Genomic DNA, 57,671 nt, shown 5'->3' with positions numbered 1-57,671 from the left:
TGCAGGGCAAGACCACACGGACGCGCAACATCCGGACCGGGGACGGCGCACCGGCGGCCTTCTGACCAGCATTGCGCAGGACTGCAAGCAGGAGGCCGTCGCGACTTTATTTGCGGGCGGCGTCGTCCCTGAACCGGTCGCGCCAGGCGCCGGGTGTCATGCCGAGCACGCGCCTGAAGACCTTGCCCATGCGATCGTGGTCGGTGAAGCCGGCGAGGTGGGCGATCTCGGGCGTTTTCTTGTCGGTTTCCTCGAGCAGGTGCCGGGCGTGTTCGAGGCGCTTGCGGATGATCTCGTCGGAGATGGAGTGGCCGACGTGTTTCAGGAACGCGTCGTGCAACCGGCGGGGGGACATCGGGATTTCCGCGGCGATCTGCTTGGCGACGATCGGGCGCGTGTAGTTGTCCCAGATGAGCCGGAGCGCCGAGGCGACGAGCGGGTGCTCGATGGCGAGAATATCGGTGCTGAGGCGTGTGGTGACGCCGCGCGGCGGGATGAGCACGGCCCCCGGCACCGTTTCGCCGCGCATGCGTTTCGCGAGCATGGCGGCGGCTTCGTAGCCGATCATTTCCAGATCGTCGTCGATGCTGGAGAGCAGGATGGGCGCGAGTTCGCAGCGCAGCGGATCGTCGTCCACGCCGAGGACGGCGGCCTGCTCGGGCACAGGGATGCGCGCGGCCACGCAGGCGTTGAGCACCTCGATGGCAAAGTCGTCGTATTCGGCAAAGATCGCGACAGGGCGGGGGAGGCGTGCAATTTGCCGGGCCAGCCAGGTCATGTCCACATTGTCCGTATCCGGCAACTTCAGCGAACGGGCCGCCGCCAGCCAGTCGAGCCAGTGCATGGAGTGCTTGCCGCCGGCCTCGCGGATGCGTGCGGCGAAGGCCTCGCCGCGGATCGTCTCGCCGATGGAGCCGGTGCGGCGGAAAAAGGCGAACCGCCTGAACCCGCGTTGCAGGAAATACTCCGCCGCCATGCGCCCGACCGCCACGTTATCGGAAGCGACTCGCGGCACGGCCGGGTGATCACGGTTGCCGATCTGCACGACCGGAATGCCGGCGTCGAGAATGGCCGCATCCGGCGCCGCGTCCATGTAGGCGCTGCAAATGATCCCGTCGCCCCGCCATCCGCGCGGAGGACGCCCCGAACGCATGCTGCTGATGTTGAGGCTCCAGTTGGCCTGCCGCGCGAAGCGCGCGATGCCCCGGTGGATTTTGGACGCGTACCAGCCGAGCGAAATCAGCACCGAGGGGCCGAGCCGGATGCGCCGCGAAGCATCCGACAACGGCACGCCGGGCGATCGTTTTCCGGTGGTGACGGGGCGTCCGGGTTTTCTTTCGTGGCGATGGGGAACGCCGGTGAAAGACGCGGACGCTGCGAGCGGGGGCATGCCGGATTTTCGGAGCATGGGAGTGGCAGGTTTCGAACTAGAAGGAAGTCCGGGAAACGTCATTTTCGGGCGATAATCTGGCAAGAGTTATCGTTTGAAAACGAGCAGTTCCTGTCGTCCGTTAATCGCATGTCCCCGCTACTCCATCGCTCTGTTGCCTCCTCCACGGCTTTCTTTCGCGCAACTGCCGTCCGCGGGCGGAACCGTGCGTTCACGCTGATCGAATTGCTGACGGTCATCGCGATCATCGGCATCCTCGCCGCGATCCTCATTCCGACTGTGGAAAAAGTCCGCGAATCAGCGAAGCGCGCCGCCTGCGTGAGCAATCTGCGCCAGATCGTCCTCGCCACGCTCGCCTACGGCAACGACCACCGGGGGCAGCCGCCCTACACGCAAAAGAAGGCCGACGGCACTCCGCTTCTCGACCGCTACCCGAATTCGCTAAAAGGCGCGGACGGCTATCTCGACTGCTTCGCTCCTTATATCGGACCCGGCACAGGCGCCTTGGTGAAAGTGATGTTCTGCCCCGGCGCAGCGACGCAGACCGCCATCTATGACCCCGCGCTCATGGCCTCCGAACCGCTCGAGAACATCCATAATATGAGCTACTCGTATTTCCGCTCGTCGAAGGGCTACGACACGGGTGGCTACAACGCCAAAAACCTTTTCTCCGACCTGAACAATCCCGAACCCGGATTCGCAATGTGGGGATGTCTCAGCAAATCGAATACCAATGGCACCATCGGCCACTACGAGAACACGGCCAATGCCGGCGATCCGGTCAAGGGCATGAATGCCGCCTGGGCCGACGGCTCGGTAAAGTGGGTCGATTTTTCCGACATGGAGCTCTTCTGCGCCGGTTTCTACTGGCCCAAACCCAAGGGGAAAAGCTGATGCGCTGACCTGCTTCCGTCCGTCTCCGCTCCGAGCTCCCTGTCCTCCGCCCATTCCCGCTTCCGTGCCGACCTTTTTTCGGCGCCGGTGCCGGCTGCGCGCTCCGCATCACCCGTTGCAGCGCTTCCGGCCGTCCGCCCGGTTTCCGAAAATGCCAACCCGACCGACAACCCATCCAACCGCACACACCGTCATGACCAGATATATCCTCCCATCCGTCGTCGTCTTCGCCCTCGCCGCGCAGATCCGGGCCGCCGTCCTCACCGATCCGGCCCTCGCCACCGGCGCCGGCGCCATCGCTCCGGGCGGCTCCGGCTACCGCAGTCTCAACACCAACGAAATCCCGGCCAACGCCACGCCGGTGGCCACCCTCGAGGCCCTCGCCGGATTTGGCGTCATCCAGGATTTTTCCGGAGTGACGGAGGGAGAAAACATCCTCCATTTCACTGATCCGGCGCGTGCCGATGCGAAAATTTCGTTCAGCGGAACCGCCGGCGTGGATTATGCCACGGCAGGCGGAGAACGGACCACCCCTGCCTACCTCACGTCACCCGGGGCCGGCATCAGCATTGCCGCCCGCGGGATTACAAGCCAGTTTACCATGACCATTGATTTCGGATCGTGGAACGGAACCGTTTTCGATTCCGACAGCGGCAGCACCGGCGCGGCAGGGTTTACGCTGTCGGGTGATGCCACGCGCCTCAGTATGGTCACCAGCATTACGGCGAGCTTTGTCGGCACGGCCGGCAACCTCCTCGACACGCAGGTCTGGAACGGCCCGAAGGCCGGAGCGCGCGGCCTCTGGTTCGGATATCAGGCAACGGGAGCCGAACCGATCGGCCGCATCGACGTGACGTTTGTCATTACCCAGGCCGAGGGCAGTTCACAGATGATTCTCGGTTTCGACGACCTCGGTTTTGCCGCGACATCACAGATTCCGGAACCCGCGCACATCGCGATGATCGCGGCCGCAGGCGCGCTGGCCCTTGGCGTCCGGTTCCGCCGCCGTCGTTGACCGTTCCGACGGCCCGTTTCCGGAGTGCAGTGTTGGCATCCCGTCCTGCACCGCACTCCGGAAGCTCCCGTTTCTCCCTTCCCGCCATGCCAACACTCACCCGCTTCACGCTCACCCGGAGCGCCGCCAATCCGATTCTCTCGCCGCTGCCCGGCAGCCCGTGGCAATCGCTCGTCACGACCAATCCCGCCGCCGTTTACGACGACGCCCGACGGAAATTCATCCTGCTTTACCGTGCCGCCGGCCACGATCCGGAGCATCGCATCCATCTCGGCCTCGCCGAATCGGACGACGGCATCCATTTCACCCGCGTTTCCGACCGGCCCGTGCTCTCGCCCGGCAACGACAGCGCCTGCGACGGCGGCGGCATGGAAGACCCGCGCCTCATGAAAATCGGCGACTGGTTTTACCTGACCTACGCCTCCCGTCCGTATCCTCCCGGCCAATACTGGCTGCACAACGGCGCGCCGTTCATCCCGCCGGACCTGCCGGCCGAGTTCCCCGTGAAATTCCGGGAAACCCATACCACGACCCACCTCGCCGCCACCCGCGATTTCAAAACCTGGCATCGTCTCGGACCGATCACCGACCCCGTGCTCGATGATCGCGACGTTTACCTGTTTCCGGAAAAAATCGGCGGCAAGTGGTGGATGATCCACCGCCCCATGCAGTGGACCGGCGACGACTACGGCACGCGGCATCCGGCGATCTGGATCAATGCTTCCGACGATCTTCTCTCCTGGAACAGCGCCGGAAGCCGCCTTCTCGCCCGCGCGGAGCAGGACTGGGAAGTCAAGATCGGCGGCAACACGCCGCCCCTCAGGACAGCGGAGGGCTGGATGACGATTTATCACGGGAAAGGTCCGGACGGTTTTTACCGGCTCGGCGCGCTCCTGCTCGACCTCGAAAATCCGGCCCGCGTCACCCATCGCACCCGCGACTGGTTTCTGGAACCCGAATGCGAGTACGAAACCCGCGGATGCTACGATCAGGGCGGTGTCGTCTTCCCCTGCGGCGCCGTGGTCAGGGACGGCACACTGTTTGTCTATTACGGCGGCGCCGACAAGTATTGCGCAGTCGCCACCGCGCCGATGGCCGATTTCATGGAAAACCTGCTCGCCAACCCGACATGACCCGACTCGCTCTCCCCGTTCTCGCGTATGCCTTTTCGCTCGCCGTTGCCTGCGCCGTGGCGACACCCGTTTCCGCCACGGATTCCGGCGCGGCGCCGATCCTGGTCGAGCTCGATCACGCCGGGCTCCTCCGGGATCGCGAGGCATTCCTGACGGATGCGTCTTCCGGCTGCGCGGCCCGGGTCGGACTCCTTCGCAAGGCCGACGAGGCGCTGGCCCAACCCGTGCTCTCGGTCATGGACAAACGGGCCGTGCCTCCTTCCGGTGACAAACATGACTTTTACGCCATCGGCCAGCTTGCGTGGCCCAATCCGAAAACGCCCGGCGGCATGCCCTGGATTCGCCGCGACGGTGCTCCCAATCCCGCGGCCAGGGGCGACGATTATGACAAGGCGCGTTACAACCTCACTGTGGAGCGCATCAACACCCTCGCCGCCGCCTGGCACCTGACACGCGAGGAAAAATACGCCGCCAGAGCCGCCACGCTGCTCCGGACCTGGTTCACCGAACCCGCCACGCGGATGAATCCGCATTTCAGGTACGCATCCGCGCTTCCCGGCGTCCATGACGGCATGTACATCGGCATCATCGAAGGCGTGGTGCTCGTGCGCATGGTCGATCACGTCAACCTCCTCGCGCATTCCCAAAGCTGGACACCGGCGGACAACGACGCCCTGCGCGGCTGGTTTCGCGACTACACCACCTGGTTGCTGGAAAGCGATTTTGGCAAACAGGAGGCGGCCATGGTCAACAACCACGGCATCTGGTACGCCGCGCAGGTGGCGACGTTCGCACTCTACAGCGGCGACCGCGACCGGGCGAAATTTGCGCTAAACCTCGCCCGCCGCCAGATCGGCAACCAGATCGCGGCCGACGGCAGTTTCCCTGCGGAGATGAAGCGGGTGCGTTCCCGCATGTACACCGCCTATGCCCTCCGCGCCTTCGCCGTGAGCGCCCGCTGCGGCGATTATCTCGGCGAGGACCTCTGGCATTACCAGGCGGACAACGGTCGCCGTCTCGAGCTCGCGTTCGACTACCTCGCGCCTTTCCTGCGGGAGGGAAAAAACTGGCCCGGTCACACCGGCCCCGATCGCTATCTCGCACGCGCCCTGCGTCCCTTCTACCGGCGGGCCTCTGAAATCTACCAGACACCCGGTCTGGCGGAGACCGTGGCGTTTCTGGAAAAGCTCTGACCGGGATCGACGGGACCGGCCAGCTGATCAAAAAGTCCATGTTTTTGGTCGGCCTCTCCATCCAGGAAAGACGCGGATTCGGGTATGATAAGCGGCTTTGTCACTCCGTTCCTGAATACCAATGAGCAAGATCCCTGTTTCTCTCCAGCTCTGGTCGCTGCGCGACCTGACCAAAGATGACTTTGCGGCCACCATGGCCAAGGTCGCCGAAATCGGTTTCGCCGGCGTCGAGACCGCCGGCTACGGAAACCTCGATGCCGACGGAGCCGCCAAGGCCATCGCCGCCGCGGGTCTGAAGGTCTCCGGCCAGCACGTCGGCCTCGGCGCGCTCCGCGCCGATCTCACCAAGGTCGCCGCCGAAGCTCACCTGCTCGGCACGAAACACGTCATCTGCCCGTCCTCCCCGCGCAGCCTCTTCATCAGCCCCGACGCCTGCGCCCAGATCGGCGAGGAGCTCAACGAAATCGGTGAAAAACTTCGCGGCTACGGTCTCGAATTCCATTACCACAACCACGCCTTCGAACTCGTGGAACTGGCCGGCCGTCGCGGTTTCGACTGGCTGCTCGATGCCGCCTCCCCGCGCAACCTGCTTTGCCAGGCCGACGTGTTCTGGGTCCACACCGGGAAAAAGGATCCGGCGCAATTCATCCGCGAACAGGGACGCCGCATCAAGCTGCTCCACATCAAGGACGACAAGGAAATCGGCGGCGGCCCGGTCGATTTCCAGGCCGTGTTCGCGGCCGCGGAAAGCATCGGCTCGGTCGAATGGTATGTCGTCGAGGTTGAAAAATACAATCACGCCCCGATCGAATCCGTCCGCCTCTCGTTCGAGCAGCTCAAGAAGTGGGGCAAGGCCTGACCCGGCTGCGCCGGGTGTAGTTGGAAATTGGTAATTGGGAATTGGTCCGGATGACCAGCCCTCTGTCACTAATTTCCAATTACAAACTGCCAACTTCAGACTTCTGGTTTCAAATTTCAAACTTCTACCCATCCACCATGGCTAAATCTACCAGGACCAAATCATCCAAACCCGCAAAACTGTCCGGCAAGGATTCGTTCAACGTCGCCGTGATCGGCGCCGGCGCGATCGGTCTCGATCACATCAATTCCTTCAAGCAACACCCGGCGGCCAACGTCGTGGCGATTGCCGAAGTCTCGCCCGAACGCGGCAAGGAAGCCGCCGACAAGTTCGGTATCCCGGAAGTCGTCACCGATTACAAGGTGCTCCTCTCCCGCCCCGACATCGACATCTTCTCGATCGCACTGCCCAACTACCTGCACGCGCCCGTTTCGCTCGCCGCCCTCCGCGCGGGCAAGCACGTGATGCTCGACAAGCCGATGGCGACCAACGCCGCCGACGCCGCGAAGCTCGTGGCCGAGGCGAAGAAGCAGAAAGTGCTCTTCATGGTCGGCCAGAACAACCGTTTCACCCCCGAGGTGCAGACGGCCAAGGGTCTCATCGCGAAAGGCGTGCTCGGCGACGTTTACCATGCGAAGACCGCCTGGACCCGCCGCACGGGCATCCCGCGCATCGGTTCCTGGTTCACGCAGAAAAAGTTCGCGGCTGGCGGCGCCACCTATGACATCGGCGTGCATGCGCTCGACCGCTGCCTGTACCTCATGGGCGAGTTCGACGCGGCGGCCGTCAGCGGTCAGACCTATGCCAAGTTCGGCCCGCGCGGCCTCGGCGGCGGCAACTGGGGCAAGGGCGAGATCACCCCGGGCCAGCCCTTCGATGTGGATGACCTGTCCGTGGCGCTGATCAAGCTGCGCAGCGGCCGCACCGTGCTGCTGGAAGCCTCCTGGGCGGCGCACCAGCCGTTCCCGGATTTCAACGGCACGCAGCTTTTCGGCACCGACGCCGGCATCCTGTTCCCGCCGCTGCAAATGTTCCGCACGGCGCCGACCGGTTATGTGACCGAACTGGTGACCACCTCGGCCAGCCTGGTGAGCGCCAACCGCATGGTGCACTTCATCGACTGCCTGCTCGGCAAGGCCGACCCGTACGTGAAGCCCGAGGAATCGCTCGCGGTCCAGAAGATCCTCGACGCGATCTACCTCTCGGCGAAAACCGGGAAAGAAGTGCGTATCAAATAATCGGCTACGGATAGCATCGCGTAATTCCGTTTCTGCTCCTGGACGAAATCAGAACCGCGGCGGCCTCGAAGGCGCCGCGGTTTTTTTGCGGAGACAAGCCGGTCGATTCTCCCGATCGGGAATTGCGCGGAGAGCGCAAGACCCTGACACAGAGCTTAGGGAGGCGCAAGCCGGCTTGAAATCATCTACTGCCGGGAGTCGCCCAGCCAGGCTGGCATGACTTCGCGAAACAGGGGAAGCAACACGTGCCTGGCGCCGCGGACTGTAAGATGCGTGTTATCGTAATAAAGGGCGACTCCGTCGAGCGCGGCGCGGTACCGCCCCGTATCCGCTTCCATAAGTAACGGAGCAGGGTCGACGAACAGGGAGGGCAGGCGTTGCCCGGAGAGCCGATAGATAATGGTGTTTTTCCGGAGGTGCTCTTCTCCGGTTTGGCGGAATGTCAGGTTGTCTTCCCCTGTGCGGTACTTGCGGACGAGCATTTGCGGAGCCGACGCATTCAGGTCGGGAGTGCACAGCAATATCAAGACCTTGCAGCCGATCTCGTCCAGTCGCCGGATGGTCTCGTGCAAGGCTGCCTCCAGGCGTACGGGATCTTTCTCCTCATAGTAACTCCACCGCGCGATCAGCATCACGCGGGTGATGTTCTTTTTTTCAATGTGGCGGATCACGGCTTCGGCCCAGTCGGCGGACTTGTCTCCGAGAAACGATCCCTTGACCGGCACTCCGATGAGGGGGGGCGTGCCGTCGGCCAGAGCCGCTTCGCCGGCCATGCCTGCCTCTCGGCAAAAAAAGTCCAATGCCGCGATCGTGTGTTTTGCATGACTGTCGCCCCAGGCCAGCAACCGTACGGGATTACCGGATCCGACAGTCCCGAAACGATGCAGACGCCCGGCGACAATATCGTCGTCGGTGGTATCCGGCAGCCTGTTGCGGTCTTCCGAGGCGATTTCGTTCAAGCGCACCAGCTTGGCCGCTTCGGACAGGCGAAGACCGTTTGCCTTCATACTGAATCCGCTCGCCAGCACGATCGAGGCGATCGCCGCGCCGGCAACCAGGAAGATCCCTTTTTGCGTCTTCGCGATCTGTCGTTTGCGGAAGGGTGTTTCTATATATAGCCACGATATCACGGCAATCCAGGCGGCGACCGCGACCAGCCCCGATCTTGCAAGCACCGACAGATGGCTGATCGACGGCGCCCCGTATTGTTGAAGCACGACAAGCGGCCAATGCCACAGATAGAGGGAATACGAGATCAACCCGACAAAAACCATCGGTCGCAGGGAGAGCAGCTTACCCGGCAGGGTCGGCTGCAGGTTGCGGCCGGGCGGGCAAGTATTGCTCCAGATAAAAGCCGTAGCCCCGAGGCAGGGAGGAACCGCCAGAAAACCCGGGAAAGGGACGTCTTTCGAATACAGCCAGACGGGAATCAGTATCCCGGCCAGCCCCAGCAGGGAAAAGACTTCCCGGATGCCGCGATGGACCGGAAACAGGTTTGCCGGGAGCGCCGCAAGCAAGGCTCCGCAAAGCAATTCCCATGCTCTTGTCGGCAGCATGTAAAAAGTGAACCGGTTGTAATGTGGTAACAGTACGACCGACAGGACAAGGCTGCCCAGAAGTCCCGCTGGAAGGAGCCTGCGAAGCGTACGCGGTCGACGGAGCGGATGGCTGTAACCAGAAAACCGGAAAGGACAAAAAACACATCGACCCCGACGAAGCCTCCCGGACAGGAAAGATTGGCGTGATGGCAAACGACCGCCAGCACTGCGATAGCTCGCAGGCCATCGATTTCGGGCCGATAAACAAGCGGAAGGACAGGGTTCCCCGAGTTGTCGATATTCACGTGTGATTGCAGACTCTGTGTGAGGAGTATCTCCTTGCGGGAGACCCGGCCGGGGACGCGATCCGGTTACCGCGGCTTCCGGCGACTTGCCCCGAAGCTCCGCGCGTGCGTATCGGCATGGTGCATCCGCCATAGCGTATTTGCAGTGCTCATTTATTCTTTTCGTTCTCTTTTTTCAACACGTCGAGTTCGATACGGAGGGCATCCGTCTCCTTGCGCAGGGCCAGCACCTCGTGCGCCAGGGAGAGAAGCAGCTCCTTGTCGGCGGACATCCTGAGCTCCACGGAAGACACGCGGGCGTTGTTGCGAAATTCCTGTTCGATGTAGTTCAGGTTCTTCTCGATCCTGGCGATATGGCCCGAAGAGACCGCGGAATCGCGCGCAGCGAGCACCAGGCAGGGAATGAAGAGGAGGAACAGCAGGGATCGGCAGTTTTTCATGGTATGACGGCTATCGGAATTACGGATTTGCAGGTGGGTCGTCCCGGTTTTTCTCCAGGATAACGAGAAGACGGGTGGCCAGCAGGCGGGGGGCGCACGCGAGAATGCGATCCGCCGCTTTCAGGAACCGGTACAGGTGCAGGTTTCCGATCTGGCGTTTCGAAAATCCTCCGGTGGCAAGGTAGGCAAACGATGCCAGAGGCTGCACGCGGACGGTTTTCCATCCGGCAAGACGGTCCGCGTGCGTTTTCCACCAGAACATGCGCGTGGCTGCTCCCTGGGCGGCAAAGTAGTCGATCTTTTCCGGAGAAAATCCTTCGGGCGCTTCCCAGGTCACCGGTTCGTTCAATGCCACGGGTTCGTGATGCGCCAGTCCGTAAACGAGCCTTCCCAGCCAGCTTATCGCCGGTTCGAACAGGATGACGCGACCGCCGGGCGCCAGCACGCGGTGAAATTCGGCCAGTGCCGTCCCCGGATAACGCAGATGGTGCCACACATCAAACAGGACCAGCGTCGCGACGCTGCCGGACGCGAAAGACAGGCGGTAGGCATTTTCCTGTCTGTCCAGCCACGGGTTGGGGAAGATGTCCGTAGTGATGCAGTCCGGTATCCGGTTTTTGATGTTTCCCATGCCGGAGCCCAGTTCGACGATCATGCCCGGAATCTCCCGGTCGATCGCCGAGGCGATCAGGCGATAGAAATCTCCGTATGCCGCCCGCAAGGCCGGCTTTCTCTGCCAGGCCTCGCGATTGCGCATGATTTCAATGTTGTGCTGCGCAGCCGGAATTGACGGCGCGCCCGCGCCCGATGATTTCCCGGGATTCCTGCTCATTGTCCGTCCGGGCCTCCTTCCGCTGACGGCGAAACGGTCTCCGCCAGTCGTTCGTACCTTTCCGCCTCATCGTGGCGTTGCAGCGCGCGGCACGCCTGGGCCAGCGCCTCGTAATGCTCGCGCACCGGCCGTTCCGTCAGTTCCAGGGCCTTCTGCAACTGTTCCAGCGCCTCACCGTTGTCTCCGCGGGTCAGTGACAGTTTTCCCTTCAGGAGAAAGGTCCGGGTATCGTCAGGGGCATGTTTTTCCAGCAACCGGCAGATCTCCTCCGCCTCTGTCCACATGCCGGCATCGAGCAACGCCTGGAAATACAGAATGAACAACGCCGGCGTTTTCGGATCCATTTCCACGGCTTTGCGGAATGCCTCGACGGCCCGCGGCAGGTCGCCGCGCTTCCTGTAAAGATCACCCTGCACGCGCCAGGCAGAGGCGTCCGCCATTCCTCTGGAAATCAACTCCTGAAGCACGCGCATGGCGTCTTCTTCCCGTCCGAGTTCGGAGTAGCATTTCGCCAGTCCCGCATAGGCTGACGTTTGGGAACGGGGATCCTGCAAGATCGTTTCCCGGAAAAGAAGCGCGGCCTCCTCGTAACGCTTTTCCCGTGACAAAACAGAACCGAGCCAGGTGCGGGCGCGGGCAGACGAAGGGAACGCCGCGATATTTTTGCGCCACAGGGTCTCCTCGGACAGGTAGTCGCGGTTGCGGGCCACGGTCGTCGTGCCAAGCAGGAGCGCGGCCAGCGACACCGGAACGAGCAGCCCGCGACGCACGCCTGTCTCGAACAACCCGAACACAACCAGCACCACCACGCAGGCCAGCGGCAGGTGCATGCGGTGCTCCGCGACCATCTGGGTCACCAGCGGCACGACGCTCGAACTGGGGGCGAGGATGACAAAAAACGACGCGGCGACAAAGCCCGGTTTCGGATGCTTCACCAGGGCCCACGCCGTCGATCCGAGCAGGGCCAGCATGAGAATCCCCTGCCCGGCAACCGCGGATGCCGAGCGGATGGTGAAAGAACCGTAGTCGAGGACGAGCGGATGTGGCCAGAAGCAGAGCCGGAGATACCGGACGATAGCCCAGGCCTGGGTCAGCAGGGATTCCCACCACGACACGCCCAGCCCGAAACCGGCCGCGCCGGCCCGGCCTCCGTTGTCCAGCATGAGAACCGTCAGCAGAATCCAGGTTGCCAGATAACCGGCGTAAAGAAACCGGCGGCGTCTCCAGACCTCGCCGAACGAACCGGCGACGAAGGCGCGGTCGTACAGCAGCACGACCACCGGAGCCGTGATCATCACTTCCTTGCTGGCCACCCCGAGGACGCAGGCGCACCAGGAAAGCGCGAGCCAGAAACCGCGATGGGGGGAATCCTGGCCTCTTGTGAAACAATAAAGCATCCCCAGAAAAAAGAAGCTCACGATCAGTTCCGTGCGCTGGATGATGCAGGTCACCGATTCGGTTTGCAGCGGGTGGATCGCCCAGAGCAGGGCGACCGAAAAGGCCAGCGGCACGGACCCTTGGCCGTACTTCTCCCGCATGGAGGGCAGCAGCAGCGTCCGGCGTACGCAGCCGAACAGCAGCAGCGCGCATCCGGCCTGGAACAGCATGTTGGTGGCGTGATACGGGCGCGTGTCATGATCTCCGCCGGCAGCGTAGTTCAGGGCAAGTGACAGGTTCACGAGCGGTCTGCCCTGCACGCCGTTGGACTCCTGCACCGGATTGAGCACATCCGTCAGGGGCCACAGTTTGCGGATGCTGTCGTTTTTCAGAATGGCCCGGATATCGTCGAAGATGAACGGAGCCGACAGGCTGTTCCACCAGCAGGTGGCGACCGCCAGGATCAGGATGCCCGCGCAGACAAACACCGGGGTGCGGGACGTTCCGGGAGCATGGACGGAATCTGGTCCGGTTGTCGGTCGGTTATCGTTGCTCATGGTGCGACAGCAGTTCCGGCATTGGCGGGCAAGGTACGGAAGGGGTCATTTGTGGAACCGGATATGGCATAGCCCGAACCAGGTCATTTTGAGCAGCATCCAGCCGTGCGAGAAGCGGGAGATATTGGTGTCGCCGTAAGTCCGGTCCCGGTAGCGCACGGGGATGTCGCGGATGCGCAGGTTGAGCAGCGCCGCGCCGTAAATGAGGTTGAAATCGCCGAACGGGTCGAAATCCCCGAAAGAGGAAATGCGCCCGAGCAGACGCTCGTAATCGTCGCGCCGGATCATTTTGGTGCCGCACAGGCTGTCCTTGACCGGCTGCCCCAGAACCCAGGACAGGGCGGAGGCAAAAAACTTGTTCCCGGCAAAATTGAGCAGGCGCATGGCCCGCGACTCCATCGGGTAGACCAGGCGGCATCCGTTGGCAAATTCGGCGAGGCCTCCGGCCACCGTCTCGTAAAACTTGGGCAGGTCTTCGGGAGGCGCCGTCAGGTCCGCATCCTGGATGACCAGCACCTCGCCGCGGGCTGCGGCGAAACCGGTCCGGACGGCATCCCATTTTCCCTTTCCGGGCTGGCGAATGGCGCGCACGCAATGAGGGCCGGCATAGAGGGCGATTTCCTTCAGGATCGTTTCCCAGGTGTCATCGGTGCTCCCGCCTTCAACGAAGATGATCTCCGTGCGGCGGCCCAGGACCGGCACCCGTTCGAGAGCCGGCCGGATATTTCCGGCCTCGTTGCGGGCGGGGATGACGACCGAGCAGGAGATTGCTTCCTCCTGTGGCGGCGACGCCCTCGGTCGGGCCACGAAAGCCAGGGTCATGCAGCAATGCCGCAGCAGGGGCATCCGGGCGGCGAACCGGTTCAGAAGTGTGCCCAGCACCGGCGTCTCGAAAGGCCAGAGCTGTAATTGGTGAGTGCATACAACCTCCCATCCTGCCAGTTCGAGCAGATTGACGATATCCTGGCTCGACAGCCAGTTGCTCGGTGGCTGTTTCATGACCCAGCCGATCCGTTCTCCCCACCCGAGCACGTATTTCCACGGTGTATTCAGCGTCGTGATATAGAGCCGGGTGCGCGGATGGGCGGAGTGCCGGACATTCTCCAGGGCTCTCTGGATATCGGGTACATATCCCGCCAGATAATCCATGACAATATGGTCGAATTTTTCCTCGATCACATCCTCCATCACATCGCCGGTGCGAAACTCGCAGCAGGGGCCGGCGCCATCCGGCGCGGTGGAACGTCGGGCCTTCCCGATCTTGCGCGGGCTCAGATCGACGCCGAGTCCGCGGGCGGGTGCGAGCGCGCGCAACAATTCGCCGCTTCCGCATCCCCATTCCAGTACCCGGCTCTTTTCGGGAATCTGGAAGCGGAACCACCGGGCCAGCTGCCGGTGGAAGCCGGTTTGCCGCTTGCGCGCTTTCCCGTCATGCCCGGCGACCCAGTCAAAATGTTCGCGAAGGCTCCCGTTCATCGGCCAGGCACCTCCGGTGCGGCTGGCCGGCGGAGACGACGAGCCAGCGCGAAGAGCAGGCACAGGCAGCCGCCGAAAGCGGCCCACGAGCCTGGTTCGGGGATGGGGCTGACCAGAAGCTGCCCGGTCCCCGTAATGTAGTCGCTCAGGTTGTACGCATCCCAGAGTCCGCCAGCCAGGGACTGGCCGTCCACGACAAGCGCGGCGACGGTCATGATGCCCTCGAAATCCAGTTCGAGCGTGGCGCCGCTGAAGAGCGTGATCACGGTGGCGGGGTCCATGGAGGCGTCGCTCAGGCCGAGCAGACCTTCCCGCACGGTGATCCCTCCCGTAAAGTCGTGATGCCGGACTGTCCGGCTGCTCTTGCCATTGACGAGCCGGAGCGCCCCCTCGCCGGTTTTGACGAGACCGCCGTTGCCGGTGAAGGTGGCGCTGATGCTCACCTCCTCGCCGATGGCGGCCATCTCCGAGGTGTCGATGACGAGACCTCCGTCCGCGAGCACCAGTTCGCCGTGGGCAAATCCGTTGACGTTGATGCGGGAATGGAAATTCCGGCCGTAGAGGATGTCGTTGCCGAAGGTTTCTCCCGGAGTGGCGCCGTCGCCGAGCCGCCAGCCATCGGCCGTCACGCGGAAAGTGGCTCCGTCGAAAAGCACGGTCCGTTTCCCCAGGTTGCCCTCGATATCGTCGGCGGCGGTGGCCGTCCTGAAGATGCTGCCCGCCTCGAGGGTGCCGCGGAGCACCACGTTCGCATTGCCGGAACCGAGCGCAACCCAGGCCGTCCTGAGCCGGGAACCGGCGTCGACGGTCAGGACGTTGTTCGAGGTTTCGACGGAGGCGGCCTCGTTATGGAAGGACTCGGTGGCGACGAAGGTGCCATGCGAGACCTCGACCGTCGCGCCACCGGAAACGGTGACTTCGGACTGGCCGCGCAGATAAAGGCTTCCCTCGTGTGTCCATGAGGTGCCGGCGCCGGTGACGAGGAGGCTGGCGGGGTTGTCCTTGTCCGCGCCGGCTCCGATCCAGGCGGCGGCACGATAGCTGCCGATCAGGTGAGCCTCGGTGCCGATGCCGGGCACGGCGATGACGTAAGGGACGTACTGTTGCCGGTCGGCGCTGGAGACGCGGGCGCCTCCGGAGAAAACGGCGGTGGCGGCCTCGCCATCGGCCCGTGCGCCCTCGTTGGAGATTATCAGGTAGCTGCGGTTGGCACTCGTTTCGGCGGGGCCCAGCAGATCCAGCCGGGTGCCGGCGCCATCGACGACGAGGTGTCCGGCAACCGTCAGCTCGCGCAGCTCCGCCGTGGCTCCGGCACGGATCTCCAGAAGCCGCCCTGCGGCGGTGACGGTATCCGCCGTCAGCGTGCTGCCCGCTCCGCGGACCGAGAGGGAACTTTCGCCGTGCATGCCGAGAGAGGTGTCGACGGCGAGCCGTCCGCCGTCCGTGACATCCATATCCAGCCCGGCGCCGTCCAGACTGATGCTGCCGACGGTCAGGCGGGAACCGGCTCCTCGAACGGCAATGCGGCCGCGCGTATCGCCCGTATCATCGAAGTTGACGCGAATCCCGCCGCTGATCGTGGCCGTGCCACCCGATTCGACGGCAAGGCTGCTGTACCGGTTGATGTAGAGGCCGCCGGCATGGCGCCATTCCGATTTGTCTCCGGAAACCGTCAGGGCGCCTTGCGTCCCTTCGATGCTTTGCCGGTTCCCGATTCCGCCGAGGGAGGCTGTGCCGACCGTTTCCAGCACCCCGCCGCCCGAGATGTCGACCCGCCCGGTACCGCTGGCTCCCGCCGAGAAAAAGCTGCGGTCCGGAGAAAGGGAGTCATCCTGGCCGAAGACGACCCTGGCGCCGTCGCTGATTTCCAGGATGCCTTCGCCGCCATCCTTGCCGACATGCACGGGGCCGACGCTTTCCCATAATGTGCCGGCGCCCTCGGCCCTGGCGCGGGCGACCGGTCCGGCCAGCGTGCCGATGTGGATGCCACGGGTCCCCGTGCCGCCGTCGAGGCCCGTATTCATGCCGGCGCCGCCGGAAAGCACCAGCTCGCCTCCCTGCATCACCAGGCCGTCGGAAGAAAAGAGCGTCCCGGTATCCGTTATCTCGACACGACCGTTTCCATAGATGCTGCCATAGGTCCAGCTCCGGAGCGAGGCGCCGCCGGAGATTCTCGCTATCGCATGGTCGCCGACACTCAGGTTGCCGACATCGGCAAACGATCCCGTGCCGTCCACGAAAAACCGGGCCGACCCGAGAACGTCGATACCTCCGGCATAGACACCCTCATCTGCCTTGGCCGTAATGCCGCCGCCGCCGGCGATGCGGGTTACGCCCTGATAAAGCCGGAGCGAATAGTGGCTGCCCAGCGGAGAGGATTCGTCCCTGCCGATGGCAATGCGGGAGTTTTCACCCTCGACGAGGAGCAGCGTGGCATCGGTGTGTTTGCCGCCAGTCTCGCCGATGCGAATCCCGCCGACCGCGCCGCCTGCTCCGCCGGCCAGAGCGAGCGTGCCGCCGTCGGCGACCCTGACCGCAGCCTCCCCGGCAGGTGTGCCCCCGGGGCCAAGGGCGTATGCAAATTCGCCCGTGCGCAGGACCGATCCCGCGCCGTGAACGAGGAGGGAGCCTCCCCCGTGCATTCCGAATTCTCCGGAAACGGACATGGCGCCTTCATCCCGGACGGTGATATCCGCCACCGTTTCCAGATTGACCGCGCCGGCGTTCACCTGCGATCCGGCGCCGCCGATTCGCAGGATGCTCGTCCCTCCCGGTCCGGCATGGAGGCTGGCCAGGGAAGCGACGCCGCCTCCGGAGACATCGATCAGGCCGGTTCCTCCGCCGCCGCCGAGCCTTGTCTCCCATTGTACTTCCAGGCGGGCGTTGGCGCCGGAAATGACGACGGCTCCGCTGCCGGACGCTCCGGCGCCGATATCCAGAGCTCCGGCCACGGCCGTAACATCGTTGCCGATACGCGACGTGCCTCCGTTCAGGATTTCGGCGACATCCCACGGTCCGGGCGCGGCGCCGCCGTCCCAGCTGGCCGGATTTGTCCAGTCTTCTGTTCCCGGTGCCATCCATGTGGCTGCCGGGAGGGAGACCGCTCCGGCGGCCAATGCCAGGGACGCGAGTCTCCGGCGGGCAGTTTCAATAAACATGGGTGGACTCCTCCTTGACGATCGGGGTGCCGAGAAAATCCGCTTCCATGCCGAGGGTGGCCTTGCCTGTGCCCGGCCGGACGCCGCTGGCGATTACCCGGAGTTCGGCCCGCCCGTGCGGGTCGAGGGCAATTTCGCCGAAATCGACCGTCTGTCCGGCAATGTCGGCTTTCCGTCCGATGACCTGCACCGGCCGGAGATGTTCGGAAAGCGAGAGCTTCAGCCGGGGAGAGATGGCGCGCAGATCCGCCTGGTTGGTGATGACAATCATGTATGTCGTGGAGTTTCCGATACGGACAGGGTCGGTCGTATCGGTGATGGTGGCGAGCACTCCGGGCGCCGCTTCCCAGACGGTCGTTACGGAGGCCTCGGCATCCAGGGTTCTGCCGGTGACGGCGACACCCGTGACGGTGGCCCGGCCGGTGGCCTTGCGGGGGGCGTCGGAGGTGAGCATGAGGTCGAACGAACGCGACTGGCCGGGATGCAGCGTGCCCACCTGCCAGGTGGAGCCCGCGGGCGTGGACAGGGACAGATCGTCGGTCGGGCGCAGGCCGTAGGGGAGGGGATGGCGGATGACGATATCGTTCACCGGACATTCGCCGTCGTTGCGGACGGTGGTCGTCCAGCGGGCGGGGCGGGAAATCCACGCCACGGAGGGGCCTGTCTGCGAGAGGCCGAGCCGGGATTCGACGACCTTGACGGTGGCGCTGCTTTCGGCCGGGACCGGGTTGGCATCCTGGAAGGCCCGGGCGAGGTTGGTATGGGAGCCCTTGTTCTGTGCGCGGGCGAGGATGGTCACGTTGCGTGAGTGGCCGGCGGGGATGTCACCCAGTTCGGGGATGAAATTGCCCATGCTCAGGGCCGGCGGCGGGATTTCGGTGATCCACACGTTGCGGGCGACGGCGTTGCCGGTGTTGCGGACCGTGATGTCGAAGGTAAAATCGGACCCATACTCGGCGAATTCGGGACCGGTCTTGACGATCTCGAGTTTCGGGAGGCCGGCGGCGAGCGGAAGCGTGGCCATGGGATCGGGGATGGCCCGGGTTTTGGTGACGAACGAGCCTTCGTCCTCGAGGTTGACGGTGAGGGTGACGGTGTGTTTCGCGGCTGCGGCCAGCCGGGGGATGCGCCAGCAGAGGATGCGGCCGGAGACCTGCCCGGGGGCCGGCTCCGCGGAGACCAGGGTGACGCCTTCGGGAAGCTCTTCCGTCAGCAGGATATCGTCGAGATCGCGACGGGCCTCGAGGGTGACGGTATAGATGAAGTCATCCGTGAGCAGGACGCCGGCGACCTGTTCCTTGGAGAGCACGAGCTGGTCGGAATGGTAGAGCGGTCCGGGGGCGCGGGGAGCGGCAGTCGCCGGCGAGGCCGGGGCCGGAGACCAGGGGCCGGAGACCAGAAGGCAGAGAGCCGGAGCGAGGAGACGGAGGATGCGGTGCATGATTTGAAGAGGGATCGGAGGAGGGAATCCGGAGCGCCTACCGGCGGCGCTTGGTGGTGATGCGCCAGGCAAGCCACTGGGCGACCCAGAGGTTGTAGAAAAACATGCCGGTCCAGAAGATGATGGATGTGAACGAGACGAGGTTGCCTTCCTTGTGAAGGCCGAACGTGGCTCCGATCATCAGCAGGGAGACCAGGGCCAGGAAGAAAGATGCCCTGACCTCCCGCCAGTAGAGGGTGCGCCAGCGGCGATACGCGCTGATCTCGCCCTCCGATGCGCCGGAACGCAACGGATGCTGCTTTTTGAAATGCGACCACTGGAGAAAGATCGTGGCCAGGGCAATGAGCAGGCCGATCAGCAGGAGGGCGCAGTCGATCGTGCGGGGATCTACAAACGGCAGCTTCATCGAACCGGGCAATCTCCTTTCGCGGAAAGGGGAATGCCGCGGCACCGACGGTGACCGGTCCGGGATTCCGTTTCAGGGCAGAGGGAGACGGAAGCGGCTTTCATTTGTCCTTCTCCTCGCTGATGTAGTGATTGACGCCGGGTGACCGGGCATCATCGAGCTGATAGCGGCTGCCCTCGATGTGATAGTAGTATTTCCGTTCGGCGTCTTCCTTCACGAACCGGACGGTGAGGTAGCTGACCTCCGTGCCGAGGCGGACGTAGATGCCGACGGCTCCTTCCTTCTCGGGAGGGGCTTCGTCATGGACGATGGAGGACGAGCCGCCCTCGCTGGTCACGCTCAGGTTCCAGCTGCTGGCGACGACCTTCCAGCCGGGTCTGGGCCAGGCATACACTGCTCTCTTTTCGTTGAGGTCGCAGATGCCTCCCTGGTCGATCTTGCCGGCGGCGCACTCGTAGAGCGGCCCGCCGGAGCCGGCCGACTCCTCCTCCTCCTCACCCTCGGTCATCGCGCGGGTGACGAGGAGGGGATTGATCGGGAGGATCAGGGCGCGCGGGTTGACCGCTTCGTTGACCAGCAGGGTGTATCCGCCACCGGTGTTCCTGATCAGGTGATCGGGAACGCCGGTCCAGCGCACGAAACGGTACAGGAAGGGGTCCTCCACCGTGGCCTGGATGTCGACCGGGGTTCCTTCCGGCAGGTAATCCTGGAGGATGGCGGCCGAGCCGAGGGTGACGAAGCTGTCGTTGCCCAGCCACGCCCTGTCGCCGGGCAGCCCGACCGTGAGCTCGTCGAAGCCCACGGTGACGCGGAATGTCTTGGGATTTTCCCGGAAGACGGCCCGGACATAGGTGTCCGCGTTGAGAACGATCTTGCCGGGATTGGAGGTCGGGCCGCTGCCCGGACCCCAGGCGGGATCGCCTCGCCACTCGAGGAAGGACCAGTCGGTGCCGTCGGTCACGGTCGCATTGATATCGAGCTGCGTGCCCGTGTTGTAACTGCCATCTCCGGGCGCAACTATCCCCTTGCCGGTCGGCAACACGTCGGTAACCAGCGTGACCTGCTGGCGGAAGAGATTGGCGACAACCGTCTTGTTGCCTTCCACGAGGATGCGGGCGATCTGGCTGCCGTCCGTATCCCGGTACTTGCCGTAAAGGTCGCTGGAATCGGCGCCCGGCCCCCATCCGCTGAAGCCGTAGCCGGAGGTGGGCCTGAGGGTGATGACCTGCACGCCGTCTTCACCCGGTTCGGCAGAGGGAGCGATCGTCCAGGTGGCCGCGGAAGAGGTCGGCAGGACGATCACGCGGACGCTGCCGGTCGGCGAGGTGGACGTGAAGAGCGCGGCCACGGTGCGGTCCTGGTCCATGGTGAGAGGCAGCGTGGCATTCGTGTTGTCGGGGGCGTTGTCGCCGTCGGTATCCCATCCGAGGAAGGTGTAGCCGGGATTGGAATTGGCGGTGAGGGTGACGACGGTGCCGTGGTCGTATGTGCCTCCGGAAGGAGTGACGGCACCGGCACCCCCCGGCTGCACCAGCACGGTGAGCTCATGGCGCGCACGCCGGAAGTGGGCCGTGACCGACCGGGACGCATTCATCTCGATCCGGTTGGAGGCGATGGACGAGGCGCCCGTGAGGGCATCGCCGCTCCAGTGGCTGAACTCGTAGTCTGCCGACACCGGTTCGGCCAGCAGGCTGACGATTTCCCCGTGGGGATAGCTGCCGGTTCCGCTGGCAGGGCCGGCGCCGCCCACGACAAACGCTCCGGTGGCGCCTTCGTTGACCTTGACGGTGCCCGCCGTGGACGGAGCCGCGACATTGACCGTCAGGTCATGATAGACACGCGTGCCGAAGCGGGCCGTGATCGACTGGTTGGCCGTCATCTCCACCGTCGTGTCGGCGGACCTCGGATTGGAAACATTGCCGGCCCATCCGATGAATTCCGCACCGCCGGCCGGTTCGGCCAGCAGCCTGACTGCAGTGCCGGCATCGTACACCGAAACCGAAGGCGCCACGGGCGGTGAAACGGGTGAAGTGCTCGAAACGGGCAGAGGACTGACCACGCACGCCTGGCCCCGGGAGCCATCGGAAGGATCGTTCTGAAGCGTCAGGGTGTACGTGCGGTGGACGACCGCCCGCACCGTTACCGGTCCCGTGATGACGAAGGTATGCGTGCCCGTGCCGTCGTCCGTGATCTCGGGCGCGAGATCGCCGTTCAGGTCCCAGCCAAGGAAACGGTAACCGGAAGCCAGCGCCGTGAGTTTCGCGGTGATGGCCGTGCCGTGGTAATAACGGTTGCCCTGATGGGGAGAGGGCGAGATCCCGACCGAGGCGTACAAGGTGGACGCCGTCTGGCTCCAGGCATCCCATACGGAGGTGGTCAGGGCATACAGCTTGAGACGGAAGCACGGGGTGATTTCCAGGTCACCCGCACCGGCGAGGGCTTCGGTCAGTGGCAGGGATACCGCGCCGGTGGCCGGATCGACCGTGGCGCCTGCGGGGAGTCCGCGCCACTCGGCGAATTCGTAGCCGGTCGCGGGAGTGACGGTGATCCGGAGCGTATCCGGCACATCCAGACGATACTCACCGACTCCTGAAAACGGTCCCTGCCCGCCGCTGGTGGACAGGGTCGCGGAGCCTCCCTGGCCGGCTACTTCCGGGCTGCGGGTAATGTCCAGGGATTCGTTGACCCGGATTTCGATCTGCCGGGTAAACACGGCCCGGAGGCTGGCGTTGCGGTTAAAGATGAAGGGCAGGGTCGGCGACGTCCCAAGGGCGGAATTCCCCTCGCGCCAGGAAAGGAAACGGTAGTGCGGCGGAGGATCGCCGGCAGTCGCCCCGACAGCCGAGGTGGCGAGGGTGATCGCCTGCGGATACTGGCGGGAAAGTTCCTGGCCCTGGGACAGGAAATCGTGATCGGGTTCGAGTGGCTGGTGTGCGACCAGCGTCCGGGCGGCAGCGGCAGGATCGGAGGTCACGACGAGCGTGTAGGTCTTCGCCGTGAAATTGGCTGTGATTTCGGTGTCGGCCGAGGCGGTGAACTCGAGTTTCGAGTGAGTGGCCGGGCTTCCGGTATCGGTCCGGACGGCATCGCCGGGCGCGCCGGTCCATTCGCTGAAGGTGAAGTGTTCGTTGGCCGCGGCCGTGATCGTCACCGGGTCGCCTTCGGCAAAGACGTAATATCCGTCCGCGTCCTGGTGTTTGTAGCCGGTGATGCCGGTGATGGAGCCGCCGGGCGTGCCGGGAACGGCCGAGATGGCGTTCACGTCCACCTTGATGCGCACGGCCTTGACGAAGCGGGCGGTGGCCGTCCAGTCGGCGTCCATCTTCAGCTCCAGCGTGGCGCTGGCGGGCGCACCGGGGGCTTCGGCGACGCCGTTGCGGGTGGTTGTCCATTCCCGGAAGAGGTAGCTGGTGACACCGGGGGTGACCACGGAGGGCACCGCCGTCAGCGTGACCGCGGTGTCGGCGACGTGCCAGCTCGGGTTGCCGCCACGCGGGACGCTCGCCGTGATGGCGCCATAGCTGGCATCGGGAGCGACGGCGGTGGTGAGCTGATACTCCTCACGGACGAATTCGGCGCGCACCGTGCGGTCGCCCGTCACCCGGAAAACGTAGCCGGACGGGTTCCGGATGTCGCTGCCCAGGTCGTTGCTGCCGGAGTCGGTCCACTTGTCGAAACTGAAGCGGGAGGCCGGGCTGGTGGTCAGCGCGACCTCGCTCTTGTAAGGCACGGAGATGCTGCCGGAGGCGCCGTCGAGCGGGAAGTTTTGCGTGACGGGGGCCGTGGAGCGGAGCACGGAGGCAATGCTGCCGTCGGAACCGGGCGGCAGGGGTACGTTGGCCGCCTTCCAGGCCGCGACCGTGATGGTGTAGTTTTTCTTTTTGAAGAAGGCCGTGGCCACGACGTCGGCCGTGAACGAGGGCAGCGTCACCGCGTGGGTGCCCGCTGCCGGCGTCAGTGTGAGCGGTGTGCCGCCCCGGGTGATCTCCCAACGGTCGAACTCGTAGTGCGTGCCCGCGGAAGGCGTGAGCGTGATCGTCCGCGGAGGGGTGTGGCTTTCGCCTTCGAGGTATTCGCGGTACTGGCCGGTCACCGAAGGATTGCTGTTGGCGACGGCGACCATGGCCTGGCCGTCGATCGAGGGGCTCGGGCTGGCCGCGACCCTGCTTTCTTCCGCGCCGTCGGCATCGGGGCCCTGCGCGTTGATCGTCAGGTTATGCAGCCGGGCGTAGTGCGCGGTGACGGTTATCTTCGCGCCGGCGTCGCCGTAGAGTTCGAGGTCGCCGAGCGCGGCCGACGCGACGGTGCGCGGGTGGGCCGGATCGGGGTTGTGGCCGTCGACAATCGTCCAGTGCGAGAAATCGTAGCCGGTGCGGTCAAGCGCCTTGATGCCGCTCACGATGACTCCGTCGGTGAGGAGGGTGCCGGCCGGCAACTCATCCCAGGAACCGGCCTCGGGCGAGATCACGTTGGCTGGCAGCCCGGCCGGATCGGTGGCGAGGACGAGCGTCACCTTGCGCTCGAAGTGCGCGGTGAGGGTCTTGGCGGCATTGACAAAAACCGTCGTGGCGGCCTGGCCGGGATTGGCGGGGCCGTTGTCGTTATCCGGTGTCCAGCCCTTGAAGATGTAGCCGGCGTCGGCGATCGCCTGGATGTCGAGCGTGGTGCCGTAATCGACGACCTTGCCCTTGGGCAGGTCGGCGCGAGGCGTGAGCAGGACGCCGTCGAGCTTCACGTCGCCGTGGCGGTTGCCATCCTTGCTGTTGGCCACGTCGAGCCTGACCTCGAACTGTTGCCAGCCGAAGACGACTTCCGACCTCGCGGGATAATCGAGCGTGAGTTCGTGAGTCTTTTCGCCGGGGAGGTTGCCGGTGCCGTTGTCCGCGACGATCACGGTCTCCTCGCTGTAGGTGCCGTCGCCGTTGACGTCTTTCCGGATGATCCAGCTTTTGATCACATGATAGGGATCGGTGGAGCTGGCCTTCAGGGTGAACCGACTGCCCTGGGCATAGGATTTGGTCTTGCTGGTGGCGCCGTCTTCGGGATCGGGCACTTCGATGCCATAGGGGGAGGTTTCCAGGTAGAAGTGGTGTTTGTCGGTGGAATCCACCGGGGTGATACTCAGGGTCAGCGGATGCCGGATGGTGTAGATGGGGCGGACCTGGCGGTCGCCGGTCATGGTGGCGGGCCACGCACCGCCCGGCCACGAGGCCGTGCCGCCGGACCAGGAGAACGCATTGACGGAGAGGTTGGGCGTGGTGCCGCCCGCGGTGTCCCATCCGGCGAAGATGTAGTCGCCGCTGGTGGACGACGTATGGAGGCCGGGAGCAGAAGAGCCCTTGACGAAACGGCGTTCGGCCAGCGTCGTGGCCGGGTCCGTCACGGGGGAGACTTCCACGGACTGGTAGTAGTCGTCGATCTTGTTGCCCGTATGGTTGTAATCAATACTGTCGAGATTGAAGCCGGCGGTGCCGGAAAACACCGGCTGGGGCCAGCCGGGAGGCGTCTGGAAATGGGGTTTGAGAATGGAGACCGTCCAGGTCTCGACATCGAGATGCGCCACGGCGAGCTGCTCCTGTCCCGACTGGAGAGGGTCGAGCATGGTGAAGCCTTCCGGCCCGGGCAGGTTGGTCTGCCGGTTGTCGATGCCGTCGCGGGTATCGGGATCGTAGTCCCAGGAGACAATTTTCAGCGGGCCGGCGGTGAAGGCGGCGTCGGGAATGAACTGCTCCTGCATGCCGAGGGAAATCTTGTCGGTCCAGTCTCCGTGTTTGTCTTCCGATACATAGAGCAGGTATTCGCCCTTGATCATGGAGGTGCCGTGGATCGTTCCCTGGATCCAGCCGGCGCCTGCGCCCGGCTTGATGAAGTCCGCCGCTTCGTCGACGAAATCGGCTTCCAGCTTGATGGCCGCGCCTCCGGGCGGTTCGTACCGGGCGATGATGCGCGGGGTTTTCGCCGGGTCCATGGTATCGAGTTCCGGACAGACAAAGTAGGCCTGGTCATGCTTGGTCCGGTCGAACAGCAGGTGATCGTATTGCTCTGATTCCGGGGCCATTTCCCACCAGAGGAATGCGCGCACTTCGGGTTCGTTGGTTTCGTTATTCCAGCCGGTCACCGACTGGGCGGCGCGGAGGGGGATGATAAACGCGGGAGCCGTATCGATCGGCAGCGGCCCGTTTTTCTGCATGCCGGCCGAAGTCCAGCCGGACAGGGAGGGGGCAGCATCGTCCGTGTCGCCCCGGTGCACCCACGCTTCGGCGGGCGGAGTGATGGCGCCGGAAGAAAGCCCGTCCGTGAAGCCGACGACGCAGGCGTCCCGGCCGTCGATCTTCATGTAGGTCAGCGTGAACGTCCCGAGCGCCGAGAGATTATGAATGTCGATTTTGCGATCCTTCGGTTCGAGGAACAGGATGATGCGGTACTTGCCTCCGGGCCAGAAGACCGCCGTCACGACCGCGTCGGACCGCAGCGGGCCGTAGCCCGTCACCAGGCTGGACGAGATGAAGTCGTTCGCGAGCGCGGAGTATCCTTCACCGCGATACCAGCCGCCGAAGGCGTAGGCTCCGTCCGAGTTGTCGATCGCCTGGAGATTGGCGGTGTCGCCGTAAAAGTAACGGTAAGTCTTGGGCTCCGCCGTGATGTTGACGGGAGAGCCGGTCGATGCGGTATCGGCCGTGCCATCCACCTTTTCCGGAATGCCCGCGGGCACGGTGTGCACGGTGAGCGTCACGGTCGTTTTCTCGAAGATGGCGTATGCGGTGACGTTGCGCCCGATGGCGCTGTCCATGACGATGTCACCGCTGGCGGCGGAAAGAGTCCGGTCGATGACGCCGTCGTTGTTGTCGTCGATATCCCAGCGCACGAAGCGGAAGGCGGGGCTGGCGGGCACCGCGACGATGCGGGCGGAGGCCTTGCCTGTGCCTTCGTCGATGATGACGGTCTTGATCGCGCTGTCCGGCTCGCCGGAAAACGGGCTGCGGATCGCGGCGCTGTTGCCGGCGCCGACGGCGGCGGTGGTGCGGGTGCCGCTGGCGATTCCATAGGTCCGGGTGTCGTCCGGGCGGGGAGTGGTTTCGTATTTCGCCTTCACTTCCAGGCGGCAGCCTGGCTTGAAGTGGGCGATGGCCGTGCGTTCCTTGGCGTTGATGTTGATGACGGAGTTGTAGTGGTTGACCGGATTCGGCGGCGAGGCGGCCGGAAGGGAGGTCCACTTCTCGAAGGCGTAATCGTCGATATGCGCGGCGACCGGAGTGGCCGAGAGGGTGACGTTTTCGCCGAGGTACGTCGCGTACGGGGTGCCGTCGGGCGGCACGGGCGTGGTGGTCGCCACCCCGGCAGGCTGGACCTGCATGTAGAGCACGGCCTTGGTCCGGTAAATCGCGGTGACAGGCGTGTCGCCGAGCACGGCGGACAAGGTGCGCACGGGATTGGCGGAGGCGCTGTCTCCCCAGCCGACGAAGTCGTAGTCGGCGGCGAGGGAGGCGCCGGCGGCATCGGCGGGGGTGGCGTCGAGCCGGGGCTGGTCGCCCCGGTAATAGAGTTTGGTGCCGCCGCCCGGAAGGCGGGTCGGGTCGGTGTGTCCTGCGACGGAGGAGCCGTCGGCAAGCACGGTGAGCGGGCAGCCCGCGGGATTGTCCACGCCATCGAGGCGGATGTTGAGGGTCAGGGTGCGTTCCTGGCCGGCCCGGCTGAAATTGGCGGTGATCACATGACTGTCGTTGACGACGAACGACAGCGGGTTGGTATCCGTATTGTCGGTACCGGACGGGGAAGGCTCCGCCAGATCCATGGCGTCGGGGGATACGCTCCATTTCGTGAAGTACCAGTCGTAGTCGATCCTGGGCGAGGCGATCACGTCGGTGATTTTTTCTCCATGATACGCGACGTAGGTGGCGGGTTTGTTGACGGTGCCGCCGGCCCCTCCGGCGGGATTGGTGGCGAAGGTGAGGGTATATTCCTTCGCGTACACGGCCTTCACCTGCCAGTCGGCGGTGATGGTGCCGGTAAAGGCGGGACGGATGTCGGTGATCTCGATCGTGGCGGGATTGCCGTCGGTATCGATTTCCCAGCGCAGGAAGCGGTAGCCGGAGGCAGGATTGGCCGTCAGGGTGATGGAGTCTCCGTGATAGCAGGCCCACGAACTGCCCACCATGGCGGTATGGCCGGTGACCGAGGGCGCGCCGCCGGTGCCTCCGCCGACGGTCTCGACGGAAAAGGTGACGAGGCAGCGGGTCTTGTAATGGGCGGTGGCGGCTTGCGCACCGAGCATCTCGACCACGATCGGGTTGTTCGTCCCCTGGCTGGCGGGAGGATTCCACCCGGCAAACCGGTATTCGCCGCCGGCGGCGGGTACGGTGGCGGTGATGTTGGCGTGTTCGCCGTAGTTGTAGGTCTTGCTGCCGGGAGCGGTCAGCGGAGTGCCGTCCGCGATGAAAGGCAGGTTGCCCGTATGGGCGGGGGGATTGAGCGTGCCGTTGACGTTGACGTTGACGGAGAGCGCGTTTTTGGCGGATTCGTAATGCGCGGTCAGCGACTGGTCGGCGACCATGACGATGTGGATGGTCTGGTCGGTGGCGGAGGTGCCGTCCTGGTAGCCGCCGGTGAAGGAGCCGGCCGAGGTCTCGCTCCAGTGGTCGAAGACATAGCCGGTGCCGTTGTTGGCGGTAAGGATGACGGTGGCGCCGTGATCGTAAACGGTGCTCGCGGGCGTGCGGGTGATGCTGCCTGCGCCGGCCGGATCGGTCAGGGTTTCGAGCGTCCAGGTGCGGACGAAGACCGCCCTGATGGTCTGGGCGGCGTCGGCGATCCGGGAGAGGCTGGCGCCGGTCTGGTCGACGGCACCGTCTCCGTCGGTGTCCCATCCCTTGAAGCGGTAGAGGCCCGCGTCGAGGGTCACGGTGGAGGCCGTGGCGGCGAAGGTGATCGTGTCGCCCTTGCCGACCTGGAAAATCCGGGGCAGGGATGCGCTGACGGGCTCGGTCTCTTCTCCCGGCAACGTGGCGGTGAGGTAGGCGGCAAACTGCGAGGGCGTGGCGCTGCCGCCCTCGACGACGATGTCGAGCGTGACGGGGATGGCGGTCTTGTAGCGGGCGATGACGTTGGTGCGGTCGACGTTCATCGTGGTGAGGGCCCGGGTGCGGTCGACCGCATCCGGCTGGGCCTCGCCGCCCCAGGACGAGAAGACGACTCCAGTCTGTGGATACGCCTCGAGCGCCGCTGTCTGGTTCCAGGTGTATTTTTTCTCCGCGCCGGTGGTCAGGACGGCGGAGTCGGCCTTGATATTGACGGCGGTGGAGGTGAAGCCGTCGAGGGTGACGGTGGGGCGGAGCGCGCGTTTGTCGGTGTAGAGCGCGAGAATGTTGGCCGAGCCTCCGAGGTCGGCCGTATTGAGGGTATGGCTCCGGCCCCAGGGTTGAGGCACAGCATCCCACTCGTTGATGCCGGTGGCCCAGGAAACGAATTGCCAGACGACGTCGTTGCTGTCCGTCACCAGTTCGGGGGCGGACAGGGCGACGCTGCCGCTTGTGCTCGCATAGGCGACGTCAACCGTGGCCGGCGCATCGGGGAACGGGCGTATGTAGCCGTAAGCCCTGCCGCCGATCGAGAAGTGGCCGGAAATCCGGATCTTGTCGGCTTCGCTGTCCGGCAGCACGACCGGAGTCATCGTTTCCCGCCGGTCCGGCATCACCGCGATCCTGAACCGGGCAGCGGTGTCAATCGTCGCAATGAGGGTGCGGCTGCGATCCATGGTGACGGTCAGTGGATTGGTTGCGAGCTGGACGGCAGAGAGGCCGGCGGTGTCGCCTGTCCAGCCGGAGAAGCCGCGACTGTCGACGGGCGCGACGGTGATGGTGACCGTTGTCCCTCCGGCGTAGATGCCCGTCCAGGTGCCGCTGCCACTGTCGTAAGAAAGGCTGCCAGTGGAGACGGTAAAGTTTCCCTGATATATCGGATCGGTTTTCAGGGTGAGGACGTGCTGCTGCCTGAAGACGGCGGTGACGGTCCTGTCGGTCGGGAGGGTGATGGACGCCGGATCGGCCGTGCCGGTGAGATCGCCTTCCCAGTGATCGAAGATCCAGGCGGTTTCGGCCGAGGTGGCGCCGGCCGGTTTGAGGGCGAGGATGGCGTTGACGGGATGGTTGGTGGCGCCGGTGAGGTCGGCGGAGGTGTCGGCATTGATTACTCTGGCGCCGGCGGTGGCCGCGGCGGCGGGCGAGATGGTGACGGTGAGGTCCGACCGGATGCGCTCGAAGCCGGCCGTGAGGGTCTTCGATTCTGTCAGGGTCAGCGCGAGCGGATTGCTCGTGGCCTGGGCGTCGGAGATGTCGCCCGTCCACCTGACAAACCGGAAGTTGGTGCCGCCGTCCGGGATGAACGTGAGCGGGGTGTCTTTCAGGACCGGGGTGACAACGACCGGCTGGCCGGGGGTGGCGGTCCGGTTGATGGTGACGGTTGCGTCGTTCGCGGGGTCGGTGAAACTGCCGGTCACCGTGGCCGAGGCGTTGCCTCCGGTGCCGCCGGTATCGACGCCCAGGTTGACCGTCAGGTCGGCCTTGCGGGCAAACACCGCCGTGACCTTTGCCGGTCGCGGGCCCATGGTGAAGATGCCGGGATTGCCCGCAGGGGAATCGATGCCGGTGGTGATCCAGCGCCGGAAAACCCGGGAGCTGTCGGGGACGGCGGTGAGAGTGATGACGCTGTCCATGGGGAAGTCGACCCTGGCAGAGGAGACGGGAGGGATGGAGACGCTGATGGCCCCGTTGCCGCCGGAAACCTTGCTGGAGCCGACGTCGGCGCCGCCATCTTCATTGACCATCGCCAGCGTGAAGGAAAAGGAATCGGGTTCAAAGATGGCGCGCACGGTGACGTTGCCGGTGAGGATGAGGGTGGTGCGTTCGAGACCGGGATTGGTCGCTACCCCTTCCCATTTGACGAACCGGTAGCCTTCGGCAGGTGTCGCGAGCAGCTCGATGGAGGGCGTGTTGAGGGGGAACCGGTCGGAATCGCTGGCATCGGGCGTGGCGGTGAGTGTGCGGTAACCGCTGAAGGTGGGGGTGGCGGTGGCGGTGCCGCCTCCATCGGGGACTTCCAGAGTGAGGCGATCGTCCTCGGTGGTGGTCTGCTCGAACATGGCCACGAGTTCCCATGTATTGTTAACCGGCGTACTGCCCAGCACGACGATCGTGTTGGCCCGGGTCGGATCGTTGCCCGCAAACGCGACCGTGCCGGACTTGACTTCCCAGCGATCGAACCGGAAGCCGGGATTAGGGGTGGCGGCGATGGACGCCGAACTGCCTTCCTCGTAGTAGCCTCCGCCGGTGGCCGTGCCGCCGAGCCGGGCCGGCGAGGTGCCGAGCTTGAGCTGGAGGGTGCCGGGAGCGAAGATCGCCGTCGCCCTGATATTCTGCGTCATGTAGGCGGTGGCTTCCAGCGAATAAGGGGCGGTGAGGACGTTGGCGGGTTCCGTTTCCCAGCGGATGAAACTGTAGCCGCTGGCGGGCACGGCCTTGATGGTCACGGCCGTGCCGGAGGGAATCGCGGCCGGGTTGAGGGACGCGGGGCTGGTGATGGAGGTCGTCCCGCCGCCGCTGTTGCCCTGCGTGTCGGAGACGGCCAGGGTCAGCGTCCAGGTATCCGCGGCCCGGACCGGTGCAAGAGCGGCAAGACCCGAAAAAACAACGGCCAGGGCAATTCCCGTGCTGCCGGCAAGGAGACGACGGATGGCCCGACGGAAGACGAATGGGAGGGACGTTGTGTTCATCATGGGAACCGGAGGTTGAAATGGATTTCCCGATACATGGATTACCGGGCGGGCCTGAAGCGGGCTGTCACCACATAGGCCTTGCTCTCGGCAGGCGTGAGAGTGGTGACGGGTTTGTTGCGGGAGTTTTCGGATACAGGGCCGTCCCAGCCGGCGAAAACGTAGCCTTTTGCCGGCTCGGCCGCAAGGAGGGCTGCCTGGTTGACCGGGCGGATGCCGAGATCGCCGGTCACCTTGCCCGCGCCTTCGGGCGAGACGCGCGCGCGCACCAGCGCCTTTTCCGGCACAAACGAGGCCTGGACGGCAATGTCGCCGGTGACGAACAGCGTCGTCTCTGTGGCCCCCGGATCGGCGATGCCGGCTGGCGCATCCGGCCCGGCGCCGACGCGGCTCCAGCCGTTGAATCCGTAGCCGGGGGCGGGTATCGCCCGGATCACGATCCGGGAGCCGCGGGGATGGACCCCCGCGCCTTCCACGCTGCCGCCGGCGGGATTTCCGTCGACGGAAAGGCCGACACGGCACCTCTGCTCCACCGGCCGGAAACGGGCGGTGACGGTGACGGGAGCCGTCAGCGGCCGGGCGAGTTGCGCGCCGGGCAAGGTTTTGGCTCCGGATTGTGAACCGGCCTTTGCGGGCGTCACCGGGCCATCCCATCCGGCAAATTCGTAACCCGGGGCGGCGTGGGCGTAGAACACCGGGCGCGTGTCACGCGCGACCATTCCCGCGCCTTCGATCGTGCCCGAGGAAGGCGGCTCCACCCGGGAGAGGATGCGGATCTTTTCGCGGGTGAACACCGCCGTCAGGCTCACGGAAGCCTCGCCCACATACACATGGGTCCGGGGTGATGACGGGTTGGTCACACGCCCCTCCCAGTGTGAAAAGAAATAGTGAGGGGCCGGCGTGGCGGTCAGCAGGACAGGCGAGCCGGGAGCGTAGTTGCCCTGGCCTGACACGGTGCCCGCTCCGGGGGGCCGGATCGCAACAATCACGGATTGTTTTGTCGCCGGGCCGCTGTCGGCGGATTGCCCCGCTGCCTCGCAGATCGCGCAGAGAAAGAGTGCCGTGGCGAGACAGATGGCGCGCCGCATGAATGCATGTGTTGTCATGGCGATTCCGGTTATCATCAGCCGCCTCCTCCTTCCCCGTCACCGGCGGGCGTGTTTATCCGCTGTTGACCGGTGACGGCCGTGGTTTCGTTCATCTGGAAGGAAAACAGAAGTTCCACCCGGGACTCCTCTTCGTCATCCTCGGTCTTCATCCGCCATACCAGCACGCGGCGCCCCTCGAGGATGCCACCGCGCGCAGGGTCGATCGGCCACTTTGCCAGCGTCTGGCCGGGTTCGGCATTGGTCGTCCAGACCCCGCCGCTGAACTCGTTATAGGCCTTGAGATTGGTGTAGACGCGCATGTGGGCGTCGCTCTGGTTGTTGATCGTCAGGAAAAACCGGGGCTGGACGATACGCTCCACGAGGACGCGCTGGGCGAAGGAGTACCCGCGCCCGCTGCTTTGCAGCCATCCGTTGCCCCAGGCATAGGCGGCTTCCAGGGATGGCGGCCCGTCGGCGATGCCCCAGTCGTGATAATACATGCCGTTGAACCATTTTCTGTATTCTTCCTTTTGCGCCTCCGTGCTGCTTTCCGTCAGCATCGGCATGTTCGGGAGAGCAGGGTGGGCGATGCCCGCCCCGATCATGAAGGACACCAGAAGGTAGCGCTGCCGGTCGTTTTCCCGGGGGCCGCGAAAGAGAAAACGGCGACGGTCGCAAGTATTGAACAGGATGTCGGCCATGTCGCCCTGGACGGAGCCCACCGGATCGTTGACGACCACGACGTCGTTGCCCGCCCGCATGCGGGCGAGTTTGGAAAACCAGGCAAATCCCGTCACCCGCTCGTTGACCGGTTCGAGGGTGGTGTCGAAAAGGGTCTTCCGGTCGTCAGGGACATCGCCATCGATGGCCGAGATGTTGAAATTCGCCAGGTCGTCGTTGCGGAAGCTGGAACGGATCTCGCGGGCGAGGGCAGACAGTTTTTCGCGTTCGGCCCGCATGCGGGCGTGATCCAGAATTCCCAGAACCGGGTAAGTCGCGATGCCGACAAAAATGGCGATCATCGTCATCACGGCGATCAGCTCGATCAGGGTAAATGCTCGCCGGGAGGGGAGGGGAGATGCGGAATCTGTCGAACAGGATTTCATGATCGGTGGTGAATGCAACGGGTGCGGCTACTTCCGGCCTCTCGACATCTCCTCCAGCATCTGGACCATCGGCATGAGCAGGGCGTAGGCGAGGATGCCCACTCCGACGACCAGCACGATGAGCATGATCGGCTCGAAAAGCTTGAGCGCCCGCTCCACTTTTTCCTTGGCCTTGCGGGTATGGTAATCCGCGAGTTTCCGCAGCGACTCGTCCAGCTTTCCGTTATCCTCTCCCACCCGGATGGTGAGCACGACCATGCTGGGGAAAATATTGGCGAGCTTGAGCCCGTCCGCGATGGACTGCCCCTCCTCGACCACCTTGCGGACCATGGCCAGACCGCGGTTGTAGATATAGTTTCCCGCGATGCGGGAACATATGGAGAGCCCCTGCACGATGGGGATCTCCGATTCGTACAACGCGCCCAGATTGGACGCGAAACGTGAAATGCAGACGTCCTTGGTGATGGGCCCGATCACCCAGAACCTGGCAATAAACCAGTCGATGACGGGCCTCAGCCACTTGCTGCGAAAAGCCATCGCCAGCAGGAACGGCGAGAGGATGGCCGCAATCAGCAGGATGACGAAATGGGCCCGGACAAAATCGGAGACGCTGATCAGCGCCATGGTCATGGGGGGCAAGGTCACGCCGATCTCCAGGAACACCGTCATGAGCTTGGGCACCGTGAACCCGAAGATCACGAACATGAACGCCACCATGGCGAAGATGACCATGGCCGGGTACATGCAGGCGCTGACGATCGTGTTCTTCAGGGCATCGGCTCCCTGGAAGTAGCTGATCAGCCGGCGGAAGGCCTGGGCGAGCTTGCCGGTGCTTTCGCCCACCGAAATCATCTGCCGGATGTGGTCGGGGAAAATGCGGGGGAACTGGCCGCAGGCGTCGGCCACCCGGCCGGACGAGTTGATCTCGTCGGAAATCGTGGCGACGACAAAGCGGGGTTTGCCGCGCGGAAACTCGTCGACGAGATTCCGGAAGGCATCGTCGATGTTGATGTTCACATCGAGCTGGATCTCGATCTGGTCGAGGATCGAGATGAGATCGACCGCCTTCAGTTTCGTGCGGTAGTGCCGGCGCGTGCGTTCCTCGACCTTGATGGACAGGGGCCAGCAACGCTTCCGCTGCAGCATGCCCTGCAGATACGCCATGTCGGGAGCATACATGCGCTCCTTGCGCACGCGCCCCTTTTCATTGGTGTATCTGACATTGTAGGCCGGCATCGCGATATGTCTCCCCGGTTCAGAGCACCGAAAGCGGAATGCAGACGGTCACCGCTTCCCCTCGCGGGACCTCGATGTATTTTCCTTGGTGATACAGGACGACCGAATCGCGGCGGATATCCTCGACCCGGAAACCCTCGATCGTGTCGCCCGCCGAACAAACCCGGCGCGTGCCCACCGGCTCTTGCCGGGCCGGGGCTTTCCTGCCGGCCGGAGCTTTTCTTGCCCCGCGCGCCGTCCGGGTCTGCGCGGCCAGATCATCCTCTCCGGAAGGTTCCTGCTGATCGTTGCGATCACGAATGGCGGGCGGCTCCACGCGGATGATGGCCGTATTGTTCTGCCCGCCGGTTCCTTCGACGATACCGCCGATTTCCACGCGGATTTCCTTCGTGTCGACGAGCACATGCACCCGGATTTCGAAGGGATTTTTCACGTCCTCGGGCGAAAGGCGGGAAATGCTGAACAGCTCCACACGCCCGCCACGTCCGGGTTGAAGCACCTCGTCGGAAAACGCGCGGACGGATCTCGCGGCGTTCCTGACGATCGCCGCGGAACGGTCCTCGACCGGCTCCGGAGCCGGCGGAGCCTCCAGACCGAAACTCCGGACAGGAGCGCGGCCAAACGTATCCGCTCCGGCATCACAGGCCAGAAGGGCGATGCCGGCGCAAACCGCGACGAGGCGTCCAGGACTGACGGACCGGAAGATCATCATCGTGCATTTTTCCTGTGAACTGTCCTGCCCCGCAGGGGCAGCTCCGGCTGCGGTGTTTCCTTTTTCCGGCCTTTCCGGGCGGGAGCGGATTTGGCCGGGACGATTTTCGCCCGGCTCTTCGTCCCGGAGGATTTCCGGACCGTGGTCGCCTCGCCGGCGACCGGGCGGGCGCGGGTTTTCTTGCGCGCCGTCACCACCACCGGCTTGTCGGCCGAAAGTTCCTGGCGCTGGCGCTGCAGGCGCAGCAAGGCGGAGTAAACGTCGTCGCATGCCTCGGTGATGGTGCCGAGCAACGCCTTGAACACCCGCTGCTGGGCGCGCAGGCAATCGTGAATGTCATCGTTGTCGAGACGGAGGGGCAGCAATCCCTGCCGGCCGGCAGAGCCGTCGCCGTCGCCTTCGTCACCCGTTCCGGCTACTTCACCTGGATGTAATTCCTGTCCTGATACAGGAACGGCTTCGCGTCCTCCGGTATCTCCACGAACACTCCGCCGTCCTCCCCCTTCACCAGCTTGAACCGGAACTGGTCCTCGACTTGCTGGAGCTGGCTGACCAGTCGCTGCGTCGCCGCCAGGTTGGCGGTCGCTTCCCGTTGCGCTCCGGTCGTCTGCTTCATCTCCGCCAGCAGGGCGTCGCGTCTCCCCTCCAGATTCCGGATTTCGGTTTCCAGCGCGTCCTTCTTCTCCTCGAGCGTCCCGTTGGCCAGCGTCTTCTGCGCAATCTCCTGCTCCAGCTTCTTCTGCACGTTGCGCTGGGCTGTCATCTCGGCATTGCTCACCAGGTTGAAGCCCCCGCCGACAAATTTCAGGGCCGCAATCGCTCCCAGAAAGACCACGATCGTGATCCCCGCTGTCAGCAGGGACGCTTTCCGGACTGCCTTGCGCATCACCTCGGCCGACTTGCGCACGTCCTCCTGGATCAGCTTGCTGGTCTTCTCCTGCTGGGACATGGTCTGCTTCGCCAGTTGCTCCTGCCGTTCCGAAGTCTCCTTCGTCACCGCTGCCAGCGGAGCCGTATCGATCGTCGTCTGCGAATCGAGCTTCGTCGCCAGGCCCTGCACTTCCTCGCAGGTCCGGGCCAGCATCGTCTGCATCCCGTCCTGAGCCATCTCGCTGGTGCGGCGCAGCTCCTCGAGCTTCTGCTCCAGAGCCTGCGGAGTGTGCATCGTATCCAGCAACGTCTTCATGACGTCCATCATCTCCTCGCGGCAGATGTGGCGAAACCTCTCGAAGAGGGTCCGTCTCCATTCGACTTCCATCTCCTGGAGGCGGAGTTGCGCTTTTTGCTGGAACTGGGTCAGTTGTCCGGGTGCGTTCGACATAATAGATTCCTTCGTGTTCTTCGATGATGCAGTCTTCACCGCTTTCGCGGTCCATGACGTGCCAGGCGGTGGGTGAAAGGGTGCGGACGTCGGCTCCGAGCACGACGAGTTCGGACAGGAAGTTGTCCCGGCGCTGTTCGGGCGACTGGTCATCCGTGGCGTTGAGCACCATGCACTGGTGCATCAGGCTCATTACGGTTTCGGTGATCTGGTTGGGTTCGTTCATGATTCCGGGAGGGAGGGCTACCTGGTGAAGACGTCCGGTGGAGCGGAGGCTCATGGCGTGGTCGCTCGGGGCGCTGCGCCGCTGCGGAGTTCGTTGTTGCGCCGCCTGAGTTCGCTTGCCTCGGTGCGAAGCGATTCGAGACGGCGGCGGGCTGTCTCGGCCTGTTGCTCGGCGGCTGCCTTTTCTTTCGTGAGTTCCTCGATTTTCGCGGCCAGCGCATCGAAGTGGGTCAGCAGATACATGCGCTCGCGGAGGAGCTGGGCGCGGACGGTGTCGTTGGTGAAAATCTGGGTGAAAACCGGGTTGCCGTATTCGGAGGCAATCTGCTCCACGCTGCGGCGCATGCGGCCGATCATCTCTTCGCGGAGGGCCCGGGATTGTTCCATCGCCGGGCTGGTGAGGCCGGTGTTGTCGGGCAGGAGCGGCAGATCGGGAAATGCGGGGGGTTGCGGGGAGGCGGCCGCGGCGACGGTCTGCGCCGGATGCGCGGATCCGCCGTCCGGAGCAACGGCGACTTGCCCGGCCGAAGCGGGCGCGGCGTTCTCTGGCAGGCCGGTTGGGCCGGAAACGGCTATCGGGCGGTTGCCGGTCTCGTCCGCAAGATCCCCCGTTGTCCGGATGACAGCCGGCAGGCTGAGCCGGGGCCCGGCCGCTCCGCTCCCGGTCTGCGCGGAAACCGGCGAACCGGCGATTGCACACGCCAGGAACGCAAGTGGCAGATGGATGAGTGGCGGTCGTTTCATAGAAAAAATCCGGAGTTGCGAATCATATCGGCGACGGGGAACCCGGCGGCTCGCCGGTCTTGCGGACGTAGATCGAGAGATCGAGGGTGATGCGGCTGAACTCGCGTTTGCGGCTGTCGCCCGAGGTCTGGATGTCGAAAGCATCCACGCTGACGGCCGGCATTGTCCCCAGCTTGTGAAACAGGGCCTGCAATTCGGCCCAGATGCCGACGGGAGCGCTCCCGCGGGCGATCTGGTAGCGGCGATGGATATATTGCGCGTTGGCTTCCTCGGACAGGGGCACGACGCGCCAGGCGGTGCGCAGGCCGGAGACGAGGCGGTCCACCTCTTCCCCGGTCATCATGGATTCGTGGATCTTCCGGGTTTCAGTCTGCACGTTTTCCACGATCTGGTCGGAGTAGCCCTGCTGGAGGTTGGCCACCTCCAGCCTGAGATTTTTTACCGAACGCTCCATCCGGGCGGATTCCTGTTTGTTGGCGCGTTTCGCCAGGGAGTACCAGGTGGCGATCCCCGCGCATGACGCGACGGCAACCAGAAGCGCCGCGACCCAGACAGGCGCGCAATAGAGAGTGCGTGTTTTGGTCGCTATTTTCATCAACGTTGCCGGGTAGGGAGAGAAACCGTGCGCTTTCTGTTGGTGGCTGCCGGGGCGGGCGCGCCCGCCTCCGTTTTCGGAGCCGCTCCGAGTTCGGGCAGGGGAGTGGTGCCGGTGAGCACGAAATCCCCGGAGCCGCCGGTGAACTGCGTGCTTTCGGGATTCACCAGCAGACCCCGGACGGTGTTTTCGAGTGTGCTCTTGATACCTGCAAGCGGTGCGCTGTCGCCGGCAGGCGCGCCCTTTTTGCCGCGGGCGGAGGCCGCTTCGACATTCCGGTTCCAGAAGACTCCCCGGATGTCGAAGACGGCGGGAGGTTCCCCGCCTGCCCGGACAGAGATCAGGGTGGCCTCGCGCGGAATGGCCGTCGCCAGGCTTTCCATCAGTGCGACGCGTCCTCTGGAGTACTCGAAAATGTCCTGGGAATAGAGACGGCGAAGGTTGTCGATCTCGAGCCGGTTGTCCTGCAGATGGTTTCTTTGCTGCTGGGCCAGGTTCTCCTGCTTGCGTTTGGCGGAGATGGCGGTCCGCTCCTTGCCCAGATCGAAAATGGCATAGCCGGCCAGACCGAGGACGAGGATGCCGGTGACGATCGAGGCGATTCGCATGCCGCGATCCAGACGGATGGCGCGGGGCAAATCGGCCAGCAGACTGCTGCTGTGGCCGGAAGGGATGCGTCGGATGAGCGTGGCCAGCGAACCGAAATCGAGGAGTTCGACCTGTGCCTGCGCCTTGAAGATATCCCAGTAGGGACACTGGGTCTTGCAGTCGCAGCCGGGGGCCTGGTAGATGCGGATGTAGGGCCGCTGGCCGCCATCCTCCAGCGTGACGCCGTATTCGCCCAGCACCATGCTGATCGCGGACCAGATGTCGTAATCGGCGCGCCCGGCGCCGTACAGCTTGCGGCAGGCGCGCACGCCGTTGGCCGCGAAAATGTAGACGAAGGCCTGGCCTTGTTGCGGATCGACGACCAGCAGGACGCTGGTTCTGCCAGCCGCGAAGCCACCGTGCGTGGTGACGCTCGCCATGGGAAAGGCGCCGGCAACCGAATAGCCGAGATCGCCAAGCGTCTGGTTGATCAGATGCAGGGAGGGCGTGGTCTCGTAGGAACAGAATGTGCCCTGGTTGCCGCCGGAAGTGGCGGAAAGCGGCCAGGGAACCTGGTAGCACCAGGCTGTATGGGGATTGGCAATACTTTCGTGGGTTGAGGAAAGCGCTTCCCGGATGACGGTTCGCCCGCCGAAGGGGCATTCGGTGAACTCGGTCTGGAGAATCTCGGGGTCGTAGAGGAAAGTCAGGCTGTCGCCCTTCGCGCAGTGTTCCTGAACCACGGCGGCGATATCCTCCAGGCGCGACAGGTGCAGGCGCGTCCATCCCTTGCCGGGGATCTGGCACCAGGCGCTTTTTTCCCAGATGATGATGCTGTGTTGCATGGAGGAGGACGGGAGGGGGGGAGTCGCCGGAAACCGGCTCCGGGGCGGGTGCCCCGGAGCGGTTGTTCCGAACCCGGGGAGGGATCAGAAGCTGGCGAGGTAGTAGTAGCAGTCGACGGGATCGGTGGCATCGGTTCCCGCCTGGTAGATGAAGCGACCCTTGAACTGGTCTTCGAGCGGACTCTCTTCGGAGTCATCGAGAGCACCGTTGATCTCCTGGGAGAGCTTGGTGGCATCCTTGTAGGAAACGCCCTTGAGCACCACGTAGGCAACGCGGGAGGCTTTCAGGGGAGTCTTGCCGTCAAGGAGGAAGTTCAGGCCGGTGGCCGCAACATCGTCGAAGGGAGTGGTACCGAACGTGGTGGGATCGTCGGCATCGTCGAAGAAGGTTCCGGCAGCAGCCACCTTGCAGGCTTCGGCGCGGTTATAGTCATCCCAGTTGTTACCCGAACCGGAAGGCGGGTTACCGCTGGAGGTATCATTGAACGCCACCTTGCTGAGGCGGAAGACCTTCTCGTTGCCGAGATTCACCTGGGTGAGCCCGTCCTTGCCCACGCGCCAGGAGATGTTGTTGTCGAGCAGACCGGCGGAAATCAGCACCTGGTTGAGGGTGTAGTACCCGCTGGAGTCGGCCACATAGGTGACACCGTTGGTGCCGTCCAGGAGCGGAACGCCGTCCGAAGCGGAGGTACCGCTGGCCTCGGTGAGAGGCACGGTGCCGCCGGAGGTGTTGAGGGCCACATAGCCGACAACAGCCGTCTCGATGTTCTTGAAGTTCGCCGTCGTGGCAACGATGCGGGCGCGGTTGATGGCCGACATGACGCCGACCGCGATCACCGAGATGAGGATCGCGATGATGGCGAGCACGCCGAGCATTTCGACAAGGGTAAAACCCTTGGTGGATTTGATGTTACGTTTCATTTTATCTTTGTTGTGTTGTTCCGGGACCGGGGTCTTCCGACTCCGTTTGCGCGATCACTTCCTCGATGGAAGTCTGCCCCTGGGCGGCCTTGATGAAGCCGTCCTGTCGCAGGGTGCGGAAAATCGAACTTCCCGTTTGTTCAGTTTCGGTTGCGCAAAGTTTTCGGGCGAGTGCCTCGCACTCGCGGAGGGCGTCCTTGCCCAGCCGCACGATCACGTCGGCGAAGGGCTCGACCGGGCGGCATTCGTAGAGGCCGACGCGGCCCTTGTAGCCGTTGCCGTTGCATTTCGGGCAGCCGCCCGGCCTGGGGCGCCAGAGGCTCTGGCCCGGCTCGAGCCGGATGCCGTGGATTTCGGCCAGCGCGGCGCTCTGCGGGTGCGGTTCCTTGCACTCGCAAAGGCGGCGGATGAGGCGCTGGGAGACGAAGAGATTGACCGCGCCGATGATGATGCTCGGCTCCACCCCGATATCGATGAGGCGGGCGATGCCGCCGAGCGCGGTGTTGGCGTGAAGGGTGGAAAAACCGGTGTGGCCGGTGAGCGCGGCGCGCATGGAGAGCTCGGCCGTCTCCTTGTCGCGCGTCTCGCCGACGAGGATGTAGTCGGGGTCCTGGCGGAGCAGGGAGCGGAGGCCGAGGCCGAAGGTGAGCGACTCGGTGACTTCGGTCTGCCGGATGTTGCGGAACTCGTACTCGATGGGGTCCTCGAGCGTCATCATGGTGTAGTTGGTGACGTCGAGGGTGTTGATGATGGAGTAGAGTGAAGTCGTCTTGCCGGAGCCGGTGGGGCCGACGAAGTAGGTGAAGCCGAAGGGAGCGTTGGCCGCCGCGAGGATGGCCGCCTTGGTGTCGTCGAGCATGCCGAGCCTTTCCAGCGGCACGATGCCTTTGGACTGGTCGAGGATACGGATGACGATGCTCTCGCCGAAGAGCGTGGGCAGGGAGGAGAAACGCAGATTGATTTTCTTGCCGGCGAGGACGAGCTTGGCGCGGCCGTCCTGGGGGATGTGTTTCAGGGCGATGTCGAGGTTGCCCTTCATCTTGATGCGGGCGGCGATGGATTCGCGCACGGCGCCGTCGACGACGCGGTAAGGGTGAATGACGCCGTCGATGCGGAACTTGATCTGGGTCAGCGTTTCTTCGGGTACGACGTGAATGTCGGAAACGCCCATGTTGACGGCGTCGGTGACGAGCAGGTCGAAGAAACGGCCGGGATCGGAAACATCGGCCTTGGTTGCGAAGAGTTCGTCAAGTTTGGCGAGGACCTCCGCATCGGCCGCGATGTGGTAATCGATCTCGTTGATGCCGTGACGCGTGAGGATGGAGATGACTTCCGAAAAGCCGGGAATGGAGGGATCGCTGACCGCCAGGGCCACCTTGTTGCCCGTGCGCCGCAGGACGACCACCCGGAAGCGGCGGGCGATGGTCGGCGGGATGATCCGGGTGACGTCGGCCGGGATGCGGATGTTGGCCAGGCTGGTCGTGGGCAGTCCGTGATGGGAGGCGATGAGCTGGGTGAGGTTGGTCGGGGTGACGATGCCCAGCTCGACCAGCACGGCGCCGAAACTCATGCGGCGGCCGCGCTGGTTGTAGTACTCGGTGGCGAGTTTGATGCTCGACTCGCCGATGTGCCGTTTGCGGAGAGCTTCCGGCATCCAGAGAAAATCGCTTTCGAAACGGCCGGGCGTTCCGCCTCCGGTTGCCGGCGCTCCCGGCCGGACCGGTGCGACAGCCACCGGGTCCGCGGATGCCGGCGGGCGGACGCCGCGCCCGGAATCGGGGTTACCCTTGCCCGTCGCAGACACGTCAGCCCTGGCCGCGGGAGCAAGCGTCCCGGGTCGGGGGGCGGTCGAAGCCGCGGCGTTTCTGGGAGTGACAGGGTTCATCGATCGGAATGCGTCAATAAGGCGGGTTGTGCGGCTGCGGGTTCAGTCGAAGACGGAGATGACCTCCACGGGACGGGAGACTCCGCTGCCGGCGGAGATGGCGCGCGGCGGCGAGGGGAGCAGATGCGCTGCCGGCAACGCCGGGGCGGCAGAGGCGCCGGCGGCCGGATACGGGTGGTTGAGCTGACCGTAACGGCTGAGCTCGAACGCTTCCCTGCTGCCCGCATGTGTGAGAGAGCGCCCGGGCTGGAGAATGCGCGGCGTCAGAAAGATCACCAGTTCGCTTTTCTGCTTGGCCACGGCTTCCGTCCGGAACAGGCGCCCGAGGAGGGGAAGCGATCCCAGGCCGGGGATGGAGCGCGTCCGGGAGATTTCGGAATCGGTGAGAATGCCGCCGATGATCGCCGTCTCTCCGGAACGGAGCCGGACGATGGTGGAGGCCATCTTGACGTACAGGGCCGGGGCGTTGGATGCCTTGTCCGGCGAGGTCCGCTCCTCCTTCAGGCGCGTGATGGCCGGGGTGATGTCGAGGGTGATGTCGCCATTGTCGGCGATGTGCGGAGTGATGGCGACGATCGTGCCGATCGAGACGCTGTCGATTTCGTATTCGTTGGATTCGTACGAGGGCGCGCTTCCCGATCCGGAACCGTAGTCATATCGCGAATACGACGAGGTGCGGCGGAAAAAGGGACGGTCTTCGGTATCCTTGATGAAGGCGGTCTGGTTGTTGAGCGTGACCAGCCGCGGGGCCGTCACGGCGTTGAGATTGCCCTGCTGGGAAAGCGCGTGGAGAACGGCGCTCACCTTGCCCATGGCGATGGTGCCGACGATGGTGTCGTCGGCGAAAGTGAGGCCTCCCAGCGCATCCTCGACGTTGGTGGAGCCGAGGAATTCCATACTGCCGTTGTTGCCGGCGATGGAGGTCTTGGCCAGCGACCAGTCGACGCCCAGCTTGTTCTGGTCATCGAGCTGCACCTCGACGAGTTTGCCGAGAATCTCGACCTGTTGTCCGATGCGGGCGTTGAGCGTGGCCAGGTAGCGGGAAAGGCGGTGGTGGGTGTCGCGCGAGGCGGTGGCGACAAGCGTGCCGGAAAACTTGTCGAAGAGGAAACTCTCGTCGGGACCGGCCTTCAGGCTGTTGAGGTTGCTCTGCAGATCGTTCCAGAACTTGCTGTCGGTGGTCGAATCCAGGCTGATGGTCGCCGTATCGTTGTCCTTGCCGCTGCTGCCTCCGCCGCCTCCTCCGCTGTCGTCACCATCGACACTGTTCTGCCCGAGGCTGATGCTGGCGGAGGTCTTTCCGTGGCGGTCCAGCAGCGGGTATTCGATCTGGTAGACGATCGTTTTGTGCCGGCGGACAAAAATATATCCGGACTCTTCCAGATCCCAGTAAAAGCCCTCGTTGGTGCAGATGGCATCGAGAATGCCTTGCAGGGTCATGTTGTGAAATTCGGCCTGGATGTCGGCCTTCAGGTCTTTTTCGCAAAGCACGCTGATGCCGTAGGCGCGTCCCAGGGCCTGCATGACGTCGGCGATCGGCTGCTTGTCCTGGCTGAAATAGGGGACGCGGCGCATGAGGATCTCGGCCGGCGAAAAACCCGGAGAGGAAGCGGCCGCCGGAACCGTCCGGGCGGAAATCGTCGTCGGCTGCGCACTCGCCGGCTTCGCCACGCCGCATGCGACCGACACGGTGGCGGCGATGGCGAGAAAAACGCGCCGGGAAGAAGAGGCGGATTGACGGACGGAGGAACGCATTTTGTCAGGGAGTGGGTTCGGGCGGACGGTGTGGCATGGAGCTGCGGATCATGGCGGGACGGGAAGCAACGGCGGTCGTGGTGGCGGAAACGAAGAGGCGACTCAGGGGGCGCGCCCGCCAGCGGCGGGAGCGGCGCCGGGAGCCCCCGCGCCGGGTCTGCGGATGGCCATGCCGAGGCGGCGGCGGATCTCGTCCGGGCGGTCGGAGCTTTCGATCGCCGTCTCGGGCGTGATGAGTTTCTTGCGGACGTAATCGACCAGGCAGGTGTCGAAATCGATCATGCCCATGTCCTTCTTGACGGCGATTTCGTTGCCGACCTGGCCGGGCTTGTTCTCGCGGATGGCGCCGGCGACGGCGGGACAGTTGAGCAGAAGTTCGAAGGCGGCGACGCGCCCGCCGTTCATGCGCGGGACCAGCCGCTGGCAGAGCACCGAAAGCAGCGACGAGGCCACCATCGTGCGGATCTGGTCGCGCTCGTCGGCCGGGACGACGTCGAAGATACGGCTGATCGTGCCGGAAGCGTTGCGGGTGTGCAGGGTGCCGAAAACCAGGTGACCGGTCTCGGCCGCGGAGACGGCCGCCTTGACCGTCTCCGCGTCGCGAAGCTCGCCGATCAGGATCACGTCCGGGTCCTCGCGCATGGCGTCCACCATGCCGGCCTGGAAGCTGGGCACATCGCGCCCGACCTCGCGCTGGTGAATGAGGCTTTTGGCGGGCGTGTAGCGGTATTCGACCGGCTGCTCGAGAGTGACGATGTTGAGGGCGTTGTGCTGGTTGAGGTAATCGATGGCGGCGGCGAGCGTGGTGGATTTGCCGGAACCGGTGTAACCGGTGACCAGGATGAGCCCCGTGGGGCGGCCTTCCTTGATGATGGCCTGGAAGGCGGGGGGCAGCATCACGTCCTCCATCGACGGGATCTTCGAACGCATGAAACGCACCGCGAGCGCGGGCCGGCCGCCGGCCTTGTAGAGGTGGCAGCGCATGTCGCGATCGATGCGGTTGATGGCGAAGTCGGCCGCATGGCCTTCTTCCAGAAAAAGCCTGCGTTGCTCGGGCGTAAGCAGGTCCAGCACCTCGTTGATGAGGGGTTCCCCCACGGGCAGATCCTTCATCTTGACGATATCACCGTCTACCCGGAGCCCGAGAGGGGCGTTGAGCATGAAATGGATGTCCGAAGCACTGCGGCTTTCCCCGAACTGGAGGGCCTCGTCGAGGCTGTTGAGCGGACCGGCGGCACGATTCGCAAAGGGCGACCGGGAACCGAAAGGCGATGCGGTGTTGCGTGGCGCAGGCGTCACCGCCGGCCCTCCCTTGGCGGGAAGCCCGGATGATTTGTTCAGCGCTGATACGACCGGTTGCATTATTTGCAGGACAAATAACGCTCGGGCATAAAAGCCCGGCAGACCGGATATGGCGCCTCATAAGGAGGCGGAATACCGGTGACTGAAATGACGACGAGGGATTGCATATTTTTACAGCAGGCCTCGGAGACTGCCATCATTCCGCGGATCAGGGTAGTCGGGTAAACACCTTACTTTATATAATACATTTACATAAAACAATTTATGTAATCACAATTTTATGGATTCATGTATCTGCCATTCCCGACAGACAGCAGCCCGGCATGAACCACGGTAAACAATGTCCGGGAAGACGAAGTGCAGCGGAGGCCAAGGGGGAAAGGTCTTCACTCGCAATTGGCCCACTTTCGCACTTGTGACTTGTGGAGCCCGTTTGCGGCACGAAGGATGCAGGGCACCCCCTTTGCATGTCCACGAGTCGCGCCAACAAAATCGTCCGAGCCTGGCTGGAATCTCCCACCCACGGCATTATCGAACTCGCTCACGACTGGCGCGCGCGCCACGTTCCGCCGCTTCTGCTCGGTGACGGAGAACGCTTCACCACGCTGACGCGCGTCCCCGACTACACGTTCGGGATCGACCACGCCTACATGCTCAACCGCAAGGGCGACATCGTCTTCTTCATCCCGCAGGATGCCCGTCCGCTGCCCCGGGGCGACACGCTGCCGCCCATTCCCGGCACGGCCCGGCTTCGCGACGACCGCGATTCGCCGCCTCCGGCCGATACCGTTTACCTCGCCGGCGATTTCAACCACTGGAATCCCGTCGGCCAGGCCGAGTGGGAGCTCCACCCGGCAACTTTCGAGGGTTTCCCGCTGCTCGTCTGGAGCGGACCGGCGGAGCGGTTTTTTGCCGCCCCCGGCCAGCCTCTCGTCCGTTTCAAGTTCGTGACCGCCGCCGGCCGCTGGTTCGACGTGCCCGCCACTGCGCCCAACGCCCTGCGCGACGATCTCGGCAACTACAACCGCACCGTCGATCCCGAGCGCACCGGGTGGCACCTCTTCCGTTTCACCGTGCCCGCCCCTCTCGACCTGGCGCAGTCCTGGAGCGTGCAATGGCAGGGCGACGGCAGCGTGCCGCTCATGCCCGGTCCGTTTTTCTACAACCTCCACACCACGCTCCCCCTCGGCGCGATCGTCCGCGAGGAGGAAACGACCTTCCGCATCTTCGCCCCCCGCGCCCACTCCGTGGAGCTGCACATCTGCGAAAACCTCGAGCGCCAGGACGCTTGCCACGACTACGTCCTCAAGCGCCGTCCCGACAGCCACGGCGATGCCGGCGTCTGGGAAGTCGTGCTCACGGGCAACCTCCACGGCTGGTACTACTGGTATACGATCGATGGCCCGCGCGATGCCTTCGGCCTCTTCAACCCGGCTCACCGCATCCTCGACCCGTGGGCGCTCGCCACGGTCGGCCCGCTCGGCCCGGCCATCGTCATCGACCGCTCCTGGCTCGGTCGCGGAGAGCGTATTCGCGATTACATGACGCCCGACTGGCAGGATCTCGTCATCGCCGAGGCCCACGTGCGCGACCTCGCCGCGCGCGCCCCGCTTTCCCTCTCCCCCGACGAACGCCGCGGCTTCACCGGCCTGCGCCGCTGGGTCGAATCCCCCGACTTCTACCTGCACAGGCTCGGCGTCAACTGCGTCGAATTGCAACCCGTCCAGGAGGCCGACAACAAGACCCCGGCCGAGTACCACTGGGGCTACATGACCAACAACTTCTTCGCGCCGACCAGCAGCTACGCGCTCGACCCGGCGCGCGCCTCCGGCCTGAAGGAGTTTCAGGAACTCGTCGCCGCCTTCCACCGCCGCGGCATCGCCGTGATCCTCGACGTCGTCTACAACCACGTCGGCGAGCCCGCGCACCTCATGTTCATCGACCGGCTCTACTACTTCGAGCAGGACGCCTCGGGCAAACTCGCCAACTGGAGCGGCTGCGGCAACGACCTGCGCGCCGGCTCCGCCATGGCCACGCGCCTCATCATCGAAAGCTGCACCCACCTCGTCGAGGCCTTCGGCGTGGACGGCTTCCGCTTCGACCTCGCCGACCTCATCGGCGTGCCCGTGCTCGGCCAGGTCGAGCGCGCCCTCAAGCGCGTCAAGCCCGACATCATCCTCATCGCCGAGCCCTGGAGCTTCCGCGGCCACATTGCCGGCGCCCTGCGCGACACCGGCTGGGCGTCGTGGAACGACGGATACCGCAACTTCCTGCGCGAATACGTCCGCGGCGGCAGCAACTCCGAAACCTTCGAATATTTTCTCAAGGGCTCGCCCTGGTACTACGCCAAGTGGCCGGCGCAGACCGTCAACTACGTCGAATCGCACGACGACCGCACCTGGATCGACGCCATCACGGAAAACTACAACGGCAGCGGCGATCACCCCACCGCCGCCGACCGCGCGCGCACCCACCTCATGGCCGCCGTGCTCTTCATGTCGATCGGCATCCCCATGCTTTCCGCCGGTCAGGATTTTATCCGGTCCAAGCAGGGCATCAACAACACCTACCAGATGGGCGACATCAACGCCCTCGACTACCGCCGCATCTACCGGTTCCCGACCACGCACACGTATTTTGCCGACTGGATCGCCTTCCGCCGCAGCGAGACCGGCCGCCTGCTCCGCCATTTCTCGCGAGCCAGCGAAGGTTTTTTCCGCTTCATCCGCGACGAACACAGCACCGCCGCGGCCGTGATCTACAACGCCGACTGCTCCCGGGGAGCCACGCAACTTCTCTTCGCGATCAACCCGCTCGATCGCGACGTCACGCTCCGCCTTGGCGACGACGTGGCCACGCCGGACTGGAAACAGCTCGCCGACCAGGAGCACTTTTTCCGCCCTACCATGCGCCGCACCGCCCGCCGCCTGGAGCCGGATCTCTACCTCCCGCCGCTCGGCTGCGGCCTCTGGATGCGGGAAAGCTGAGGATTTTGGTTCATTCCCGCCATTTTTGCGCCCCGAAACGCAATCCGTGCGTGTCATTCCCCCCGACTTCCCGCTAGCCTTGCCGTTCTTCTTTTCCACCTATGAGCAAAACTCCCATCCGCGTAGCAGTTACCGGAGCCGCCGGCCAGATCGGCTACTCGCTCCTCTTCCGCATCGCTTCGGGCGCCATGTTTGGCCCCGAGCAGCCCGTCATCCTCCAGTTGATCGAAGTGCCCGTCGAGAAAGTCCTGAAGGCTCTCGAAGGCGTCGCCATGGAGCTCGACGACTGCGCTTTCCCGCTGCTGAAAAACATCATCCTCACCGACAAGCCCGAAGTCGGCTTCAAGGATGCCAACTGGTCGCTGCTCGTCGGCGCCAAGCCCCGCGGCCCCGGCATGGAGCGTGCCGACCTGCTCAAGGACAACGGCAAGATCTTCACCGGCACCGGCAAGATCATCGACGAAGTCGCGGCCGATGACGCCCGCGTCGCCGTCGTGGGCAACCCCGCCAACACCAACTGCATGATCGCCGCCTCCAAGGCGAAGCGCCTCACTCCCGATCGCTTCACCGCCATGGTCCGCCTCGACGAGAACCGCGCCCGCACCCAGCTCGCCAAAAAGGCCGGCGTGGACACCACCGCGGTCAAGGACATCTTCATCTACGGCAACCACAGCCCGACCATGTTCCCGGCCTTCGCGCATGCCACGATCAACGGCAAGCCCGCCGCCGAGGTTATCGGCGACGACGCCTGGCTCAAGGGCCCGTTCTGCGAGACGGTCGGCAAGCGTGGCGCCGCCATCATCGCCGCCCGCGGCCTGTCCTCGGCCGCCTCGGCCGCCAACGCCCTCGTCGACCACGTCCGCTCGCTGGTGACGCCCGGTGCCATCCATTCGGTCGCCGTCAAGAGCAACGGCGTCTACGGCTTCGATCCCGAAGTCTGGGCCGGCGTTCCCGTGCGCACCACCACGCCCGGCAGCTACGAGATCATCACCGGCTACGCGCTGGACGACTTCGCGAAGCAGAAGATCGCCGCGACCAACAAGGAGCTCGTCGACGAGCGCGCGATGGTCGCCGAGCTGCTCGGCTGATCTCCGGAATACGGATACACAGGGTATCCTGATTTTAGTGACGACGGCGTCCTGTTCGCAGGGCGCCGTTTTTTTGGAGAGGTGACGAGGACGGGCAGGGGCTTCGTCCGGCTGGCGCGGGCGTCGCAAGCGACGCCCCTACTTCGGCATAAGCCTCATGCTTGCGCCCCTACGGCTGGCGATTCGCCAGTTCGCGCACGTAGAGCTCCTCGACTTTCTTGCGCGCCCACGGTGTGCGGCGGAGAAATTGCAGGCTCGATTTCACGCTCGGGTCGTAGTTGAAGCACCGGATGTCGATCCGCTGGCCGAGTTCCGCCCAGCCGAAGTGTTCGGAGAGGCGGGTGACGATCGTCTCCAGCGTGATGCCGTGCAGCGGGTCTTTGGATGCGGGCGGTGTCATGGATGCCTGATGTAAGTGTTGCCCGGGATGTTGGCAATTTTCCGCAGACCCCGGTCATGCAGGCGCGAGAGTGCCAGCAGGGCGACCACCGCTCCGACGAGGGCGAGGGCCATGTCGCTTTGCGTGTCCCACGGATCGCCTTGCGTGCCGAGAAAGTCTTCGGCGGCCGCGCCTGTGAGCAGCGCCGCCGCCCACTCCACGAGTTCGTAAAACGCGCTGAACGCGAGGCACACGCTCACGACCAGCGGCGCAAGCCAGCGGCTCGGGCGGGCGTCACCGGGGGCGCGACGGCCGAGCGGGGAGGTGCGCAGCAGGATTTCGCGAGCGAGGAGGGCGGGGACAAATCCCTGCGCGAAATGGCCGAGCTTGTCGTAGTTGTTGCGGGCGCCGCCGGTCAGGTCGCGCAGCCAGTCGAAGAGCGGCACGCGCGCGTAGGTGTAATGAGCGCCGACGAGCAGGATCACGCAATGGACCCAGACGAGTGCGAGCAACAAGGTCGTGAGCGGAAATTTTTTGCGAAAGACGAGGATCAGCGCGCCGCCGGCCACGACCGGCGCGGCTTCCAGCCACCAGGTGAAACGGTCGTGCGGCGCGATCCAGGACCAGATCACGACGGGAGCGAGCAGACCGAAAAAGAGAAGGAGACGGCGATCCATGCAGGCGGCGAAAGGTGGAGGACGAAAAAGGAAGGAGAGAAAGGGAGCGTGACGAGTGGAGGGACGGGGGGGAGGGGGGGCGACGGAGGCGAGGTCAGCCGATGAGTTTGCTGAGGCGGGTGCGGTAGCGTTGCGAGAGTTCGACGTTGGCCTCCATGCCGCCGGGGAGGTTCTGGCTGCGGACGAGTGGCAGGTCGTGGCCGTTGTCGCGCAGCCAGCCGAGCACGTCGAGCATGAGGAGGTTGAGCAGGGTCGCGCCGATGAGCGTGGAGGTGGGGCCGGCGTGTTGGCCGGGCGTGACCTCGACGATGGCATCGCCGGGGACGCCAAGGTTGTCGAGCGTCCAGTCGGCGACGGCGTGGAGATTTTGCCCGCCGGGATGGACGGTTTTGGCCGTCGTGCTCATGGCGAGCGAGGTAAGCCCGATGACGGTGAGGCCCTTTTTCTTCGCGTAAAGCGCCACCTCGATGGGCGAGGCGTTTTTGCCGGAGTTGGAGATCACGATGATGACCTCGCCCGCGCGCAGTCCGTAGTGCCGGTCGTGCCGTTCGGCGAGGCGCGTGCCGTAGCCGACGACGTTTTCCGAAAAACCGTAACCGGGATCGAAAAGTCCCGTGACCGGCATGAGACCGCCGGCGCGCCCGATGATTTCGCGGGCGATCATCTCGCTGTGCCCGCTGCCGAAGGTGTGGAGCACGCCGCCGTCGGCGATGGAGCGGCCGATGACCGGCGCGAGCGCGGCGATCGTGGCGGCGTTTTTCTCGCGGGCCTGCGCAAGCAGGGCGGTGGCGGTGGCAAAGTACGTGTCGGAGAGGAGTGGCATGGCGGGAATTACGGGAAACGCCGTGCAGGTTGACGCCAAAAGCCGGAGACTGAAAAGAACGAAGCGCGCTCGTCTGTCGCCTCATCCGCGCCAGGCGGCGACGATCCGCCGACGCATGGCCTCGTCGGGAAGGGGGCCGAAGGCGGCAGCCGCGTTGCTCGCCATGTGCGCGGGGTTGCCCGTTCCGGGAATGGCGCAGGTGACCGCCGGGTGGCCGAGGACAAACTTGAGCAGGAGCTGCGCCCAGCTTTCCGCGCCGGTTTCCGCCGCCCATGACGGCAGGGGTCGGCTGCTCAGGGAGCGCAGCAGACCGCCTCCGCCGAAGGGCGTGTTCACGATCACGGCCACGCCGAGGTCCCGGGCGAGCGGCAGCAGGCGCTCCTCCGCGGCGCGGTCGCCGAGCGAGTAGTTCAGTTGCACGAAATCCGGTTTTTCCGCACGCAGCACGGACTCCAGTTGCGGGTAGGCGGAGGAAGTGTAGTGCGTCACGCCGAGGTAGCGGATGAGGCCGCGTTCCTTCCGGTCGCGCAGCGTTGCGAGGTGCGTGCGCCAGTCGAGCAGGTTGTGAATCTGCATCAGGTCGATGGGTCCGGCGCCCAGCAATTCCTGCGAACGCTGCATCTGCCGGATGCCCGCCTCGCGGCCGCTCGTCCAGACCTTGGTTGCGAGAAAGGCGCGGTGTCCGCCGGCCATCTCGCCCAGCAGCCTGCCCGTCACGGCTTCGGCCCGGCCGTACATCGGCGAACTGTCGATGACGGAGCCGCCGGCGTCGAAGAGCGCCTGCAGCACGCCGGCCAGTCGCCGGTATTCCGCGCTGTCGTCGGCCACGTCGAAAGCCACATAGGTACCGCAACCGACGATCGGCAGCGCCTCGCCGCTGGCAGGGATGGGGCGCGTCGGCATCTGGCGGGCGACGCGTTCGCCGGCCAGACCGGACCGCATCATCGCCGCGCACAGGGTGCCGCCGCCGAGCAACCGCAGAAAGCCGGCCCGGCTCATGCCGCCGGACGGCACGGATTTTTCGGAGGCTGCGGCGGACGGATTTTCCGGTGTTTTCTTTCTCATGTGTGCTTGCTCCCTGCCCCCCGGCCGGGGCCGGCGGGCAGCGGAAGAAGATGCCATCTTGCGGGCGATCTGGCCAGCCGCGCGCGCGCAATGCCGGTGATCAGCGGCCTGCCGGCGGCAGCTTTTTCAGCCGGGAGGCGATGTCGGCGGGATAAAGATCGTGGAGCGACACCCTGAGCGCGAGAGCCAGAATGGCGGCTTCCAGATCGGTTACGCAGCGGACGCCCGCCTCGATCTTGGCCAGCGTTCCTCGCGAGATGTCCCACCCGGCGACGCCGCACCGGGCCGCCAGCATCTCCTGGGTGAGAGCGAGATTGCTCCGGATACGGGCGACCTGACGGCCGACGATGTTCTGACGACTGGTATGGCGGTGCTCCAATATCGGAGCTCCATCGTGCGCGAAAACAGCCACCAATGTGCTCCGTTTATGGAGCACATTGCACGAACATCAGTGCTAGGATGGCTCGGCCCGCATTCTTCTAACCTGAAACATCATATAACTATCCATGAAAATACCAGCGACTGCTTTTGCCGTGCTCCTTGCCGCTTCTCTTCCCCTTTCAATTCACGCCCGCGTGGACGATGCGAACTACGTTCGCCTTAGTGGCATCTATGCCGATCCGGGAGGAGGAGAGATTGGAGATCACCTCGATGGCAGTGTCGGTGTTCTGTTTTCCGTCGGACGGGAATGGGTACTCGATTTCGACCGGTCCGCATTCCAGTTGGAGTTTGAAACCGGGTGGGTAAAGATGGATGGAGACTATGACGGAGACAGCGGCGACCTTCAGGATATCCCGTTGCTGCTTACGGCGCGGTATGTCTGGAATCTTTCCGACAAGTGGAGCATCGCTGCCGGACCTTCGGTCGGGCTCAGCTACCTGCGCGGCAAGATCGACGGTGTGGGTTCGGATTCCGACTGGGTCTTCACGTGGGGTCTGGGCGTGCTGGTTTCGTATGCCATCTCGGATACCCTTTCTGTCGATGCGGGTTATCGCTATCTGTGGCATGACGATGCCAGCTTCAAGGGCAGGAAAGTGAAAGATATCGAGGGACAGGTCTTCCAGATCGGCATTCGCTTCAGCTGGCCGACGCTTTGAGGACATCTTGGTCCTTCCTGCCGGTTCACTCCGCTTCCCAGCGTCCGTAGATGCCGCATGGCAGGATCTTGCCATCGGCTTCGATCGGCAGGCCGACTTCGCCGCCGGTGATGGTGCCGCCGCGCTCGCGCATGAGCTCGGCGAGAAGGTTGACCACCACCGTCGGCGAGAGGCGGGCGGTGTAGGCATTGATGAGAAAAAACACCGGGCGCTCCGTGAGCAAGGCGCGGCATTCGGTGAGCAATTCCCAGAGGTTGTCCTCCAGCTTCCACATCTCGCCGCCGGCGCCGCGTCCATAGGTCGGCGGGTCCATGATGACCGCGTCGTAACGGCGGCCGCGCTTGATTTCGCGGCGCACGAATTTCAGGCAGTCATCCACAATGTAGCGGACCGGCGCCGATCCGAGGCCGGAGAGCGCGGCGTTTTCGCGGCACCATTTGACCATGCCTTCGGCGGCATCCACATGGCAGACGCTCGCCCCCGCCTTCGCCGCCGCGCAGGTCGCGGCGCCGGTGTAGCCGAAAAGATTGAGCACCGATACCTCGCGGTCGCCGTTGCCGCCCGCGTTTTTCGCGGCGCGGATTTTTTTTGAAAACCACTCCCAGTTGACGGCCTGTTCGGGGAAGAGGCCGGTGTGCTTGAAGCTTGTCGGGTGGATGCGCAGCGTGAGGTCGAGCGGCTGGTAGCGGATCGTCCACTGCTCGGGCAGCGGCTTGCGAAATTCCCAGCGACCGCCACCTTTTTCACTGCGATGGTAAAGACCATCCCAGTCGTTCCAGGGTTTTGCTGCCGATCCTGTCGATCCCGATCCCGATCCGGCGCGCGGCCAGATGATTTGCGGATCGGGCCGCACGAGCGTGTGGGCGCCCCAGCGCTCCATCTTCATGCCGTCGCCGCAGTCGAGCAGCCGGTAGTCGCGCCAGCCATCGGCGGTGACGAGTGTGGAGCGTTGGATGTCGATACGGGCGGGCATGGAGCAGAGGGAAAGGCCGGAGGCCGAAAACGGAAAGCTGAAAACGGACGGAGCCGGGGGGGCGAGCGGAGCGCGCGCCGGAAATCTGCAAGTCTCACGCGACAAATGCCGCTCCGGTTTTGACAGGTGCCGCTCCTCCCGTAGCTTGCGCCCCGCTTATGCAAACCACTACCAAACTCGTCCTGCTTCTGGCAGGCAGTCTCCTGGCCTTCGCACAGGCCGTCAGCGCCGACACCATCGAAACGAAAGATGGTGCCAAACTCGTCGGCACCGTTGTCAAAATCGACGGCGGCAACGTCACTCTCGCAACCGCTTACGCCGGCAATATCACCGTCAAGCAAGCCGAGATCGTCCGCATCGACACCGAAAAACCGCTCGTCGTGCGCCTCCAGGGCGGCACCACCATGGCCGGCACCCTCGCCAGCGAGGGCGACGGCAAGGTCGTCCTCTCCGGTAATGACGGCGCCATTACGACCGGCGTGGACAAGCTCGCCACCACCTGGGGCGTCGGCGAGACCGATCCGGCCATCCTCGCGCAGCAGCGCAAGTGGTCGTACGAGGCCACGTTCGACCTCGGCGGTAAGACGGGCAACAACGAGAAGTTCGGCGTCGGCGCCGGTTTTCTGGCCAAGCTCACCGGCCCGGATGACACGCTCCAGTTCTACACGAAGTATTTTTACGAGAAGAGCGATGGCGACGTCTCCGACGACCGTTTCCTCGCCGGCATCGACTACTCGCGCAATTTCAGCGAACGCGTTTCCTGGTACGCCCGCGACGAGGGTGGCTACGACAACGAGAAGGACATCGACTTCTACAACATCGCCGCCGCCGGTTTCGGTTACGATTTCGCGAAGCGCGACAACTGGAAGCTCACCGGCCGCCTCGGTCTCTCTTACCGTTACGAGACCTACGGCGATCCGGCCATGGACGATGTGAAGTCGGCCGGTCTCGATGTCGGCCTCATCAACTATTACCGCTTCAACAACTATGCGGTGATGAACAATACGCTCAGCTACGTGCCGGCGTTCGATGATTTTGGCGATTACCGTTTCCTGCACGATTCCAACCTCGAGTTTCCCATCGGCAGCAGCGAATGGCGCCTGCGCATCGGCGTGACCAACGACTACACCAGCAGGCCCGCCGCCAACAAGGAACGCATGGATACGACGTACTACACGAAGTTCCTGCTTCGCTGGCAGTAAATCCGGCACGTAGCTGCGAACGCAAGTTCGCAGATCGCCTGCATCCGGACCCTGCGAACTCACGTTCACAGCTACAAAAGGCATGACAAGGCCGGAGCCCCGCCGCGGGGCTCCGGCTTTTTTCGTCTCCGGCCGGACTTTTCGTCTGCTGCCGCTTGACACGTTTGCTATCAAGAAGGAGTTCACGTCCTGCAATGCACCGCCAGCGATCTGCTACCACCTTGTCTGCCCGGGCCCGGCCTTTGCCGGAGCGCCTGCTGGCCGGTGCGCTGGCCTTGCTGGTTTTTGTCCTGGGGCTGGTTTGCGTCTCCCCTTCCGTTCACGCCTGGCTGCACGAAGGCGGCAAACAGCAGGCCAAGGCCTGCCCGGTTTCCGGTCAGGACGATGACGGCGGTTGCGTCGTGCTGGCCTTTGCCGGCGGCCTGACCGTGCCGCTCGGCGACGTGTGCGCGCCTGCCTTGCCTTTGCCGGTCACGGTCATGGCAGGGAAACCGCGCGAAGAACTCCGGCTTTCCTCACCCCGTTACCTGCACCGGCCGGAGCGTGGCCCGCCCCTGCGCGGATAACGTCACGATCCCTTTCTTCACGGCCGGCTTCCCTGCGCGGAGGCGCGTGCCGTTTCTTTCGCCTTTTTTCGCGTCCGTATTCGTCCTGCCGTCGGGCCTGCGTTCTGCGCGCCCGCTTCCCTTTTGCTTCCATTTTTGTTTTTATGAATTTCCCGTTTCGTCTCTCGCTCCTGAGCGTGGCCGCCGCTTCCTGCGCCCACGCCCGGACGCTCCCTCCTCCCGCGTCCGCCACCGGTGCCGAGCCGCCGGTGACGCTCGACACCGTCGTGGTCAGCGCCACGCCTTTCGAACGCAGCCAGGCTGACCTGATCTCGTCCACCAATGTCCTCTCCGGCCAGGACCTGCTCCTCCGGCAGCAGGCCACGCTGGGCGAGACCCTCTCGGCCCAGCCCGGCATGAGTTCCACGTACTTCGGACCCGGCGCCAGCCGGCCCATCATCCGCGGCCTCGGCGGCAACCGCGTCCGCATGCTTGCCAACGGCGTCGATACGATCGACGCCTCCACGACCAGCCCCGACCACGCCGTCAGCCTCGAACCGTTTCTCGTCAAACGCATCGAGGTCGTGCGCGGACCCGCCTCGCTCCTCTACGGCAGCTCCGCGGTCGGCGGCGTGGTCAACGTCATCGATCACCGTGTCGAGACCGAGCTGCCCGCCGCCACCGTCTCGGGCGAACTGGACGCGCATTACGGCACCAATGCCGACGAGTTCGTTTACGGAGGCATCCTCGACGTCGCGCTCTGGCGCACCGAAGACCGCGCCCTCGTCCTGCACCTCGACGGGTTCAAACGCAGTTCCGACGACGTGCGGATTCCCGGCTACGCCGATCCCTCCGATCCCGTGAACAAGGGCCGCATCACCAACACCGCCATCGATTCCGACGGAGGTTCGGTGGGGCTCTCCTGGGTCAGCGGCGATTTCAACGCGGGCATCAACTACAACGGTTTCAACACGACTTACGGCGTGCCCAACGAGACCGACGTCGAGATCGACATGAAGCAGCGGCGCGTGGACTTCACCGCCGGCCTCGACCGCGACTTCGGCATCTTCAGCGGCGCCCGCTTCAAGTTTGGCGAGGCCGACTACCGGCACCGTGAGATCGAGGACGGCGAAGTCGGCACGACATTCACCAACAAGGGCATCAACTCCCGCTTCGAACTCCTCCACCAGGATCTCGGCGGCTTCGACGGCTCCTGGGGCGTCGAGTTCAACCGCAGCGATTTCAGCGCCATCGGCGAGGAGGCGTTTCTCCCGACCACGCTGACCAACAACATCGCCCTCTTCCTCTTCGAGGAAGCGAAGCGCGGCGACTTCACCTGGCAATTCGGCGCCCGGTACGAGCATCAGAACATCGACGCCGATCCTTTCGACAGCGTGCTCTTCCTCAACGGCGTGGACCCTTCCCGCACGTACGGCTCCCGCACCGACCGGCGCGATGTGTTCAGCGGCTCGGCCGGCGTGATCTATGCGTTTAAC

General features: G+C 64.4%; 42 protein-coding genes (2 of these 42 only partly in view). 13 read left to right on the top strand and 29 right to left on the bottom strand.

Going from position 1 to position 57,671, the window contains the following annotated elements; genetic code table 11:
* Positions 1–65, top strand: partial view of a LacI family transcriptional regulator gene (locus OPIT5_04775; protein AHF89648.1) — the 3' end only. Its footprint begins 991 nt before the window's first position; only the last 65 of its 1,056 coding nucleotides appear in the window; the start codon falls outside the window, past its left edge; its stop codon occupies positions 63–65.
* Positions 66–106: 41 nt separating this feature from the next.
* Here OPIT5_04775 and OPIT5_04770 read toward each other — a convergent pair whose 3' ends face one another.
* Positions 107–1,408 carry an AraC family transcriptional regulator gene (locus tag OPIT5_04770; GenBank protein AHF89647.1) on the bottom strand — a complete coding sequence of 434 codons (1,302 nt, stop codon included), beginning with the start codon at positions 1,406–1,408 and terminating at the stop codon, positions 107–109.
* A gap of 111 nt (positions 1,409–1,519) precedes the next feature.
* Between OPIT5_04770 and OPIT5_04765 the strand changes: the two genes are divergently transcribed.
* The 6 genes from OPIT5_04765 to OPIT5_04740 all read left to right on the top strand — a co-directional run bounded on the left by OPIT5_04765 (position 1,520) and on the right by OPIT5_04740 (position 7,722).
* Positions 1,520–2,284, top strand: a complete 765-nt coding sequence (locus OPIT5_04765; protein ID AHF89646.1) for an N-terminal cleavage protein — start codon at positions 1,520–1,522, stop codon at positions 2,282–2,284.
* 193 nt (positions 2,285–2,477) lie between these two features.
* On the top strand, positions 2,478–3,299 hold the full coding sequence (locus OPIT5_04760; protein AHF89645.1) for an anchor protein: 822 nt from the start codon (positions 2,478–2,480) through the stop codon (positions 3,297–3,299).
* Positions 3,300–3,385: 86 nt separating this feature from the next.
* On the top strand, positions 3,386–4,432 hold the full coding sequence (locus OPIT5_04755) for a glycosidase (protein AHF89644.1): 1,047 nt from the start codon (positions 3,386–3,388) through the stop codon (positions 4,430–4,432).
* Positions 4,429–5,625, top strand: coding sequence for an Alginate lyase (locus OPIT5_04750; protein ID AHF89643.1), 1,197 nt, complete (start codon positions 4,429–4,431; stop codon positions 5,623–5,625). The genes OPIT5_04755 and OPIT5_04750 overlap by 4 nt, the downstream gene beginning before the upstream one ends.
* Positions 5,626–5,746: 121 nt before the next feature.
* Positions 5,747–6,484, top strand: a complete 738-nt coding sequence (locus tag OPIT5_04745; protein ID AHF89642.1) for a xylose isomerase — start codon at positions 5,747–5,749, stop codon at positions 6,482–6,484.
* Positions 6,485–6,621: 137 nt separating this feature from the next.
* Positions 6,622–7,722 (top strand): oxidoreductase, encoded by a 1,101-nt coding sequence (locus OPIT5_04740; GenBank protein ID AHF89641.1) that lies wholly within the window; start codon positions 6,622–6,624, stop codon positions 7,720–7,722.
* A gap of 185 nt (positions 7,723–7,907) precedes the next feature.
* Here the strand turns inward: OPIT5_04740 and OPIT5_04735 are convergent, their stop codons facing one another.
* The 22 genes from OPIT5_04735 to OPIT5_04630 all read right to left on the bottom strand — a co-directional run bounded on the left by OPIT5_04735 (position 7,908) and on the right by OPIT5_04630 (position 45,399).
* Positions 7,908–9,239, bottom strand: a complete 1,332-nt coding sequence (locus OPIT5_04735) for a hypothetical protein (protein AHF94083.1) — start codon at positions 9,237–9,239, stop codon at positions 7,908–7,910.
* Between the two features lie 475 nt (positions 9,240–9,714).
* Entirely contained in the window at positions 9,715–10,005 is a 291-nt protein-coding gene (locus OPIT5_04730; protein ID AHF94082.1) for a hypothetical protein, read from the bottom strand.
* 19 nt (positions 10,006–10,024) lie between these two features.
* A complete protein-coding gene (locus OPIT5_04725) occupies positions 10,025–10,837 on the bottom strand; it encodes a methyltransferase (protein ID AHF89640.1) in 813 nt (270 codons plus the stop codon).
* Positions 10,834–12,702 carry a hypothetical protein gene (locus tag OPIT5_04720; protein ID AHF94081.1) on the bottom strand — a complete coding sequence of 623 codons (1,869 nt, stop codon included), beginning with the start codon at positions 12,700–12,702 and terminating at the stop codon, positions 10,834–10,836. The genes OPIT5_04725 and OPIT5_04720 overlap by 4 nt, the downstream gene beginning before the upstream one ends.
* Before the next feature lie 114 nt (positions 12,703–12,816).
* The gene (locus OPIT5_04715; protein ID AHF89639.1) at positions 12,817–14,247 is read right to left on the bottom strand and encodes a glycosyl transferase; all 1,431 of its coding nucleotides are present in this window, start codon (positions 14,245–14,247) and stop codon (positions 12,817–12,819) included.
* A complete protein-coding gene (locus OPIT5_04710) occupies positions 14,244–17,324 on the bottom strand; it encodes a hypothetical protein (protein ID AHF94080.1) in 3,081 nt (1,026 codons plus the stop codon). Before OPIT5_04710 ends, OPIT5_04715 begins: the two co-directional genes overlap by 4 nt.
* A gap of 70 nt (positions 17,325–17,394) precedes the next feature.
* On the bottom strand, positions 17,395–18,846 hold the full coding sequence (locus OPIT5_04705) for a hypothetical protein (GenBank protein AHF89638.1): 1,452 nt from the start codon (positions 18,844–18,846) through the stop codon (positions 17,395–17,397).
* A 37-nt stretch (positions 18,847–18,883) separates the two neighbouring features.
* The gene (locus OPIT5_04700; GenBank protein AHF89637.1) at positions 18,884–19,252 is read right to left on the bottom strand and encodes a hypothetical protein; all 369 of its coding nucleotides are present in this window, start codon (positions 19,250–19,252) and stop codon (positions 18,884–18,886) included.
* 100 nt (positions 19,253–19,352) lie between these two features.
* Positions 19,353–31,019, bottom strand: coding sequence for a hypothetical protein (locus tag OPIT5_04695; protein ID AHF94079.1), 11,667 nt, complete (start codon positions 31,017–31,019; stop codon positions 19,353–19,355).
* A gap of 38 nt (positions 31,020–31,057) precedes the next feature.
* Complete coding sequence (locus OPIT5_04690; GenBank protein ID AHF94078.1) at positions 31,058–32,104, bottom strand: hypothetical protein; 1,047 nt, start codon at positions 32,102–32,104, stop codon at positions 31,058–31,060.
* Between the two features lie 35 nt (positions 32,105–32,139).
* Positions 32,140–33,210 (bottom strand): hypothetical protein, encoded by a 1,071-nt coding sequence (locus OPIT5_04685; protein AHF94077.1) that lies wholly within the window; start codon positions 33,208–33,210, stop codon positions 32,140–32,142.
* A 27-nt stretch (positions 33,211–33,237) separates the two neighbouring features.
* Positions 33,238–34,446 (bottom strand): type II secretion protein F, encoded by a 1,209-nt coding sequence (locus OPIT5_04680; GenBank protein ID AHF89636.1) that lies wholly within the window; start codon positions 34,444–34,446, stop codon positions 33,238–33,240.
* A 19-nt stretch (positions 34,447–34,465) separates the two neighbouring features.
* Positions 34,466–35,158 (bottom strand): hypothetical protein, encoded by a 693-nt coding sequence (locus OPIT5_04675; protein AHF89635.1) that lies wholly within the window; start codon positions 35,156–35,158, stop codon positions 34,466–34,468.
* Positions 35,155–35,523 (bottom strand): hypothetical protein, encoded by a 369-nt coding sequence (locus OPIT5_04670; protein AHF89634.1) that lies wholly within the window; start codon positions 35,521–35,523, stop codon positions 35,155–35,157. The genes OPIT5_04675 and OPIT5_04670 overlap by 4 nt, the downstream gene beginning before the upstream one ends.
* A 50-nt stretch (positions 35,524–35,573) precedes the next feature.
* Positions 35,574–36,479 carry a hypothetical protein gene (locus tag OPIT5_04665; GenBank protein ID AHF89633.1) on the bottom strand — a complete coding sequence of 302 codons (906 nt, stop codon included), beginning with the start codon at positions 36,477–36,479 and terminating at the stop codon, positions 35,574–35,576.
* Between the two features lie 276 nt (positions 36,480–36,755).
* A complete protein-coding gene (locus tag OPIT5_04660) occupies positions 36,756–37,448 on the bottom strand; it encodes a hypothetical protein (GenBank protein AHF94076.1) in 693 nt (230 codons plus the stop codon).
* Between the two features lie 22 nt (positions 37,449–37,470).
* Positions 37,471–38,043 (bottom strand): hypothetical protein, encoded by a 573-nt coding sequence (locus OPIT5_04655; GenBank protein AHF89632.1) that lies wholly within the window; start codon positions 38,041–38,043, stop codon positions 37,471–37,473.
* Positions 38,043–39,476, bottom strand: coding sequence for a hypothetical protein (locus OPIT5_04650; GenBank protein AHF89631.1), 1,434 nt, complete (start codon positions 39,474–39,476; stop codon positions 38,043–38,045). The genes OPIT5_04655 and OPIT5_04650 overlap by 1 nt, the downstream gene beginning before the upstream one ends.
* An 84-nt stretch (positions 39,477–39,560) precedes the next feature.
* Positions 39,561–40,397 carry a hypothetical protein gene (locus OPIT5_04645; protein ID AHF89630.1) on the bottom strand — a complete coding sequence of 279 codons (837 nt, stop codon included), beginning with the start codon at positions 40,395–40,397 and terminating at the stop codon, positions 39,561–39,563.
* Position 40,398: 1 nt separating this feature from the next.
* Positions 40,399–42,282 (bottom strand): secretion system protein E, encoded by a 1,884-nt coding sequence (locus OPIT5_04640; GenBank protein ID AHF89629.1) that lies wholly within the window; start codon positions 42,280–42,282, stop codon positions 40,399–40,401.
* Between the two features lie 42 nt (positions 42,283–42,324).
* Positions 42,325–44,037, bottom strand: coding sequence for a type II secretory pathway, component PulD (locus OPIT5_04635; GenBank protein AHF89628.1), 1,713 nt, complete (start codon positions 44,035–44,037; stop codon positions 42,325–42,327).
* A 102-nt stretch (positions 44,038–44,139) separates the two neighbouring features.
* A complete protein-coding gene (locus tag OPIT5_04630) occupies positions 44,140–45,399 on the bottom strand; it encodes a twitching motility protein (GenBank protein ID AHF89627.1) in 1,260 nt (419 codons plus the stop codon).
* A gap of 407 nt (positions 45,400–45,806) precedes the next feature.
* Here OPIT5_04630 and OPIT5_04625 point away from each other — a divergent pair, with 407 nt between their 5' ends.
* Both OPIT5_04625 and OPIT5_04620 read left to right on the top strand, forming a co-directional pair.
* The gene (locus OPIT5_04625) at positions 45,807–48,326 is read left to right on the top strand and encodes a family 1 glycoside hydrolase (GenBank protein AHF89626.1); all 2,520 of its coding nucleotides are present in this window, start codon (positions 45,807–45,809) and stop codon (positions 48,324–48,326) included.
* 101 nt (positions 48,327–48,427) lie between these two features.
* Positions 48,428–49,414, top strand: a complete 987-nt coding sequence (locus OPIT5_04620) for a malate dehydrogenase (GenBank protein ID AHF89625.1) — start codon at positions 48,428–48,430, stop codon at positions 49,412–49,414.
* Positions 49,415–49,583: 169 nt separating this feature from the next.
* Here the strand turns inward: OPIT5_04620 and OPIT5_04615 are convergent, their stop codons facing one another.
* From OPIT5_04615 to OPIT5_04595, 5 genes are all read right to left on the bottom strand, one after another.
* The gene (locus tag OPIT5_04615) at positions 49,584–49,814 is read right to left on the bottom strand and encodes a hypothetical protein (GenBank protein ID AHF89624.1); all 231 of its coding nucleotides are present in this window, start codon (positions 49,812–49,814) and stop codon (positions 49,584–49,586) included.
* Positions 49,811–50,470, bottom strand: a complete 660-nt coding sequence (locus tag OPIT5_04610) for a membrane protein (GenBank protein AHF89623.1) — start codon at positions 50,468–50,470, stop codon at positions 49,811–49,813. Before OPIT5_04610 ends, OPIT5_04615 begins: the two co-directional genes overlap by 4 nt.
* Positions 50,471–50,564: 94 nt before the next feature.
* On the bottom strand, positions 50,565–51,293 hold the full coding sequence (locus OPIT5_04605) for a hypothetical protein (protein ID AHF89622.1): 729 nt from the start codon (positions 51,291–51,293) through the stop codon (positions 50,565–50,567).
* 81 nt (positions 51,294–51,374) lie between these two features.
* Entirely contained in the window at positions 51,375–52,358 is a 984-nt protein-coding gene (locus tag OPIT5_04600; protein AHF89621.1) for an aldo/keto reductase, read from the bottom strand.
* A 100-nt stretch (positions 52,359–52,458) separates the two neighbouring features.
* Complete coding sequence (locus OPIT5_04595; protein AHF89620.1) at positions 52,459–52,794, bottom strand: DNA-binding protein; 336 nt, start codon at positions 52,792–52,794, stop codon at positions 52,459–52,461.
* A gap of 70 nt (positions 52,795–52,864) precedes the next feature.
* On the opposite strand from OPIT5_04595, the gene OPIT5_04590 reads away from it, so the two are divergent.
* Complete coding sequence (locus OPIT5_04590) at positions 52,865–53,455, top strand: hypothetical protein (GenBank protein AHF94075.1); 591 nt, start codon at positions 52,865–52,867, stop codon at positions 53,453–53,455.
* Positions 53,456–53,480: 25 nt separating this feature from the next.
* On the opposite strand, the gene OPIT5_04585 is transcribed toward OPIT5_04590, so the two are convergent.
* On the bottom strand, positions 53,481–54,428 hold the full coding sequence (locus OPIT5_04585; GenBank protein AHF89619.1) for an SAM-dependent methyltransferase: 948 nt from the start codon (positions 54,426–54,428) through the stop codon (positions 53,481–53,483).
* 158 nt (positions 54,429–54,586) lie between these two features.
* Here OPIT5_04585 and OPIT5_04580 point away from each other — a divergent pair, with 158 nt between their 5' ends.
* The 3 genes from OPIT5_04580 to OPIT5_04570 form a co-directional block, all read left to right on the top strand.
* The gene (locus OPIT5_04580) at positions 54,587–55,630 is read left to right on the top strand and encodes a hypothetical protein (protein ID AHF89618.1); all 1,044 of its coding nucleotides are present in this window, start codon (positions 54,587–54,589) and stop codon (positions 55,628–55,630) included.
* 194 nt (positions 55,631–55,824) lie between these two features.
* On the top strand, positions 55,825–56,196 hold the full coding sequence (locus tag OPIT5_04575) for a hypothetical protein (GenBank protein AHF89617.1): 372 nt from the start codon (positions 55,825–55,827) through the stop codon (positions 56,194–56,196).
* A 143-nt stretch (positions 56,197–56,339) separates the two neighbouring features.
* Positions 56,340–57,671 carry the 5' portion of a TonB-denpendent receptor gene (locus OPIT5_04570; protein ID AHF89616.1) on the top strand. It continues 744 nt past the right edge of the window, so only the first 1,332 of its 2,076 coding nucleotides appear in the window; its start codon is at positions 56,340–56,342; its stop codon lies off the right edge, out of view.

It is taken from the genome of Opitutaceae bacterium TAV5 (assembly GCA_000242935.3).
GTDB lineage: Bacteria > Verrucomicrobiota > Verrucomicrobiia > Opitutales > Opitutaceae > Geminisphaera.
Note: the sequence above shows the minus strand (reverse complement) of the source record. Positions and strands in the feature narration are given on the sequence as shown.

Coding starts and splice junctions, on each gene's coding strand:
- OPIT5_04770 (AHF89647.1), bottom strand. CDS start 1,408: ATGCTCCGAAAATCCGGCATGCCCCCGCTCGCAGCGTCCGCGTCTTTC.
- OPIT5_04580 (AHF89618.1), top strand. CDS start 54,587: ATGCAAACCACTACCAAACTCGTCCTGCTTCTGGCAGGCAGTCTCCTG.
- OPIT5_04635 (AHF89628.1), bottom strand. CDS start 44,037: ATGCGTTCCTCCGTCCGTCAATCCGCCTCTTCTTCCCGGCGCGTTTTT.
- OPIT5_04600 (AHF89621.1), bottom strand. CDS start 52,358: ATGAGAAAGAAAACACCGGAAAATCCGTCCGCCGCAGCCTCCGAAAAA.
- OPIT5_04710 (AHF94080.1), bottom strand. CDS start 17,324: ATGGCACCGGGAACAGAAGACTGGACAAATCCGGCCAGCTGGGACGGC.
- OPIT5_04640 (AHF89629.1), bottom strand. CDS start 42,282: ATGAACCCTGTCACTCCCAGAAACGCCGCGGCTTCGACCGCCCCCCGA.
- OPIT5_04695 (AHF94079.1), bottom strand. CDS start 31,019: ATGATGAACACAACGTCCCTCCCATTCGTCTTCCGTCGGGCCATCCGT.
- OPIT5_04755 (AHF89644.1), top strand. CDS start 3,386: ATGCCAACACTCACCCGCTTCACGCTCACCCGGAGCGCCGCCAATCCG.
- OPIT5_04645 (AHF89630.1), bottom strand. CDS start 40,397: ATGAAACGTAACATCAAATCCACCAAGGGTTTTACCCTTGTCGAAATG.
- OPIT5_04705 (AHF89638.1), bottom strand. CDS start 18,846: ATGCACCGCATCCTCCGTCTCCTCGCTCCGGCTCTCTGCCTTCTGGTC.
- OPIT5_04675 (AHF89635.1), bottom strand. CDS start 35,158: ATGATGATCTTCCGGTCCGTCAGTCCTGGACGCCTCGTCGCGGTTTGC.
- OPIT5_04715 (AHF89639.1), bottom strand. CDS start 14,247: ATGAACGGGAGCCTTCGCGAACATTTTGACTGGGTCGCCGGGCATGAC.
- OPIT5_04665 (AHF89633.1), bottom strand. CDS start 36,479: ATGTCGAACGCACCCGGACAACTGACCCAGTTCCAGCAAAAAGCGCAA.
- OPIT5_04585 (AHF89619.1), bottom strand. CDS start 54,428: ATGCCCGCCCGTATCGACATCCAACGCTCCACACTCGTCACCGCCGAT.
- OPIT5_04590 (AHF94075.1), top strand. CDS start 52,865: ATGAAAATACCAGCGACTGCTTTTGCCGTGCTCCTTGCCGCTTCTCTT.
- OPIT5_04575 (AHF89617.1), top strand. CDS start 55,825: ATGCACCGCCAGCGATCTGCTACCACCTTGTCTGCCCGGGCCCGGCCT.
- OPIT5_04615 (AHF89624.1), bottom strand. CDS start 49,814: ATGACACCGCCCGCATCCAAAGACCCGCTGCACGGCATCACGCTGGAG.
- OPIT5_04650 (AHF89631.1), bottom strand. CDS start 39,476: ATGCAACACAGCATCATCATCTGGGAAAAAAGCGCCTGGTGCCAGATC.
- OPIT5_04750 (AHF89643.1), top strand. CDS start 4,429: ATGACCCGACTCGCTCTCCCCGTTCTCGCGTATGCCTTTTCGCTCGCC.
- OPIT5_04605 (AHF89622.1), bottom strand. CDS start 51,293: ATGCCACTCCTCTCCGACACGTACTTTGCCACCGCCACCGCCCTGCTT.
- OPIT5_04690 (AHF94078.1), bottom strand. CDS start 32,104: ATGCGGCGCGCCATCTGTCTCGCCACGGCACTCTTTCTCTGCGCGATC.
- OPIT5_04725 (AHF89640.1), bottom strand. CDS start 10,837: ATGAGCAGGAATCCCGGGAAATCATCGGGCGCGGGCGCGCCGTCAATT.
- OPIT5_04660 (AHF94076.1), bottom strand. CDS start 37,448: ATGAAACGACCGCCACTCATCCATCTGCCACTTGCGTTCCTGGCGTGT.
- OPIT5_04610 (AHF89623.1), bottom strand. CDS start 50,470: ATGGATCGCCGTCTCCTTCTCTTTTTCGGTCTGCTCGCTCCCGTCGTG.
- OPIT5_04730 (AHF94082.1), bottom strand. CDS start 10,005: ATGAAAAACTGCCGATCCCTGCTGTTCCTCCTCTTCATTCCCTGCCTG.
- OPIT5_04655 (AHF89632.1), bottom strand. CDS start 38,043: ATGAAAATAGCGACCAAAACACGCACTCTCTATTGCGCGCCTGTCTGG.
- OPIT5_04765 (AHF89646.1), top strand. CDS start 1,520: ATGTCCCCGCTACTCCATCGCTCTGTTGCCTCCTCCACGGCTTTCTTT.
- OPIT5_04760 (AHF89645.1), top strand. CDS start 2,478: ATGACCAGATATATCCTCCCATCCGTCGTCGTCTTCGCCCTCGCCGCG.
- OPIT5_04630 (AHF89627.1), bottom strand. CDS start 45,399: ATGCAACCGGTCGTATCAGCGCTGAACAAATCATCCGGGCTTCCCGCC.
- OPIT5_04685 (AHF94077.1), bottom strand. CDS start 33,210: ATGAAATCCTGTTCGACAGATTCCGCATCTCCCCTCCCCTCCCGGCGA.
- OPIT5_04680 (AHF89636.1), bottom strand. CDS start 34,446: ATGCCGGCCTACAATGTCAGATACACCAATGAAAAGGGGCGCGTGCGC.
- OPIT5_04700 (AHF89637.1), bottom strand. CDS start 19,252: ATGAAGCTGCCGTTTGTAGATCCCCGCACGATCGACTGCGCCCTCCTG.
- OPIT5_04620 (AHF89625.1), top strand. CDS start 48,428: ATGAGCAAAACTCCCATCCGCGTAGCAGTTACCGGAGCCGCCGGCCAG.
- OPIT5_04625 (AHF89626.1), top strand. CDS start 45,807: ATGTCCACGAGTCGCGCCAACAAAATCGTCCGAGCCTGGCTGGAATCT.
- OPIT5_04745 (AHF89642.1), top strand. CDS start 5,747: ATGAGCAAGATCCCTGTTTCTCTCCAGCTCTGGTCGCTGCGCGACCTG.
- OPIT5_04740 (AHF89641.1), top strand. CDS start 6,622: ATGGCTAAATCTACCAGGACCAAATCATCCAAACCCGCAAAACTGTCC.